The organism is Nostoc sp. (assembly GCF_036919615.1).
Taxonomy (GTDB): Bacteria; Cyanobacteriota; Cyanobacteriia; order Cyanobacteriales; family Nostocaceae; genus Nostoc.
On record NZ_JBALCN010000052.1, the window covers coordinates 1 to 57,671 of the forward strand.

At 41.0% G+C, this 57,671-nt stretch carries 42 protein-coding genes and 3 pseudogenes; 24 read left to right on the forward strand and 21 right to left on the reverse strand.

Annotation, left to right across the window (positions count from 1 at the left end; all coding sequences use genetic code 11):
• Nucleotides 1–254 precede the first annotated feature (254 nt).
• Both V7K48_RS16370 and V7K48_RS16375 read left to right on the forward strand, forming a co-directional pair.
• Complete coding sequence (locus V7K48_RS16370; protein WP_335074177.1) at nucleotides 255–2,084, forward strand: glycoside hydrolase family 15 protein; 1,830 nt, start codon at nucleotides 255–257, stop codon at nucleotides 2,082–2,084.
• A 331-nt stretch (nucleotides 2,085–2,415) separates the two neighbouring features.
• The gene (locus V7K48_RS16375) at nucleotides 2,416–3,246 is read left to right on the forward strand and encodes a cold shock domain-containing protein (protein ID WP_335074179.1); all 831 of its coding nucleotides are present in this window, start codon (nucleotides 2,416–2,418) and stop codon (nucleotides 3,244–3,246) included.
• 467 nt (nucleotides 3,247–3,713) lie between these two features.
• Here V7K48_RS16375 and V7K48_RS16380 read toward each other — a convergent pair whose 3' ends face one another.
• Nucleotides 3,714–4,190: a hypothetical protein gene (locus tag V7K48_RS16380; protein ID WP_335074181.1), complete on the reverse strand. Its 477-nt coding sequence runs from the start codon at nucleotides 4,188–4,190 to the stop codon at nucleotides 3,714–3,716.
• Between the two features lie 147 nt (nucleotides 4,191–4,337).
• Between V7K48_RS16380 and V7K48_RS16385 the strand changes: the two genes are divergently transcribed.
• A complete protein-coding gene (locus V7K48_RS16385) occupies nucleotides 4,338–4,754 on the forward strand; it encodes an element excision factor XisH family protein (RefSeq protein ID WP_335074183.1) in 417 nt (138 codons plus the stop codon).
• A complete protein-coding gene (locus V7K48_RS16390; RefSeq protein WP_335074185.1) occupies nucleotides 4,742–5,077 on the forward strand; it encodes a XisI protein in 336 nt (111 codons plus the stop codon). Before V7K48_RS16385 ends, V7K48_RS16390 begins: the two co-directional genes overlap by 13 nt.
• A gap of 59 nt (nucleotides 5,078–5,136) precedes the next feature.
• Here the strand turns inward: V7K48_RS16390 and V7K48_RS16395 are convergent, their stop codons facing one another.
• The 3 genes from V7K48_RS16395 to V7K48_RS16405 all read right to left on the reverse strand — a co-directional run bounded on the left by V7K48_RS16395 (nucleotide 5,137) and on the right by V7K48_RS16405 (nucleotide 9,420).
• Nucleotides 5,137–5,355, reverse strand: coding sequence for a type II toxin-antitoxin system HicB family antitoxin (locus V7K48_RS16395; RefSeq protein WP_335074187.1), 219 nt, complete (start codon nucleotides 5,353–5,355; stop codon nucleotides 5,137–5,139).
• Between the two features lie 66 nt (nucleotides 5,356–5,421).
• Complete coding sequence (locus tag V7K48_RS16400) at nucleotides 5,422–5,568, reverse strand: hypothetical protein (RefSeq protein WP_335074189.1); 147 nt, start codon at nucleotides 5,566–5,568, stop codon at nucleotides 5,422–5,424.
• 15 nt (nucleotides 5,569–5,583) lie between these two features.
• Nucleotides 5,584–9,420, reverse strand: coding sequence for a HEAT repeat domain-containing protein (locus tag V7K48_RS16405; RefSeq protein WP_335074191.1), 3,837 nt, complete (start codon nucleotides 9,418–9,420; stop codon nucleotides 5,584–5,586).
• 149 nt (nucleotides 9,421–9,569) lie between these two features.
• Between V7K48_RS16405 and V7K48_RS16410 the strand changes: the two are divergent.
• Together V7K48_RS16410 and V7K48_RS16415 are read left to right on the forward strand one after the other, a co-directional pair.
• Nucleotides 9,570–10,348, forward strand: a pseudogene (locus V7K48_RS16410) (Uma2 family endonuclease).
• 62 nt (nucleotides 10,349–10,410) lie between these two features.
• Entirely contained in the window at nucleotides 10,411–11,265 is an 855-nt protein-coding gene (locus tag V7K48_RS16415) for an HIT family protein (RefSeq protein WP_335074193.1), read from the forward strand.
• A 105-nt stretch (nucleotides 11,266–11,370) separates the two neighbouring features.
• Here V7K48_RS16415 and V7K48_RS16420 read toward each other — a convergent pair whose 3' ends face one another.
• On the reverse strand, nucleotides 11,371–12,090 hold the full coding sequence (locus tag V7K48_RS16420; protein ID WP_335074195.1) for a Uma2 family endonuclease: 720 nt from the start codon (nucleotides 12,088–12,090) through the stop codon (nucleotides 11,371–11,373).
• A 780-nt stretch (nucleotides 12,091–12,870) separates the two neighbouring features.
• On the opposite strand from V7K48_RS16420, the gene serA reads away from it, so the two are divergent.
• The 6 genes from serA (at nucleotide 12,871) to V7K48_RS16450 (ending at nucleotide 19,230) form a co-directional block, all read left to right on the forward strand.
• A complete protein-coding gene (gene serA / locus V7K48_RS16425; RefSeq protein ID WP_335074197.1) occupies nucleotides 12,871–14,451 on the forward strand; it encodes a phosphoglycerate dehydrogenase in 1,581 nt (526 codons plus the stop codon).
• 76 nt (nucleotides 14,452–14,527) lie between these two features.
• A complete protein-coding gene (prmA, locus tag V7K48_RS16430; RefSeq protein ID WP_335074199.1) occupies nucleotides 14,528–15,448 on the forward strand; it encodes a 50S ribosomal protein L11 methyltransferase in 921 nt (306 codons plus the stop codon).
• Nucleotides 15,449–16,124: 676 nt separating this feature from the next.
• Nucleotides 16,125–16,925 (forward strand): SDR family NAD(P)-dependent oxidoreductase, encoded by an 801-nt coding sequence (locus tag V7K48_RS16435; protein ID WP_335074201.1) that lies wholly within the window; start codon nucleotides 16,125–16,127, stop codon nucleotides 16,923–16,925.
• 133 nt (nucleotides 16,926–17,058) lie between these two features.
• Nucleotides 17,059–17,235, forward strand: a complete 177-nt coding sequence (locus tag V7K48_RS16440) for a hypothetical protein (RefSeq protein ID WP_335074203.1) — start codon at nucleotides 17,059–17,061, stop codon at nucleotides 17,233–17,235.
• 38 nt (nucleotides 17,236–17,273) lie between these two features.
• Nucleotides 17,274–17,702, forward strand: a complete 429-nt coding sequence (locus tag V7K48_RS16445; protein ID WP_335074205.1) for a fasciclin domain-containing protein — start codon at nucleotides 17,274–17,276, stop codon at nucleotides 17,700–17,702.
• 322 nt (nucleotides 17,703–18,024) lie between these two features.
• Nucleotides 18,025–19,230 carry a zinc-dependent alcohol dehydrogenase gene (locus tag V7K48_RS16450; protein WP_335074207.1) on the forward strand — a complete coding sequence of 402 codons (1,206 nt, stop codon included), beginning with the start codon at nucleotides 18,025–18,027 and terminating at the stop codon, nucleotides 19,228–19,230.
• Nucleotides 19,231–19,536: 306 nt separating this feature from the next.
• On the opposite strand, the gene V7K48_RS16455 is transcribed toward V7K48_RS16450, so the two are convergent.
• From V7K48_RS16455 to V7K48_RS16480, 6 genes and pseudogenes are all read right to left on the reverse strand, one after another.
• Nucleotides 19,537–19,674 carry a hypothetical protein gene (locus V7K48_RS16455; RefSeq protein WP_335074209.1) on the reverse strand — a complete coding sequence of 46 codons (138 nt, stop codon included), beginning with the start codon at nucleotides 19,672–19,674 and terminating at the stop codon, nucleotides 19,537–19,539.
• Nucleotides 19,675–20,401: 727 nt separating this feature from the next.
• Complete coding sequence (locus V7K48_RS16460) at nucleotides 20,402–21,568, reverse strand: calcium-binding protein (RefSeq protein WP_335074211.1); 1,167 nt, start codon at nucleotides 21,566–21,568, stop codon at nucleotides 20,402–20,404.
• A gap of 1,455 nt (nucleotides 21,569–23,023) precedes the next feature.
• The gene (locus V7K48_RS16465) at nucleotides 23,024–25,129 is read right to left on the reverse strand and encodes a calcium-binding protein (protein ID WP_335074213.1); all 2,106 of its coding nucleotides are present in this window, start codon (nucleotides 25,127–25,129) and stop codon (nucleotides 23,024–23,026) included.
• A gap of 1,269 nt (nucleotides 25,130–26,398) precedes the next feature.
• Nucleotides 26,399–29,122 (reverse strand): annotated as a pseudogene (locus V7K48_RS16470) (beta strand repeat-containing protein); the annotation flags it as partial.
• Nucleotides 29,123–29,714: 592 nt separating this feature from the next.
• Complete coding sequence (locus V7K48_RS16475) at nucleotides 29,715–29,873, reverse strand: hypothetical protein (RefSeq protein ID WP_335074217.1); 159 nt, start codon at nucleotides 29,871–29,873, stop codon at nucleotides 29,715–29,717.
• 325 nt (nucleotides 29,874–30,198) lie between these two features.
• On the reverse strand, nucleotides 30,199–32,274 hold the full coding sequence (locus V7K48_RS16480) for a beta strand repeat-containing protein (protein ID WP_335074220.1): 2,076 nt from the start codon (nucleotides 32,272–32,274) through the stop codon (nucleotides 30,199–30,201).
• A gap of 881 nt (nucleotides 32,275–33,155) precedes the next feature.
• On the opposite strand from V7K48_RS16480, the gene V7K48_RS16485 reads away from it, so the two are divergent.
• Together V7K48_RS16485 and moeB are read left to right on the forward strand one after the other, a co-directional pair.
• The gene (locus V7K48_RS16485) at nucleotides 33,156–33,614 is read left to right on the forward strand and encodes a M67 family metallopeptidase (protein ID WP_335074222.1); all 459 of its coding nucleotides are present in this window, start codon (nucleotides 33,156–33,158) and stop codon (nucleotides 33,612–33,614) included.
• Nucleotides 33,615–33,755: 141 nt separating this feature from the next.
• On the forward strand, nucleotides 33,756–34,928 hold the full coding sequence (gene moeB, locus V7K48_RS16490) for a molybdopterin-synthase adenylyltransferase MoeB (protein WP_335074224.1): 1,173 nt from the start codon (nucleotides 33,756–33,758) through the stop codon (nucleotides 34,926–34,928).
• Nucleotides 34,929–35,826: 898 nt separating this feature from the next.
• Here moeB and ftsH4 read toward each other — a convergent pair.
• From ftsH4 to V7K48_RS16505, 3 genes and pseudogenes are all read right to left on the reverse strand, one after another.
• Nucleotides 35,827–37,722 carry an ATP-dependent zinc metalloprotease FtsH4 gene (gene ftsH4, locus V7K48_RS16495; RefSeq protein ID WP_335074226.1) on the reverse strand — a complete coding sequence of 632 codons (1,896 nt, stop codon included), beginning with the start codon at nucleotides 37,720–37,722 and terminating at the stop codon, nucleotides 35,827–35,829.
• A 95-nt stretch (nucleotides 37,723–37,817) separates the two neighbouring features.
• A complete protein-coding gene (locus tag V7K48_RS16500; RefSeq protein ID WP_229548018.1) occupies nucleotides 37,818–38,003 on the reverse strand; it encodes a DUF2949 domain-containing protein in 186 nt (61 codons plus the stop codon).
• 827 nt (nucleotides 38,004–38,830) lie between these two features.
• A pseudogene (locus V7K48_RS16505) lies at nucleotides 38,831–38,947 on the reverse strand (TIGR03792 family protein); the annotation flags it as partial.
• Between the two features lie 136 nt (nucleotides 38,948–39,083).
• Here V7K48_RS16505 and V7K48_RS16510 point away from each other — a divergent pair.
• Complete coding sequence (locus V7K48_RS16510) at nucleotides 39,084–39,407, forward strand: phasin family protein (RefSeq protein ID WP_273769398.1); 324 nt, start codon at nucleotides 39,084–39,086, stop codon at nucleotides 39,405–39,407.
• A 78-nt stretch (nucleotides 39,408–39,485) separates the two neighbouring features.
• Nucleotides 39,486–40,007: an FKBP-type peptidyl-prolyl cis-trans isomerase gene (locus tag V7K48_RS16515; protein WP_335074230.1), complete on the forward strand. Its 522-nt coding sequence runs from the start codon at nucleotides 39,486–39,488 to the stop codon at nucleotides 40,005–40,007.
• Between the two features lie 178 nt (nucleotides 40,008–40,185).
• On the opposite strand, the gene V7K48_RS16520 is transcribed toward V7K48_RS16515, so the two are convergent.
• From V7K48_RS16520 to gloB, 4 genes are all read right to left on the reverse strand, one after another.
• Nucleotides 40,186–40,704 (reverse strand): alpha-ketoglutarate-dependent dioxygenase AlkB, encoded by a 519-nt coding sequence (locus tag V7K48_RS16520; protein ID WP_335074232.1) that lies wholly within the window; start codon nucleotides 40,702–40,704, stop codon nucleotides 40,186–40,188.
• A 24-nt stretch (nucleotides 40,705–40,728) separates the two neighbouring features.
• Nucleotides 40,729–43,584 carry a replicative DNA helicase gene (dnaB, locus tag V7K48_RS16525; RefSeq protein WP_335074234.1) on the reverse strand — a complete coding sequence of 952 codons (2,856 nt, stop codon included), beginning with the start codon at nucleotides 43,582–43,584 and terminating at the stop codon, nucleotides 40,729–40,731.
• 133 nt (nucleotides 43,585–43,717) lie between these two features.
• Nucleotides 43,718–44,176 carry a 50S ribosomal protein L9 gene (gene rplI, locus V7K48_RS16530; RefSeq protein WP_335074236.1) on the reverse strand — a complete coding sequence of 153 codons (459 nt, stop codon included), beginning with the start codon at nucleotides 44,174–44,176 and terminating at the stop codon, nucleotides 43,718–43,720.
• 169 nt (nucleotides 44,177–44,345) lie between these two features.
• On the reverse strand, nucleotides 44,346–45,119 hold the full coding sequence (gene gloB, locus V7K48_RS16535) for a hydroxyacylglutathione hydrolase (protein ID WP_335074238.1): 774 nt from the start codon (nucleotides 45,117–45,119) through the stop codon (nucleotides 44,346–44,348).
• 483 nt (nucleotides 45,120–45,602) lie between these two features.
• On the opposite strand from gloB, the gene V7K48_RS16540 reads away from it, so the two are divergent.
• The 8 genes from V7K48_RS16540 (at nucleotide 45,603) to V7K48_RS16575 (ending at nucleotide 55,270) form a co-directional block, all read left to right on the forward strand.
• A complete protein-coding gene (locus tag V7K48_RS16540) occupies nucleotides 45,603–46,442 on the forward strand; it encodes a putative nucleotide-diphospho-sugar transferase (RefSeq protein ID WP_335074240.1) in 840 nt (279 codons plus the stop codon).
• 17 nt (nucleotides 46,443–46,459) lie between these two features.
• Nucleotides 46,460–47,623 (forward strand): glycosyltransferase family 4 protein, encoded by a 1,164-nt coding sequence (locus V7K48_RS16545; protein WP_335074242.1) that lies wholly within the window; start codon nucleotides 46,460–46,462, stop codon nucleotides 47,621–47,623.
• A 233-nt stretch (nucleotides 47,624–47,856) separates the two neighbouring features.
• Entirely contained in the window at nucleotides 47,857–50,106 is a 2,250-nt protein-coding gene (locus V7K48_RS16550) for an ATP-binding cassette domain-containing protein (protein ID WP_335074244.1), read from the forward strand.
• Between the two features lie 4 nt (nucleotides 50,107–50,110).
• Nucleotides 50,111–51,322 (forward strand): glycosyltransferase family 4 protein, encoded by a 1,212-nt coding sequence (locus tag V7K48_RS16555; protein ID WP_335074287.1) that lies wholly within the window; start codon nucleotides 50,111–50,113, stop codon nucleotides 51,320–51,322.
• 62 nt (nucleotides 51,323–51,384) lie between these two features.
• Nucleotides 51,385–52,344 carry a glycosyltransferase family 10 domain-containing protein gene (locus V7K48_RS16560; RefSeq protein ID WP_335074246.1) on the forward strand — a complete coding sequence of 320 codons (960 nt, stop codon included), beginning with the start codon at nucleotides 51,385–51,387 and terminating at the stop codon, nucleotides 52,342–52,344.
• A 3-nt stretch (nucleotides 52,345–52,347) separates the two neighbouring features.
• Nucleotides 52,348–53,325, forward strand: coding sequence for an Npun_R2821/Npun_R2822 family protein (locus tag V7K48_RS16565; RefSeq protein ID WP_335074248.1), 978 nt, complete (start codon nucleotides 52,348–52,350; stop codon nucleotides 53,323–53,325).
• 3 nt (nucleotides 53,326–53,328) lie between these two features.
• On the forward strand, nucleotides 53,329–54,219 hold the full coding sequence (locus V7K48_RS16570; protein WP_335074250.1) for an Npun_R2821/Npun_R2822 family protein: 891 nt from the start codon (nucleotides 53,329–53,331) through the stop codon (nucleotides 54,217–54,219).
• A gap of 16 nt (nucleotides 54,220–54,235) precedes the next feature.
• Entirely contained in the window at nucleotides 54,236–55,270 is a 1,035-nt protein-coding gene (locus tag V7K48_RS16575) for an Npun_R2821/Npun_R2822 family protein (RefSeq protein ID WP_335074252.1), read from the forward strand.
• 31 nt (nucleotides 55,271–55,301) lie between these two features.
• On the opposite strand, the gene V7K48_RS16580 is transcribed toward V7K48_RS16575, so the two are convergent.
• The 3 genes from V7K48_RS16580 to V7K48_RS16590 form a co-directional block, all read right to left on the reverse strand.
• Nucleotides 55,302–55,670 (reverse strand): glycosyltransferase, encoded by a 369-nt coding sequence (locus V7K48_RS16580; protein ID WP_335074254.1) that lies wholly within the window; start codon nucleotides 55,668–55,670, stop codon nucleotides 55,302–55,304.
• Nucleotides 55,671–55,948: 278 nt separating this feature from the next.
• Nucleotides 55,949–56,830 carry a hypothetical protein gene (locus V7K48_RS16585; RefSeq protein WP_335074256.1) on the reverse strand — a complete coding sequence of 294 codons (882 nt, stop codon included), beginning with the start codon at nucleotides 56,828–56,830 and terminating at the stop codon, nucleotides 55,949–55,951.
• Between the two features lie 424 nt (nucleotides 56,831–57,254).
• Nucleotides 57,255–57,629 carry a hypothetical protein gene (locus tag V7K48_RS16590; protein ID WP_335074258.1) on the reverse strand — a complete coding sequence of 125 codons (375 nt, stop codon included), beginning with the start codon at nucleotides 57,627–57,629 and terminating at the stop codon, nucleotides 57,255–57,257.
• Between the last annotated feature and the right edge of the window lie 42 nt (nucleotides 57,630–57,671).

Consider the following 57,671-nt stretch of genomic DNA (forward strand, 5'->3'; position numbering starts at 1 on the left):
CAGCAGAATGTGGGATAATAGCTGCGAGATGATGCCTGGTTCTAATTAATAATCATCTGGCGTTAATCTAAATCCCAGAGAAGCGCTCGTTGCTTAGTAAAAGTACTTCCTCTACTCCCTAATTTCATCGTGAAGACGTATCTTATGTCAAAGCAAAACAAAGTTCTTGTTGAGCGTTATATTGACCTCGGCATGATGCAACAGTTAGGTATTGTACCTGCTGGAGATTTATGGAGTGAGGGGAAACTAACCAAATGAGCTATCAACCGATCGAGAACTACGGCATCATCGGCAATATGCACACCACAGCATTAGTGGGGCTAAATGGGTCGATTGACTGGTTTTGTTTTCCCAGACACGACTCACCAAACGTATTTGCAGCGCTCCTCGATAGTGAAAAAGGTGGGCATTTCCGGATCGCGCCTTGTGTCGAAAGCGTCAAGCATAAACAATTTTATTATCCTGGCACCAATGTTCTAGTGACCCGATTTCTCTCACCATGCGGTGTCGGAGAAGTGATTGACTTCATGCCCGTTAGTGCATCCGATTCAGGCGATCGCTGGTTGATTCGACAAGTCAGGATAATTCGCTGTAGTATGAGGTTTCGGTTGGAGTGCTATCCCGCCTTTAACTATGTTCGCGATCAATATGAAACCAAACTAACATCCGGCGGCGCGTGTTTCATCTCACCTACACTTAGTTTGGGATTAGTTACGGACATTCCCCTTGAACAGGACAACCGGGGTGTCTGGGCTGAGTTTGAACTGGAAGCTGGACAAACGGTCGTGTTTGGGCTGCGAGAGATTGAACCGGACGCTGGATGTGGATTGCCTCTGCTCAAAAATGAAGCGATCAAACTGTTTGAAAGCACAGTACTATACTGGCGGCATTGGCTTTCCCAATGCAACTATAAGGGACGATGGCGTGAGATGGTGGAGCGATCAGCACTAGTACTCAAACTGCTCACCTATAAACCAACAGGAGCGATCATTGCAGCTCCGACGTTTGGATTACCTGAAGAAATTGGCGGTGAACGCAATTGGGACTATCGCTATACCTGGATTCGCGATGCGGCGTTTACACTGTATGGATTGTTACGAATCGGATTCACGGAAGAAGCCACGCAGTTTATGAATTGGCTGGAACACCGCTGCTATAAAATGAAACCGAATGGTCCATTACAGTTAGCTTATGGCATTGATGGACGCCAAAACTTGGATGAAGAAATTTTGGAACACTTGTCTGGTTATCGAAATTCCTATCCTGTAAGGATTGGCAATGCTGCTTATAATCAGTTGCAGCTTGATATTTATGGTGAGTTGATGGATGCAGTGTATCTCTACAACAAGTACGGCGCACCGATTTCTTACAAGCTCTGGACTCATCTACAACAGTTGCTAAATTGGGTGTGTGACAACTGGCAGCGAGAAGATGAAGGCATTTGGGAACCACGAGACGGACGCAAACAGGTGGTGTATTCCAAACTCATGTGTTGGGTGGCACTTGATCGGGGGTTGCGATTAGCCGATAAGCGCTCGTTTCCTGCTGATCGCGATCGCTGGCTGAAGGTGCGCGATCAGATTTATCAAGAAATCATGACGAAAGGATGGAATGAGAAGCGGGGCGCTTTTGTTCAGCATTATGACAGCGATGCGCTGGATGCCAGCAGTTTAATCATGCCGTTGGTGTTCTTCCTCGCGCCCAATGATCCCCAAATGCTAGCGACACTGGATGCCATTAATCGTCCTCCAGAGGCAGGTGGATTGGTCTCCAACGGTCTAGTGTATCGTTATAGCCCGGGCATGAGCAGCGACGGTTTGAGTGGTAAAGAGGGTACATTCAACCTGTGTACGTTTTGGCTAGTCGAGGCGATGACACGAGCCGGACGAGTCGATCCAGCGCGGTTAGAACAAGCTCGATTAATGTTTGAGGAGATGCTCAGTTACGCCAATCACTTGGGACTGTATGGCGAAGAGACGGGTGCGAGCGGTGAGGCACTGGGAAATTTTCCGCAAGCCTTTACGCATTTATCTCTGATTAGTGCGGCATGGAATTTGGATAAGGCACTTGGAACGATAGATTAGAGATTGGCACGCCTTTGTTAATCTGCAACAAGCATTATGATGATCAAAAACTCGCTTTGTCTGAGAGGATAAGCAACGCATGGAAACAGCAGATATAATTTGGCGAAGCGTTGCCGAGCCTAGCGCGATTATTGATGGGTGAGGACATAGCGAGCTGTCCCAATATAGCGCTTCTCGGTTGAGTCCAATACAGACCTAACCCCCAACCCCTTCCCTTGTAGGGAAGGGGGGTAAGATTCAAAGCCTCTCTCCTAAAAGGAGAGAGGTTTGGAGAGAGGTCAAAGTGTATTGCATATAAACGAGCTGTCCCATATCTAGAGAGGATTAATTCATGACCACGAACTTGCACATAGGTGACAGGTTTCCTGATGTTGAATTACTAAACCATGAGAACGAGTGGGTAAAACTCTCTTACTTTACTCAACCTAGTCTCATGGATCAGTATTTAGGCTTCACGGATGGCTATCCGCTAATTGTAATTTTCTACCGAGGATTCTTCTGTCCCCGCGATTGCCAACAGCTTCCCCATCTAGTGCAATTTCAGCATGAACTCGCAGTTAACTACGGCAAGCTAGTGACAATCGGAGTTGATCCACCGATCGTCCAAGCCGCCTTTCGAGCGGGTTTGGGTGCAAAGTGGCAGTTTTTATCTGATGAGAAACGTGAATTGATTAAACAGATCAACATCCTCGATGAAACAGAAGGAGAATATGCTGATCGCGCTCAACCTTATACGTTTGTACTCTATCCTAACTTAACGATTCATAAAATTTATAATGGCTGGTTCTTTGTAGGACGACCCACAATTGAAGAACTGCGACACGATCTGCGAGCGATTATGGAGATGCGCTCGGACTATCAGTATGAAGCCTACGATACACCAGAAGTGAAACGAATTCGCATCCCTCAACAAGAGTGGAGCAATGGAGCACCACCGCTTGGAGCAAACGGACTTTCCGTATTGCAGGGAACTGTACGCTGGTTCGATCTCAAAGCAGGCAGTGGCATGATTATCACGGATGAGGGCAAGGAAATCTTCTTCAATTTTACTGCTATTCCAGGCGAGGGATACCGCACGCTACAAGCTGGAACACGCGTAAAGTTTGAACTGGTTGACAGTAAGTTTGGTCTAACGGCGCGTAATATTCACAAGCAACATTGAACCTTTGATACTTAACCGTATTTGGCTCACCTGAATTATAGCGGTTTACTAGCAAGCGATCGCCAAAGGTGTTGGCACGATCGCCCTGCATTTACTCAAGGAAAAGCGCACTACTGAAGGCTGAGAGTAGCTGTTTGCTAAATAGTAATAACTCGTTAAGGGAGTTCTGAGGTGGATGAATCCAGTTCAAATACTCGTTAATGAGTATAAAAGGTGGATGAACAGAGATAAAAGACTCGTTCACGAGTATCAAAGGTGGATGAACGGAGATAAAAGACTCATTAATGAGTATAAAAGGTGGATGAACGGAGATAAAAGACTCATTAATGAGTATAAAAGGTGGATGAACGGAGATAAAAGACTCATTTACGAGTATTAAAGGTAGATGAATGGAGCTAAAAGACTCGTTCACGAGTATCAAAGGTGGATGAACGGAGATAAAAGACTCATTCACGAGTATCAATTTATCAAGAGCCGGAAGTTTTTGCAGTTCTGCCTTTACTAATAGCTTTAAAGCGATCGCTCAACAGCTCTGCTACAGTTTTTAAGCCTGGAGTCTTTTTCGCTGCTGTCTTGACGTAATCATAAACTGTCAAACTGCCGAGCATCGCTTCGCTACCGACTGCCAATAGGGTATCATCTACTTGTTCGGTGAGTTGCCGGATTGAGATTAAAAGTTCGCTGAGTGTGGTGGCTAGTTGATAATCTTGGATAAATTCCTCAATGTCAAAGCTGGGTGGGAGAATTTCAGGGTTAGACTGAGCAGCGTTGACGCTATTGTTCACAAAAGCTAGGCTTTTATCGCCCATTTTGAATAACTTGCGGCGTTCTTGGGCAGTTAAAGCAATGAGAAAGGGCATCTTTTGTTCGATTATTTGTAGGGCTGCTTTAATTTCTTGGATATCTTCTGGCGAAAGAGTGGCTGTGATGTTTTGATTAGCCATCGTATAATTACCTGGGGATACTAGAGAGTTAGTAGCAAGATTTGCTAAGTATATGATTCCCAGAGTAAATGCGATATTTACCACGGCCGTAGCTGTGGCACATCTTCTGATTAAAATTTTTAGTATATTTGATTAAGATGTTAGATCATGCCAGCTAGAGATATCTTTCACAATGCAGTCAAGCAAGCACTAGAAAAAGAAGGGTGGAAAATTACTCATGATCCCTTACCTGTTAGTTTTGAGTTAGGGGATATGTACATAGATTTAGGAGCAGAAAAAATTCTTGCAGCAGAAAGAGAGGGAGAAAAAATTGCTGTTGAAGTTAAAAGCTTTTTTAAAACATCTGTAATTTCAGAATTTCACACAGCTTTAGGACAGTTTATTAATTATCGACTAGCATTATCTGAACAAGAACCAGACCGGACTCTTTATTTAGCAGTTCCCATCGATACATACACGTCATTTTTTACTATCAGACTTGTACAAAATATTATCAAAACATATCAACTTAAACTGATTACTTATCAGCCTGTGACGGAGGATATTGTCGAATGGATAAACTAACACAATATAAAAAAATAATTCAGCAACTTCTCCAAGAATATGCTGCAATTGCTAGTCAAGACCCCGAAATTGAAACTCAATTAATTTTTGACACAGAACATCACCACTACCAACTTGTGAATGTCGGTTGGAAAAATCAGCGCCGTGTTTATGGTTGTTTTTTACATATAGATATTAAAGATGGTAAAGTGTGGCTGCAACATAACGGGACAGAAAATGAAGTAGGAGAAGACTTAGTGAATTTAGGTATCCCCAAGCAGGATATAGTCGTCGGCTTTCATTCACCGTTTAAACGACAATTTACAGATTATGCTGTTGGTTAAACCAACGAGCTAGAACTTAAAATTATTTGGGTAGATGTTAAGGGAGCGCTTTTTTCAAGTTATGCTACTTTTAACGACTTTTCTAGCGTTTTTGGCTCTGGTAGAAGTTGACCATCTGCCAAAGATGATTCAATCAGCATTTCTAAAACTTCTTGAGCATTTTTGAAAGCTTCTTCGTAACTATCTCCGTGAGTATGACAAAATTCTCCCCATTCAGGAAGACTCACAACAAAACACTCATTTTCATCAGACCACTGAATAACGATTGTATATTTCATTCTTCTAAAACAGAATTACGAATCACGTTAGCGTAGCGTTAGCGAGTCCGCGAGCGTCATTACGAATTACGAATTATCAAGTAACTCTTGGGTAACGTCTTCACTTTCTTTGTCTGCTAGATAAGCTAAGAAGTCAGCAACCAGTTCTAGGCGTTCTGAAGACAATGCATCTAGATATTGGTCGATTTGTTGACGAACTTCTGTGTTGTTCATATTTTTGAAACTCCTTTACTTCTCTAATTCTGCCAACTTCTGTTGAGCAAACTCTCGCACTTCCTCATCTGGATCATTCTTTGCCTTATCGTGCAACAGTGGTAAAGTCTGAGGATGCTGAGGAAATTGCTTGATAATTATCTCCAGTGCAACGCGCCGAGGGTTGGTTTCATAGTCTTGCTCACGCTCAAAGGAGTCATTGACAGCGCAGTTGTAGTAAATTTCAAACAACTCAGGCTGATTTCTGAAGTGTTTAGCTAATGCTTCGATGGCTGCATGTCGCACATCCCCATGATTATCAGCAGTGGCGAAGTCTTTGAGAATCAAGCGGGTGTCCGGGTGATCTTTGAAATTACTGGCTAATGCTTTAATGGCTGCACCTCGCACATTCCGATGATTATCAGCAGTGGCGCGGTCTTTGAGAATCGAGCGGGTGTCCGGGTGATCTTTGAAATTGCTGGCTAATGCTTCGATGGCTGCATATCGCACATACCCTTCATTATCAGCAGTGGCGCGGTCTTTAAGAAAGGAGCGGGTGTCCAGGTGATCTTTGAAATTGCTAGCTAATGCTTCAATGGCTGTACGTCGTATATACCATTGATTATCAACAGTGGCACAGTCTTTAAGAATCGAGCGGGTGTCTGGATCATCTGGGAAATTGCTGGCTAATGCTTCAATGGCTGCACGTCGCACATACTCATGATTATCAGCAGTGGCGCGGTCTTTGAGAAACGAGGGGATGTCTGGGTCATCTGGGAAATTGCTGACTAATGCTTCGATGGCTGCACGTTGAACATTCCCAAAATTATCAGCAGTGGCGCAGTCTTTCAAAATTAAGCAAGTTTCCAGGTCATCTGGGAAATTGCTGGCTAATGCTTCGATAGCTGCATATCGTACATCCTCATCATCATTAGCAGTAGCGCGGTCTTTGAGAATCGAGTGGGTGTCCGGGTGATCTTTAAAATTCCTGGTTAATGCTTTGATGGCTGCACGTCGCACATACTTTTGATCATCAGCAGTGGCGCAGTCTTTGAGAATTAAGCGGGTGTCTGGGTGATCTTTAAAATTGTTGGCTAATGCTTGGATGGCTGCACCTCGCACATACTCATGATTATCAGCAGTGGTGCAGTCTTTGAGAATCAAGCGGGTATCCGGGTGATCTTTGAAATTGCTGGCTAATGCTTCGATGGCTGCACCTTGCACATACCATTGATTATCAGCAGTGGCGCGGTCTTTGAGAAACGAGTGGGTGTCTGGATCATCTGGGAAATTGCTGGCTAATGCTTGGATGGCTGCACGTCGCACATCCTCATCATTATCAGCAGTGGCGAGGTCTTTGAGAATCGAGCGGGTGTCCGGGTAATCTTTGAAATTGCTGGCTAATGCTTCGATGGCTGCACGTCGCACGTCCCGATCATTATCAGCAGTGGCGCGGTCTTTGAGAATCAAGCGGGTGTCCGGGTGATCTTTGAAATTGCTGGCTAATGCTTGGATGGCTGCACGTCGCACATCCTCATCATTATCAGCAGTGGCACGGTCTTTGAGCCAGTGTAAGGTATCGCTGTTATCTTTCCAAATCGCGGCGACTGTTGCAACTGCCTGAGTGCGAATTTCCTGAATTAGCTCAATTTCTTCTTCATCATCATAGGGTTCGTAATAGTACCAGAGGTCATATTTAGTTAAGTCTTTGAGTTTGTCAAGTAATTGATTAGCCGTTGACACAATCATCAAGCGATTTCTCACTTCTGCAAGACAGTTAGCCGCTAAAAATAAGTTGATAAACTTTTCCTCTTCCCCATCTCGCACCATTAAGTCATCAAGAATTTCACCAACAAACTTAACATCAATCATTCCTGCAATTAACAGCAACACCTCATGCCAAGTTTCATCTTGCCAGTGTTTGCCAAAAACTTCAGTTTTGAGATCCCCAATTGTAATACTGCGTTCCTTCTCAAACTGCCAGACAAACTCCCAAGCACAGAAATATTCTAAAAAAGTCCGATGCACAAAGGCATAGTAATCTGCACCCAAGAAACATAAAATAAAGTTGCGAGTCCGCAGTTGATTAATCATCACCCGCGCAACTTCTCTAACTTGACTGATTTCTAGACTTTTGAAATAGTCAGTCAAAATCTTCTCTAAATCACCTACACTAATCAAATTGCCAGCCAAACCTTTATCGCCGGTTTGCATATGATAGGCAACCTGACGCAACATTGCTTGCTTATCTTTATAATCAATAATTTTAGGATCTAACCTCTTGTCTTCTTGCAAAGCACGTTCCACATCCCATTGATGCAGCAATACCCGCGATGCTTGATTGTAAAGTTCGGCTCTATCTCTTGGCAATTCCTGATTCCGATTCAGAATCGCCATCATCGTCAACAACAGAGGATTTCCTGCTAGTTCTGCAATGGATTGTGAAGTCTCAATCCCGATTCGCAGCCGTTCCCGTTTTCTAACTTTATCCGCAGTATCGATAAAAGTTAACTCATGCCAGCGGTAAATAAAATCCTGAATTTGTTCTGCTTCTAAATCTTGCAATATAAAGTGGTGAAACTCAGCATCCCGCAAACGTTGCGGTTTGTAGCCAATCACGCGAGAAGTGACAATAACCTGCACATCACGATATTCATTAGTGAAGCGATGAATATCAGTAATTACATCTTCTCGTTGAGCAGGATCAAATACCTCATCTAAACCATCGAACATCACCAAAGCCTTACCACTCTTTAGCTGTTCGTGCAGTTGATGTTGGTTGAGGTGAGAAATCGCACCACTACATTTATGAAAAAATTCGAGAAAATTATCACACTCTTTATCCTCCCGCCGCCGCATATAAGTGCGTAACTCAATCAGCACAGGAATCACTAGAGAAAAAGAATTATTCAGAGTACTCCTAGCCCAATTTAATGCCAAGTATTTTAATAAAGTAGATTTCCCTGAACCAGGGTCGCCCAGAATCACGATATATTTATTAGTCTGCTGCTGATTTACAATATCCACAACAGAACGTTTCGGTTGTTCTAAATAAACTTGTTTGTAGCGTTCTAATTCTTCTAACTCAACTTCTGCTTCCAGTTCGTTAGTTTCTCGCAATCTTCGGAGATGTTCTTTCGGCAGTTCGTGAATTCGGGGAATAACTTGGTGAATTTCCCGGACATTTTGTTCTATGAAGATATCCCAGACTTTGAGTTTATCTCGATAATCATAGGTACTTGTATCTAAACTGTCTAAATTAAGATTGCTATAGGTTTCCTTAATAGCTTCTTGGTATCTTTCCAAATCAAAATCAGGAATAATCCCGGCTATCTCTGTTGTGTTATTCTGGATTTTGTCTAAATTTCGGGAATCCAGAATCCCTCGCAGTTCAGGAACTCCTATAATAATCTCTTTAACCTTTTGCAGATATTTCCTGGCAATCCGTTTCCAGTTAAAATCATCCGGTAACGGGTATGAAGCATTAAGTTCATCCCAAATTGTTTCTAATTTTTTGGTGTCTATAGCTTGAGAGTCATCTTTAAAAGCAGTTCCCAAAATTCCTTTGACTTCTAGATGCTTCAAAAATTTATTTAGTGGCTGCTCATACTTTTTGATTTCATCTACAGCAAGTTCACTATCATCTAAATCCTGCTGCATCAGCTGCAAAAATTCTGTTACAGCCATGACAACAGCTTTCTCCAAGGGTTCTCGCTTAAAAGGCGCGGTTACAGCATTATTAAAGATATTTTTGAAAAAATCTTTAGCGTAGTCCTTGACTAAATCCTTGACAAACTCTTCGCTGATAATAGTTTTGACAAGAAATCCAACCGTTTTTTGACCTATCCAGAGAGTGAACCACTCAACTATCATACTCACGCCTGCTAAGTGCTTGATTACGAGTATATACACTAGCTTCAGGAATATTTCCAGATTTATGAGTCTTGTAAGTTAAAAGCGATGCTAGCTGAAGATTTGTTAAAAATAACTAATAACTCTGCATTGATATTAGGAGTAATTCTATGGTTCTACAAGTTAACCCCATCCAAAAAGAACCAATTGTTACTTGGGAAGCACTTCCAGCCGACTTCATTTTACCTGACGAGCCAGTGGAAAATATTCAACAACCTGCGATCGCTGCTGCGCTTACCGATGCTTTGGGAAGCACAGGACGCATCCAACCCCAGATGCTGATTGGCTCTAATTTTGGACTTGTAGCCACAGTCAACAAAAAAATTGTCTTAAAGCCCCTGATTGGTTTTATGTCCCTCAAGTGCAGTCTGTAGGAACAAATGTAGTTCGTCGCAGCTATACCCCAAATTTAGAAGGCGCTGCTGTAGCTGTGGTGATGGAATTTCTCTCAGACACAGAAGATGGAGAACTATCAGTCCGCTCAACTCCACCCTATGGTAAACTCTATTATTACGAAAAGATACTCCAAGTTCCAACCTACGTAACCTACGACCCTTACGAACCAAGCATAGAACTACGTTGCTTGCAAAATGGACAATATACTTTGCATCAAGCAGACGCTAATAGACTTTACTGGATTCCTGAGTTAGAGTTATTTCTCGGAATTTGGCAAGGTGAAAGATTATGCCAAACCATGAATTGGCTACGCTGGTGGGATAGAGAAGGAAATTTGCTGTTGTGGAGCAGCGAACAAGCTGAACAAGAACGCCAACGTGCCCAACAGGAACGCCAACGCGCCCAACAGGAAAGCCAACGCGCTGATATACTAGCAGCTAAGTTACGCGAGCTAGGTATTGACCCTGATGCGACGCCGAATAGCCCGTCGTAGACATCGCATAACCTAAACGGATGCTGGGAATAATAATTTTGGGACATCAGCACCAAAATTCCATGAAACAGCAAAAAAATCAGTTCAGCCATCTTACTGCGATCGAAAGAAGTTATCTATCATTTCCTGCACAGTTTTTATTAAATCAAAACCTTCTCCAAGGCAAAATACTAGACTTTGGTTGTGGCTTTGGTAATGATGTTAAAATATTGCGCCAAAAAGGTTGTGATATTACAGCCTATGACCCCTATTATTTTCCAGAATATCCTGATAAGAAATTTGATACAATAATCTGCTTTTATGTTTTAAATGTTTTATTTACTGAAGAACAAACTAATGTTATTATGGAAGTCTCACACTTATTAAAACCAGGAGGTAAAGCTTATTATGCTGTAAGAAGGGATATCAAAAGAGAAGGCTTTCGAGAACATTATGTCCACAAAAAACCTACTTATCAGTGTATTGTAAAACTTCCCTTTACTTCAGTTTGCTTAGATGAGCATCGGGAATTATATGAATACGTTCATTACAATCATCAGCGAAATTCATCTAATTATTGTATATTCTGTAATCCCCAGAAAACTCTCAAACTATTAACTGAATCAGCAACTGCTTACGCAATTTTTGATGGTTATCCTATAAGTAAAGGACATATTTTAGTTATTCCAAAACGTCATGTTAGCGGTTATTTTGAACTACCATTGAAAGAGCAATCTGCTTGCTGGTTTATGGTGAACAAAGTACAAGAAATTCTCAAAGCAGAATTTGAACCTGATGGCTTTAATGTAGGAATGAATATCAACCGAGCCGCAGGTCAAAATATTATGCACGCCAGTATTCATATCATCCCTCGTTACAAAGGTGATACTGTCTCTACTAAAAGTGGAATCAGGAACGTTATTCCTAAAAAGCAATAGTTTTTTACTGACAGCTTCTAGTAACAAACCCGGATTTATAGCAAGTGCATAAATCTGAAAAACCTGATTTTTCAGTCTTGTTGAAAATATTGCAAAATATTTCAGTTAACCGAGATTATTTGGATCTATTCCCAGCGCTCTTAATTGTTCTGTCAATTGTTGCACTCTTTGTTCTGCTTGTTGAGCGCGTTGTGCTTCTTGTTGAGCGCGTTGTGCTTCTTGTTTTATTTGTTCTGCAGGCGTGAGGTAGCGTTGTCCTTGCTCATCATACCAATACATCCATTCCCGCGTTACACCGCAATAATTTCCCCTTTCGCAACCAATTCCCAGTCCAATTTCTGTTAGCCAAACGGGGTTTCCTTCTTGCAATTCATACCTACTATTAACTAACTTATGTACTTCCAAATGCGGTTTGCGGCGACGACGGGAGGAATAAATCACGTAGTAAAGTACACCCAAAGCCGCATATTCATCCAATTTAGTAGTGTATTCCTTGCGATAATTTTGCGAAACTATTTCTAGCACGAAAATCGGTACAACATTTTCATCCCACAGCACATAACTGGGACGCAGTTCCTCATCATAAAACCGCTCTACCCCTAAGCTCAAAAACCCATCTGGCACAATGGCCGGTTTATCGGGGTGATAATAAATACCCATATCTATGGCAAAGAGCCAGTCCATGCGTTCTGCCCAAAGAATCAGCAGGATCGCCTTCAGCAAGCCTGGTATCAATTCTTGCAGTTCATTATCCACAGGCGTTTCATCAGAGTCTGGTAGTTCCTCGGCTGAGGGCAAGTACTTTGGCAAGTTGTACTCTAACATGGTTGGTTTCCCCAAAACTCAAAGGATATTTGGCTCACCAGAATTATAGCGATTTCTCCGCAACTAGATCAGTAGCGTACTACCGCAAGGCGGAAGTCAAAAGTTAAAAGTCAAAAGTCAAAATGAATATAGCATAAGCGTTTCGTTGATTTGGAATGGGTTGTTTATTTCCGCAGTGCTTTAGTACTAATGTATATTAAGTACTCTACTGACACTAATTGGCGCTTTTAACTACTAAACAATCTTAAATCTGCCAAAATGATTAGGAAGAAAATTTATTTGATATCTAAATTTTAACTATCACAATCTGATTATCTTGATGATGCAATGTTTTGCTTTGACTAAGGGATACCACTTGTGGTATTGAGAAACAGCCAAGATTCGACAGATATAATAATTACTGGCTCTTTTCCTGGTTTTGCAGAGCATTGCCTCAGCTAAAGTTGCAGCCCAGTCAAGAATGCAAGCGTTTCTACCCCACCCAGAAAGTTGCTTAAGCCGATAAAATTTTGGTAACTCTTAACTATTAATAAATATGTAGGTGCTTAGTGGTATTCATGCTTTATATTTAGCGACAGGGTGGCACAAACAGCCACTCATATTCAAATACTAAGGAGGCAGTACCCACTAGGGGCAACTCACGCTTCGATACCATCAGCACGTAGGGTAAGTAAAGGTTAAGTTGATATTCAAACGAATAATTTTTGTGGAATTGCGACAGATAAAGACTAAACTAAAAAGTCTTGTGCAGCAAAACCTGTAGCTTTAAATGAAGTAATCATGTCTAAGGTTCTTGTCTCCGATTCGATTGACCAAGCTGGAATTGACATTCTTTCGCAAGTTGCTACTGTTGATGTCAAAATAGGTCTAAAACCAGCCCAACTGCTCGAAATTATTGGTGAGTATGACGCGCTGATGATTCGCTCTAGTACACGCGTCACCCAAGAAATTATTGAAGCCGGCACCCAGCTAAAAATCATCGGTCGTGCTGGTGTGGGTGTGGATAATGTGGATGTTCCCGCTGCCACACGCCGGGGGATTGTAGTAGTCAATTCTCCAGAGGGAAATACAATTGCCGCCGCCGAACATGCACTAGCGATGATTTTGGCTTTGTCTCGCCACATCCCCGATGCTAACGCTTCGGTGAAACGCGGTGCGTGGGATCGCAATAGCTTTGTTGGCGCGGAAGTCTACAAAAAAACTCTCGGCGTTGTCGGTTTGGGTAAAATTGGCTCCCACGTTGCCGCTGTAGCTAAGACAATGGGGATGAAACTCCTAGCTTATGACCCTTTTATTTCTACAGACCGAGCTGAACAACTTGGCTGTCAGTTAGTGGAGCTAGATTTACTCTTCCAGCAAGCAGATTATATCACCCTACACATCCCTAAAACCCCAGAAACCACCCACTTAATCAATGCCACAACCCTGGCAAAGATGAAACCCACAGCCCGGATTATCAACTGCGCTCGTGGTGGGATCATTGATGAAGTAGCTTTAGCAGCAGCTCTGAAAACGGGTAAAATCGGGGGTGCAGCCTTGGATGTGTTTGAGTCGGAACCACTGGGTGAATCTGAGTTGCGATCGCTAGGCAAAGAAATCATCCTCACCCCCCATTTGGGAGCCTCCACCGCAGAAGCTCAAGTAAATGTAGCCATTGATGTTGCTGAACAAATTCGGGATGTACTTTTAGGACTACCAGCGCGTTCAGCCGTCAACATTCCCGGACTCGGCCCCGATGTGTTGGAAGAACTCAAACCCTACATGCAACTAGCAGAAACTCTAGGTAACCTGGTGGGACAGCTAGCTGGCGGACGGGTGGAAGTACTCAATATTCGACTGCAAGGGGAACTCGCGACTAACAAAAGTCAGCCTTTGGTAGTTGCTGCCCTGAAAGGATTACTTTACCAAGCTTTGCGGGAACGGGTAAATTACGTAAATGCCAGCATAGAAGCTAAAGAACGCGGAATTCGAGTGATTGAAACCCGTGATGCTTCCATTAGAGACTATGCCGGAACGCTTCATCTAGAAGCCACAGGTACTTTAGGGACTCATTCTGTCACAGGCGCTTTGTTGGGTGAGCGGGAAATCCACCTGACTGATGTTGACGGTTTCCCGATTAACGTCCCACCCAGCAAATATATGCTATTTACCCTGCACCGTGATATGCCAGGGATTATAGGCAAACTTGGTTCCCTACTCGGCAGTTTTAATGTGAATATTGCCAGTATGCAAGTAGGTCGTAAAATCGTCCGTGGTGATGCGGTAATGGCTCTGAGTATAGATGACCCTTTACCTGAGGGCATTTTAGATGAGATTATTAAAGTCCCTGGTATTCGGGATGCGTATACAGTAACACTATAAAGGCAAAAGTAAAAAGGCAAAAGTAAAAAGAAATCCTTTTTCTTTTACCTTTTACCTTTTTACTTTTTACTTTTTTATGGCAAACACCTGGTGGGAACTACAGATTTTATGTGAGCCAGACCTAGAAGATTCTATCTTTTGGCGACTGGAAGATTTTGGCTGCCGTGGTACAGCTAGTGAAAACAAAGGAAATTCATCTTTAGTAAGAGCTTACTTGCCGACAATTCAAACACAGCTACTAGATTTGGCAGCACTGTCGCTGTGGCTGCGTCAAGATGCCCTCTGTGTAAGACTTTCATCTCCCTTACTGCAATGGCAGTTAATTGATGAGGAAGATTGGGCGACTAGCTGGAAACAATATTGGCATCCCCAAGAAATAGGCGATCGCTTCCTAATCAACCCCGCTTGGCTACCATTACCAAAAACAACGGAACGGTTAGTGATTCGTCTTGACCCTGGTGTAGCATTTGGTACGGGGAATCATGCTACTACTCAGCTATGTTTGGAATCCCTAGAAATGCGGCTGAGTGGAGTTCCTCAGTCGTTTATGGGTACTAATGGTAAACATGAACATCTGGTAATTGCGGATATTGGCTGTGGTTCTGGTATCCTTTCGATTGGGGCGCTGCTACTGGGAGCCGAGAAAGTCTATGCAGTAGATACTGACCCTTTGGCGGTGCAATCAACTAGCAGTAATAGTGCCCTGAACGACATTAGTCCAGAACGTTTACTACCAGCACTGGGAAGTGTAGACGTTTTGACAAAACTAGTTTCTCAACCAGTGGACGGCATTGTATGCAATATTTTGGCTAATGTGATTATTGAATTGGTTCCAGAAATGAGTGCGATCGCTAAACCTGAAACTTGGGCTATCTTCAGTGGTATTTTACTGGAACAATCTAAAGCTGTTGCTGACGCCTTAGAAGAAAATGGTTGGGTCATTGCTACCCTGTGGAAACGCAAAGAATGGTGTTGCTTGAATGTCCGGCGTTCTTAACCTAGTGGATATTCTAAAGAAATAAAAAAGTCATCCAATTTGAACGTCTGTAACCCTTTTATTTACCTTCAGATTTACGTTAATCTCAAAAAATAAAGTCGTACAATTTTGCAAATATTTTCCCTGTAAGGATTTAAGAATATTTGCTCCCAGATTCAATAACTATTACATCCCAAGTGCAAAGTTCGTATCAACAACTTGAGTTTGCTGGGTGTGCGATCGCCATAAATTGTGTTTGTGATTCTAGACAGATACAGCCGTAAATAAATAATCCAGTTAAATAATTTTATAAACCCTTTACTCGTAAGGGTTTAAGCTAATTAAATTAGTGCAAGATTAACTTGAGAAGTTCTACTACGGCAAAAAATCACCCGATCTCATTTATTAAAAATCAATTTCTAGATGGTAGTGATAATTATTATCACATGCATAATTACTGGTAAGTTATTTTTGCACGAGTCCTAGCATACAACTAGACTTAATACGTAATCAGCCCATCAACAGAGATAGGCGATCGCTACAAACACCCTTAAGCTAGAGGTGATTAATCAAGTGTCTTCCTAAGATGAAATAAGTTGGGAGATAAAGTCTTTAAAGGGTTGAAACACTGATTCAGCACAGGTAATTCCATCTGTAGTTTGGAGTAGAAGAAGTAGAAGCAAAGGAGTAAAACATCATGGACAGTTCATTAACCCGTCCCTTAGCTGTCGTGACGGGTGCTTCCAGCGGCATCGGTTACGAACTTGCCAAACAATTTGCCCAAAACGGCTTTGATCTCTTAGTTACGTCTACTGGTTCGAGCATCAATGAGGCGGCTGCTGCCTTCAAGGGGTTGGGTGCTAAGGTCGAGACGGTGCAAGCCGATCTCGCTACCTATGACGGAGTTGAGATGCTTTACGACAAGATTAAGGCGATTGGGCAACCCGTGGATGCGATCGCCATCAACGCAGGTGTCGGTGTTGGTGGCGAGTTTACTAAGACCGATTTGCAGGAAGAACTCAATCTGATTGAGTTAAACGTCGTGTCAACGGTTCATCTTGCCAAACGAGTCGTGAAAGACATGGTTGATCGCGGTAAGGGCAGAATTCTCTTTACCTCATCGATTGTCTCCCAGATGCCCAGTCCGTTCCAGGCAGTTTATGCAGCATCCAAGGCATTCGTTCACTCTTTCTCAGAGGCAATCCGCAACGAATTGAAGGACACTGGTGTTACCGTCACCGCCCTCATGCCCGGAGCTACTGAAACTAACTTCTTCCATCGTGCAGGGTTGGACGACACGAAAGTGGGTTCGGACAAAAAGGATGATCCAGCCGAAGTCGCCAAGCAGGGGTTTGAGGCTCTGATGGCAGGTAAAGATAGTGTGCTTGCAGAATCGCTGAAGACGAAGATTCAGGGCACTGTCAGCCAATTATTACCTGATACAGTGACTGCTGAACAGAACCGCAAGCTTAATCAACCCGGATCAGCTAATAAATAATTCACGCGAAGCTATCGTCCTAACAACTCACTATCGTGCCTCCTTAACAGATGGGCATATTGCAATCATATCGGGTTAGGAAAATAGCAAAGCCTATAACTGTCGTCAGCACAGCCCAATCATACCGAAAAGATTGGCGATCAGTTTGCCGTGGCTGTTTGGCTTCGCCGACAACGCTCTCTTACGCAATGCCTTTGTTATTATCAGCGCTTTTGGCGTTTGTGCAGGTCTTCTCTGCCAACCAGAAGAAATGGATTCAAAGCAGAATCACCCCAGCGACAACGCCAGGTATCAGCTGCGCCAGCGCTAGTTAGAGTCGAACACCTAATATTTTAAGGAGCATAACTCATGGCTGACATCGTAGATACACTTATAAATGATGGTCGGTTTACAACCTTAGTTGAAGCCATTAATCGAGCGAGTTTATTGCAGGGACTAATGGAACCCGCTTCCATTACTCTATTTGCCCCGACCGACGAAGCATTTTCCAAGCTGCCTTCGGGAACGATGGGAATTTTTCTAGACAATCCGCCTGAGTTAGAGAAACTCTTGACGTATCATGTGATTGCCGATCGCATTGCATCCACCGATATTAACAGCTTGAGTTCAACTCCAACCGTGGAAGGTTCGACGCTGACGCTCAATACTTCTGAGGGTATTAAGGTTAATGATGCCAGAGTTGTAGAACCCGATGTTGAATCTGATAACGGAGTTATCCATATTATTGATACTGTTCTGGTTCCACAATCTGTGAGTGAACTTTTGGTTGCCAGTTGAGAGCTTTTGATGGATTCGTTGCCGTTTTTGCTGCTGATATTTGGCGTAGCTACAATCGCGCTTTGGATTAGAAAAATTCAACTCTCAAACACAACGGATATTTTATCATCTCGTCTGGGATTAGGAAAAATGGCTGCCATAGCATAAGGCGATGCTTGCAATTCTCAAGCAAGCGATCAAGGTGTAGCTAGCAATGCTGCTGATAAATATGTTGACTCATGAAAAATCAGACGCCACGGGATTCGCTACGCGAAAATTCAACGCAGTCTCAGTAGATAGATTTCACATTTTACGAACAACTTAACTTTAGGATACTCAAGCAATGAAAGCAGTTTGTTGGCAAGGTACGAACAAGGTTGAGGTTGAAACCGTACCCGATCCCAAAATCATTAATCCGCGTGATGCGATCGTGAAAATCACCTCAACGGCGATCTGCGGCTCTGATTTGCATCTGTATGACGGCTTCAACCCCACCATGAAACCGGGCGACATCTTGGGGCATGAATTCATGGGAGAGATTGTTGAACTAGGCAGTGCTTTTAAAAATGGAAATATCCATAACAAAGGCAAAGCCCTAGCCATTGGCGATCGCGTCGTTGTCCCCTTTACCATTTCCTGCGGCTCATGTTTCTTTTGCAATCGGGATTTATGGTCGCTGTGCGATAACTCTAACCCCAACGCTTGGATGGCGGAAAAAATGATGGGTTATTCCCCATCAGGTCTTTACGGCTACTCCCATTTGACGGGGGGCTACGCTGGAGGTCAAGCAGAATATGCCCGCGTTCCCTTTGCCGATGTCGGGTTATTCAAGATTCCCGATGGACTGGCAGATGAACAAGTCCTATTTTTCACTGATATTTTCCCTACTGGTTATATGGCAGCAGAAAATTGTGACATCCAACCAGGAGATACGGTTGCGATTTGGGGTTGCGGTCCAGTTGGGCAGTTTGCCATTAGAAGTGCCTTCATGCTGGGTGCTGGGCGCGTCATTGCGATTGATCGCGTTCCTGAACGGCTCCAGATGGCAAAAGACGGCAAAGCAGAAATTTTGAACTATGAAGAAACTGAGGTGGGTGAAGCCCTCAAAGAAATGACTGGGGGTCTGGGTCCTGATTCGGTCATGGATGCGGTGGGAATGGAAGCTCACGGCATGGGTTTGGAAGGCTTCTATGACAAGGCGAAGCAAGCAGTAAGAATGGAAACCGATCGACCCAATGTATTGCGTCAAGCGATCGTTGCTTGTCGTAAAGGCGGCACGGTGTCAGTTCCCGGTGTTTACACGGGCTTTGTAGACAAAATGCCGATGGGTGCTTTCATGAATAAAGGCTTAACCATGAAAACAGGACAGACGCATGTGCATCGGTATTTGCAGACGCTACTCGATCACGTTCAAAACGGCGATATTGACCCCTCCTTCGTAATCACCCATAGTCTGCCGCTAGAGCAAGCTCCGCACGGCTACGAAATTTTCAAGCATAAGCAGGACAACTGCATCAAGGTCGTGCTCAAGCCGGGTCAAGCTGCTTGAAACCCACCTCTACAAACACTTTGATCAACGGTAGTACTTATTTGCCGTTGATCTGAGCAGTCTATTCAGAGGAATATGCCATTGTAGAAAATAAAAAAGTTAAACAATTTGAACGTTTGTAACCCTTTTATTTACGTTCAAATTTATCTGAATATCAAAAAATAAAGTTGTAAAACTCCTGAAATATTCGTCATAGTGATAAATAAAAAAGTTGTTCAATTTTTTGAAAGCGTATCCTGTAAGCTTTTCAGACAATTTATTTCCATGTTTTACAGGCGATCGCTCTCCAATCATCTAATTTACTCTTTAAGTTATACTTGGAAGGGATGCGATCGCATTACGTCTTAAATCTTCTGCACTGTCCAAGTAATAGGTAAATGCGATCGCCACAAAAAGATGAAAATGTCTTTTTTTTAGCTGAGGCGACGCTATCACATAATTCATAGCTCCTAATTAAATGAAGTGATCGCACTCACTATAATTGATGAATAACCAATCTCAAAGAAAACATTTCTGATAGTGGCGATCGCTCTGATTAGTGGCAGAGTTTTTTTAGGTTGTTTCTAAGGATACAAAGGTGCATCTTTCTATACTCAAAACTCAAGTTAGCGATCGCTAATTTGATTAAAGTTAATGAAAATATACTTTAAAAAGATAAAAGTAAAAAGAGTGCTACACATAAATGAATTTAGGCGATGCACTGAGCGTAGCCGAAGTGGGATTTCAAAAGTCTGCATGAATAAGTAAAAAGTATAGAATTTATGCAAGAACTCTCTGAAACTCTTATTTCTCCGTGTTGCGCCAGTTGTTACCTTACGGGAACGCTAAAAGCGAACAAGTCTCTTAACTGTAAGGGCGCACTGGCTTCTCTGCGGACTCTGCGGTTCGATTTTCCGTTACTTGTGCGTAAGTCCTAAAGTAAAAAGATAATTTTACCATACTTCTCTTCTTAGGCTGCGCCAACAGCTACGCTCAGTATCAATAAATAAATTTAGTTGCTCAACTTCATTTTTCAACATCTTTTTCTAAACATTGGCAGAGCGCTAATAGACATCTGGTGAAATTAAATATGCGTTATCCAGAAATCTTGTAGAGACGCGAAATTAGACTGGGCTTTACCCCGCTACACTAACACGTCTCTGGATTCTTTTTTGGAGATGTCTAATTAAGATTAAACAACTACAAAGTTGTTTTTGGTTAGTGTGACTCCACTCGATAGTTGTGCAAATTTTATCTGAGTAAACCCAGACGCACTGCCATCTTGGTCAAAGTACAGTCCACCTGTAATATTGTCATAGATAAATCGTTGAGCGATCGCTGTTGCAGATGTTCCAATGGTAAACTGATTTGTCTTAAGTGAACCGATTGATAACCCGCCACCAAAACCAGCAGCCGATACCCGAATGATTTCATTAGTGGCTTTGAAATCATAAAGACGATCAACACCTTCCTTATAACTATTGAAAGCAAAGGTATCATTGCCATTGCCACCATAGAGGGTATCATTACCAAAACCACCTGTGAGGATATCATTGCCATTGCCACCATAGATGGTGTCATTGCCAGCGTCACCATAAAGGGTGTTATTACCAGTCGCACTAGAGGCAAAGATATAATCATTGCCATCGCCACCAGAGAGTAGGTTATTGCCTGTTGAACCGCTAGCACTCAAGCTATCGTTACCTGCACCACCGTTGAGGGTGTTCTTCCCAGATGAGCGAGAATCGTATGTGGTGGAGAGGTTGCGGGGTTCGTGCTCATCTTCGTAGGGAGTGTAGCTGTAGTAGCCAGAAATGGAAAGAGAATCATTGCCATCGCCACCATTGAGCAGGTTATTGCCTGTTGAACCGCTAGCACTCAAGTAATCGTCACCAACACCACCATTGAGGGTGTTCTTGCCAGACGAACCAGACTCCTGGAAGACGTAGTCATTTCCTTTGTAGTAGCCAGAGACGGAGAGAGTATCACTACCAGCGCCACCATCCAGTAGATTATTGCCTTGTGAACCGCTAGCACTCAAGTTATCATTACCAGCGCCACCGTAAAGGGTGTTCTTGCCAAACGAGCGAGAGTCGTAGTCGTCGTTTGGGTAGCTGAAGCTGTGGTAGCCAGAGACAGAAAGAGAATCATTGCCATCGCCCCCAGAAAGCAGGTTATCGCCAACGAGGGAGTCATTCCCTGTACCACCAATAAGGGTGTCATTCCCCGCGCCACCAATAAGAGTGTCATTTCCCGCACCACCCCGCAGCAAGTCGTTGCCACTCTTACCGTCAATGATGTCAGCACCGTTACTACCCAGTAGGTTATCAGCACCGTAGGTTCCAATGATATTTGCCATAATTCTTACCTAACTAAATGAATTTTTTCAGTAACTTAAGTTCTCAAGCTGCTGTAAGTATAGTTTTAGGGCACAAAAAACTGCCGGAATTTGACGTTTTCGGCATACTTTCATGTCACCCTTGAGGGACAGCAATTTTTATTTGAAGATTCACCCAATGAAAAGGCTTTGACATAGCACTGATCTAACTATCTTGAACTATCTAAGTCTTAGGCATTGTACAAATTCATGAGCGTGTGTATTCAGTCAAACACATAGTTTCAGGATTTTTTATAATTATTCTTAATCAGTAGCAGCAGCTACGCCCACCCAGCGTTGGCTGAAAAAGCGTTGTCAAATCAAGATTGAATGCCTAAAACCTACACTTCATATTTAGTTTTCTGTCAATGCGTAAGCCTTACTGTCTTGAAAATAAGGAAAAATTGACTCTTGATAGGGAGAAATATTTTTATGCCCTCCTTGTGGACTATTGCCCGTGGGTGTTTAGCTTGAAAATAGGGAGTATATAAATAATCCCACAATAATTAATTATATTTTAACGTATTTACTTAGATGTCTATTTTTAAAGAAAAATCTTTGCATATTCTTCACATTATTTGCCAATAAATATATCTAAAAGTCCTGAGATTTGTGTATTACTCATATTTTTCTAGTTGATAAGCAATACAGAAAGCAGTAGGTAAATACTCCAAGAAGTGATCAAAAATACATATTTTCTTTTTTGAACGCTGTGATGCCTGCGGTAGTCACTGAGCGGCTGGTGAGCGCAGTCGAACCATATAACCAAGATTTTTGTAAAAATCGATAAATTGACGACTGCAACTCACACAAATGTGATGCAAGTTTACCAGCTTTTTTCCTGTTCTTGCGGATATGAGTTGATGCACACCTTGGACATTGCATAGCGATCGCTCAAATTCATACTTCAATTATCCAATGCCGATTAACCGGACTTAATATGAAGCAACTGGCTTTGTGTTAAACGAAAGTACGGCATCGTTTAAAGACTTTGGTGCGTTACGAACTTCGCACTAACGCAATGCCAGTTGCTACAACGGATAGCGAAGCGGTAGCGAGTCCTCAAGCGTCGGGAACCTCTGCAACGCACTGGCTCCCCTACATATACTTAGATTTTTTCACGCAATCAAATCGGATTACTATATAAGCAGAAATCGCTACAAGTTGCCAGAATCAGAACGCAGACATGATTAAACTTAGTCAAGAACACTTGTTCTACCATCTGCACTCATGCCGAAAGTTGAGGAATAAAACCCAACATCTACTCTCTGTTAACACTAATTGCATTAGACATTTGGTGAAATTAAATATGCGTTATCCAGAAGCCTTATAGAGACGTAGTAGTGCTACTCTCTTTTTTGAAGATGTCTAATGGGAGGTGCTTAAAATAGAACCTCCCATTTCATGCCTAGAGTAATAAAAGAACACTAATCACAATTAAACAACCACAAAGTTGTTTTCGGTTAGTGACAATCCAGCTGATAGTTGTGCAAATTTTACCTGAGTAAACCCAGATGAACTACCATCAAGGTCAAAATACAGTCCACCTGTAATATTATCATAGATAAATCGTTGATTGCTTGTCGTTGCAGATGTTCCGAGGGTAAACTGACTTGTCTGAAGTGAACCGATTGATAACCCGCCACCAAAACCAGCAGCCGATACCTGAATCAATTCATTAGTCGCGTTAAAGTCATAAAGACGATCAACACCTTCATTGTAACTATTGAAAGCAAAGGTATCAGTACCAGCTCCTCCTATTAGGCTATCATTACCTTTGCCACCGATCAAGATATCATTGCCAAAACCACCATTAAGAGTGTTATTGCCTAACGCGTTAGATGCGGAGAGAGTATCATTGCCATCACCCCCAGAGAGTAAGTTCTTGCCTGTTGAATAATCAACAATCAAGTTATCTGCACCAGCGCCACCATTGAGGGTGTTGTTGCCAGATGCTCTACGATAGACTGCGTGGTCGTCACCTAAGTAGTTGTCGTACTTGTAGCCAGAGGCTCTTAGAGAATCATTGCCATCGCCCCCAGAGAGTAGGTTATTGCCTGATGAATAGTCAACATTCAAGTTATCGTCACCAGCACCACCATTGAGGGTGTTATTGCCAGTGGTACCAAAATAACTTCCTCCCCAGCCATAGCCGTAGCTAGAGCCAGAGAGAGAATCATTTCCATCGCCTCCATCCAGTAAGTTATCTCCTCCTGAATAGTTAACATTCAGGTAATCTTTACCAGCACCACCTTTGAGGGTGTTATCGCCAGAAGTGTTCCAATACCTGTAGCCCTCGAATTCAGAGGCACAGAGAGTATCATTGCCATCGTCACCAGAGAGCAGGTTAGCGCCTGTTGAAATGTTAGCACTCAAGTAATCGTCACCAGCGCCACCGTTGAGGGTATTATTCCCAACGGCAAGACTGACGGAGAGAGTATCATTGTTATCGCCACCAGAGAGCAGGTTAGCGCCTGTTGAAAAAATTGCATCCAAGTAATCGTCACCAGCGCCACCGTTGAGGGTGTTCTTACCAGAAGCACCATCTCGGTAGTTACCAGAGGCTCTTAGAGTATCATTGCCATCGTCACCAGAGAGCAGGTTATTACCTGTTGAAATGCCAGCACTCAAGTAATCATTACCAGCGCCACCATTGAGGGTATTCTTACCAGAAGTGATATAGTCAGAGGCTCTTAGAGTATCATTGCCATTGCCACCAGAGAGCAGGTTATTACCTGTTGAAATGTCAACATTCAAGTAATCGTCACCTGCACCACCGTTAAGGGTGTCATTGCCCATACTACCAATGAGAGTATCATTCCCTGTATCACCTTGCAGCAGGTCATTCCCTGTATCACCGTTAAGGGTGTCATTGCCCGCACCACCAATGAGAGTATCATTGCCAGCACCACCTCTCAAAATGTCGTTGCCACTCAAGCCATCGATTTTGTCATTACCTCCCTGACCATTGATAACATCATCTGAGTTATTTAAACCCATAATGTTGTTGTCCAGGTCATTGAGGAAGGTGACCGTGTTCTTGATGCCGATGCTAGTTTCGGTGGAGTTGGCATCCAGGACATTAAAACTATCGGTGATATTAGTTTGCCCATCAAACAGGATATTACCAATAGCTGGTTTTGTCCCAGAAGCTTTCAGGTTATCTAAGTCTTCTAATTTGAAATTTTTCAGGATGACTTTTGTACCATTTACCCCTTCAAAGCTGATTTCCAGATTATTACCATTTTCGGTGAGTAGCAGATTTCGGGCAGTCAACCCAGCACCAAGGAATTTTAGGGTATCCACTTCGGCAATCACTGCTGCTGTTGGGTTTGTTCCTTTACCTACGCCATTGAAATCAGTGATAATATCAGTGTCGCCGTAAAAGCCGTAAACAAATGTATCCTTGCCGCCACCACCAGTCACGGTGTCATCGCCCTCGTTGCCTGTAATGGTATCGTTGCCTGCTTTACCATTAATTGTGTCTGCGCTATTAGTGCCCAGTAGAGTATCATTACCTTTAGTTCCAATGATATTTGCCATAACTTTTTCCTTCCTAAATTAGTTTTTTCAGTAACTATTAAGTTCTCAGCCCTGAGTCAGTGCTGTTTTAAAGAACAATAAATCGCCGAGAGTTGACACTTTCTGCATACTTTTATGTCACCCTTGAGGAAGAGTAATTTTTTTCAAAAATCTACTCTGTCGATCAGATTGCAAGTAGCACCTATTTAAGTATCAAAGTCTCACGCACTGTACAAATCCATAATTGTGTGGATTAACTGAAATAGGTTGTTTCAAGCTTTTTTGAACCATCCTTGATAGAATAGCGTAGGCATAGCCCAACCTAGACACCCGTGAAAAAGTGTTCTCAAATCAAGCTTGAATACCTCAAACCCACACTTGATAATTTAGTTTTTTTGTCAATGAGTAAGTCCTATTATCTTAAAAAAAGAGAATAGTTGACTCTTGATAGGGAAAGGGATTCTTATATCCTGGTTCTGGATTATTGCCCGTGGGTGTCTAGCTTAAAAATAGAGAACATTTAAATAACACTGTAATAACCATATATGAATATTTTCTGAGATGTCTATACTGAAAGACACATCTTTGCATACTCTTCACATTATCTGCTGTCAATCTATATATAAGTACTAATTTTTATATATTCCTAACATTAGCTCTTACGGATGCCTACGTAGTGATCAAGATAAAGCAAGTGTATAGCAATATATTGTATCCAAGCAAGAATCATCATAAGTTGCCAGAATTAGAAAAGCAGACATGATCCGACAAAGCCCAAGAACATTTGCAAATCATTCGTACCCATGCTGAAAGTTCAGGAACCAAACCCAACATCTACTCTCTGTTAACAGTAATTGTATTGAATAATCGAATGGGAAGTGCTATTTTAATTACCTACCATTCCGTACCAAGAGTGATGGTAAAGCGCTAATCACGATTAAACAACCACAAAATTATTTTTGGTTAGTGACAACCCAGCCGATAGTTGTACAAATTGTACCTTACTTCTCTTCGTGTGTTTTTCACATTTTTAGAGTTTATAGGCAATTATTTGCAGAAAGCAGCAGGCAAATGCTCGAAGGACTGATCAAAAAATACATATTTGACTTTTGTTCGCAGCGATATCTTTCCTGCGGAACCCTACCTATAGCAAGATCCCCAAAGTTGACGAACATAACCCAACATTTACTCTCTGCTAAAAGTAATTGCATTGAATAATCGAATACAAGGTGCTTACAAAAGCACCTTGTAATCTTTGCTCCTTAGTGATGGCAGAGCGCTGATTTCAGATTAACCAACCACAAAATTGTTGTTGGTTAAAGATAATCCAGCAGATAATTGTGCAAATTTTACCTGAGTAAATGCAGCTGTACTGCCATCTTGGTCATAATACAGGGTACCTGTAATGTTGTTATAGATAAATCGTTGAGCAGTGGTCGTTGCAGATGTTCCGATGGTAAACTGACTTTTCTGAAGTGAACCGATTGATAAGCCGCCACCAAAACCAAAAGCCGATACTTGAATCAGGTCATTAGTGACGTTGAAGTCATAAATACTATCAACGCCTTGGTTATAACTACTGAAAGAAAAAGTATCATTACCGTTGCCATTTACCAGGATATCATTGCCATTGGCACTAGTGAGGGTATCATTCCCATTGCCACCGTTGAGGGTGTTACCATAATAAGAAGAATTAGAGAAGCCTGAGACGGAGAGATAATCATTCCCATCACCTCCGTTAAGGATGTTTCCACCAGTAGGACCATTAACAATTAAGTAATCGTCACCAGTGCCACCGTTGAGAGTGTTGGAAGCTGAACCGGGTGCTTCATTGGAGTAAGAGGCAAACAAAGAATCATTCCCATCGCCCCCAGAGAGCAGATTAAAGGCATCAAAAGAGTTATAATCCAAAGAGTTTATACTCAAGTAATCGTCACCAGCGCCACCGTTGAGTATGTTAGTACCTCCACTACCAATGAGAGTATCATTTCCCGCATTACCCCGCAGCAGGTCGTTACCAGTACCACTATCGAGGTAGTCATTGCCTGTACCACCAACGAGAGTATTATTCCCCGCACCACCGTTGAGGGTATTGTTACCTAAGGCGCCAAAGGCACTAAGAGAATCATTGCCATCGGCTCCAGAGAGGAGGTTATTGCCTGTTGAATTGTCAATATTCAATGTATCGTTCCCCGCACCACCGTTGAGGGTGTTAGTGCCTGATGTGGCAACACTGCGCCCGTAGTAGTCGTTGTACTGGAAGCCAGAGCCAGAGAGATAATCATTGCCATCGCCACCAGAGAGGAGGTTATTCCCTGATGAATAGTCAATATTTAACGTATCATCTCCAGTACCACCGTTGAGGGTGTTATTACCTGATGTGACAACATAAAAACTTTGGTCGTAGTCGTTACGATAGTAGCCAGAACCGGAGAGATAATCATTACCATCACCTCCATCTAGGAGGTTATTGCCTGTTGAATTGTCAATATTCAATGTATCCTCACCAACACCACCGTTGAGGGTATTCTTGCCAGAAGCGGTGGAGAATCCTGCGTAGTAGTCGGAGTAGCCAGAGGCTATGAGAAAATCGTTGCCATCGCCACCATTGAGTAGGTTATCACCTTCTGAAAAGTTAATATTTAATGTATCGTTACCAGCACCACCGTTGAGGGTGTTATCGCCTAAAGAGTTAACAATGCCGTATCTGGTAATATTGCCAGAGGCGGAGAGATAATCATTACCATCACCTCCATCTAGGAGGTTATCGCCTTTTGAAGCGTCAATATTCATGGTATCGTTACCAACGTCTCCAGAGAGGAAGTTATTGCCTGTTGAATAGTCAGCAGTCAAATAATCATCATCAGCACCACCGTTAAGGGTGTTATTACCTGAGGCACCAACGAAAGAGTAGTACTGGAAGCCAGAGACAGACAGATAATCATTGCCATCACCCCCAGAGAGGAGGTTATCGCCTGTTGAATAGTTAGCAGTTAACCTATCATCACCAACACCACCGTTGAGAGTATTATTGCCTGAGGCACCAATGCTATAGTTGTCGTCGCTAGAAGCTATGAGAGAATCATTGCCATCGCCCCCATCAAGCAGGTTATTGCCTGTTGAACTGCTAGCATTCAAGTTATCGTTACCAAGGCCACCATTGAGGGTGTTATTGCCAGAGGCAAAATAGATATCTCCATATGTATTGTCATCATAGTCGCCAGAGATGGAGAGAGAATCATTGCCATCGCCCCCAGATAGGAGGTTATCGCCTGTTGAACCGCCAGCATTCAAGTTAAACTTATTCCTTGTACCACCAACGAGGGTATCATTCCCCGCACCACCAATGAGAGTATCATTCCCTGCACCACCTCTGAGCAGGTCGTTGCCACTCAAGCCGTCAATGATGTCATTACCCCCCTGACCATTTATGACATCATCTGAGTTGTCAAAGCCATTAACATTATTGTTGAGGTCATTAAGAAAGGTGACTGTGTTTTTGTTGAAGATAGTGCTTTGGGTGGAGTTGGCATTGAAGACATCAAAGCTGTCCGTGATGCTAGTTTGCCCATAAAACTCTATATTGCCCAAGTCTACAGTGGCTCCAGTAGATTTGCTGAGGTTATCCAGGTTTTCTAGGGCAAAGTTTTGCAGGATGACTTTGGTATTATTAAAGTCCTGTTCAAAGGTGATTTCCAGATTGCTGCCATTCTGAGTCAGCAGCAGATTTTGAGCAGTAAAGGCAGCACCAAGGAATTTTAGGGTGTCCACTTCAGCAATGACTCCTGCTGTCGGGTTTGTTCCTTTACCTACGCCATTGAAATCGGTGATGGTATCAGTGTTGTTTAAGTAGCCAAAGTCGTAAACAAATGTATTCTTGCCGCCACCACCAGTCAAAGTGTCGTCGCCCTCGTTACCTGTGATGGTATCGTTGCCTGCAAGACCCTTAATCGTGTCCGCGCCGTTACTACCCAGTAGGGTATCATTACCGTTGGTTCCAATGATATTTGCCATAACTTTTACCTACCTAAATCGATTTTTTCAGTAACTTCAGTTCTCAACCTACTGTAAGTGCTGTTTTCGAGCACAAAGATTCGCCTCAAATTGAGGTTTTCGGCATACTTTATCCGTCACCCTTGAGGAATAGTAATATTTTTGGAAGATTCAGCCGATGAAAAGGCTTGTACGTAACATTGAACCTAACTATCTCAAACTATCTAAGTCTTAAGCACTCTACAAATTAATCAGTGTGTTTATTCACGATAATCAGTGATTTCAGGCTAAATTAATCATCTTTGTTCAATAGAAATCACTGAACAAGCATCAAAAAATCTTACAATTGAATGGAATACCTAAAACTCACCCTTCATATTTGGTTTTTTTGTCAGTGCCTAAGTCCTACTAGAAGAGAAAATAGTCAACAGTTGACTCTTGCTTGGGAAATAAATTTTTCTGCCCTCCTTGTGGGCTATTCTGTGTGGATGTCTAACTTAAAAATAGAGAATATCTCAATAGTCTCAAAATAACTACATAGTCAATATCTTACTTAAATGTCTATGCTTAAATAAACATCTTTGCATATTCTTCACATTAGTGGCTGATCAATCTATATATAAATACTGAACTTTGTGTATTCTTCATATTTTTCTAGTTGATAGGCAATAAGAAAGCAGTAGGCAAATGTTTGAAGGAGCGATACAGAATACATATTTTTCTTAGCGATCGCAGCGATCGCTTCTGGTGCGTCTACTACGCGTAGCAACATCCCTGTAGGAGTACGATAAGCTTCTCTACCAGAGGCTATGCCAACGCTAACACCTGGGTTGGGCGTAGCTGCAACTATGATCTTGATCGCCTGACAATATCTTAATATTTAAGCAAGAATTGCTATAAATTAACAAAATTACATATGCAGAGATAATCAGACCAAGCCAAGAACACTTGCAAAGCAGTCGCACCCATGCAGTTGAGCAACAAAACCCAACACCTACTCTCTGTTAACACTAATTGCATTGCTCAATCGAATGTGAGGTTCCGAAAATAGCACCTCGCAACCCGTACTTAGAGTGATGGCAGAGCGCTAATTCCGATTAAGCAACCACAAAATTGTTTTTGGTTAGTGACAATCCAGTAGATAATTGTGCAAATTTTACCTGAGTAAACCCACTTGCACTGCCATCTTGGTCAAAGAACAATGCACCTGTAGTGGAGTCATAAATAAATCGCTGATTGCTTGTCGTTGCAGATGCTCCAATAGTAAACTGATTAGCTGAGAGTGAACCTGGTGATAAGCCGCCACCAAAATCATTAGCCGATACCTGAATCAGTTCATTAGTGGCGTTGAAGTCATAAATAATATCTACGCCTTCATTGTAATTATTGAAAGCAAAGGTATCAGTGCCACCATTTCCATAAAGAATATCATTACCATTCCCACCTGTCAGGATATCATTACCTGCACCGCCAAGAATCGTATCATTACCTGCATTGCCACCGTTAAGTGTATCGTTGCCATTGCTCCCCACAATCTTGTCATTGTATTCTGTACCTGTGATCTTTAATCGTTCGATATTCTTGTAGCTAACCACATTTGTGCCTATCCTAATTGAGCCAATGTTAGTGATGGCATTGAAAGTCGAAGTTATTCCTTCGCTAAGGTAGTAATCAAAGTCATAGGACAATAAATCGTTACCAGCCCCGCCGTCTATCGTATCATTGCCCCCATCGCCCCCATCTATCGTATCGTTACCATTGCTCCCCAGAATGTAGTCATCGTATTCTGTACCTGTGATCTCTAATTGTTCGATATTCTTATAGCTAACTACACTTGTGCCCGCCGTAATTGAGCCAATGTTAGTAGTAGCATTGTAAGTCGAAGTGATTTTCCCAATAGCAGAACTGCCGCGATAATCCAATAAATCGTTACCTGTCCCGCCATCCAGTAGATTATTGCCTGTTGAATACCAATTCAAAAATACATCGCCACTAGCGCCACCAACGAGGGTGTTATTACCAGAGGCACGCTGAATGGAGAAATAATTACTGCTATCACCCCCATACAATAGATTATTACCTGTTGAATAGTCAGCAACCAAGTCATTGTTACCAGCGCCACCAATGAGAGTGTTATTACCTGAGCTATTAGCGATATAGAAAAGATTATAACCATCGCCTCCATTGAGCAAATTATCGCCTGTTGAACCGTAAGCATATAACCAAGTGTCACCAGCGCCACCATTCAGTAGGTTATTGCCTGTTGAAGCATCAACATTCAAGGTATCGTTACCAGCACCACCGTTGAGAGTGTTATTGCCTGAGGCATAAGTATAATAGATATTAAGTCCATCGTTGTAGTCGTAGTAGCCAGAGGCAAAGAGAAAATCATTGCCATCGCCCCCAGATAGCAGGTTATCGCCTAATAAATAGTTAATATTCGAGTTATTGTCACCAGTACCACCAAGGCTGTTATTCCTCGTACCAGCAACAAGAGTATCATTGCCCGTACCACCAATGAGAGTATCATTGCCAGCACCACCTCTCAAAATGTCGTTGCCACTCAAGCCATCGATTTTGTCATTACCTCCCTGACCATTGATAACATCATCTGAGTTATTTAAACCCATAATGTTGTTGTCCAGGTCATTGAGGAAGGTGACCGTGTTCTTGATGCCGATGCTAGTTTCGGTGGAGTTGGCATCCAGGACATTAAAACTATCGGTGATATTAGTTTGCCCATCAAACAGGATATTACCAATAGCTGGTTTTGTCCCAGAAGCTTTCAGGTTATCTAAGTCTTCTAATTTGAAATTTTTCAGGATGACTTTTGTACCATTTACCCCTTCAAAGCTGATTTCCAGATTATTACCATTTTCGGTGAGTAGCAGATTTCGGGCAGTCAACCCAGCACCAAGGAATTTTAGGGTATCCACTTCGGCAATCACTGCTGCTGTTGGGTTTGTTCCTTTACCTACGCCATTGAAATCAGTGATGGTATCAGTGCCGTCGTTGTAGTTGTAAACAAATTTATCTTCGCCACCGCCACCAGTCAGGGTATCGTTACCCTGGTTAGCCGTGATAGTATCGTTACCTGCAAGACCCTTAATCGTGTCCGCACTGTCGCTGCCGACTAGGGTATCATTACCGTTGGTTCCAATGATATTTGCCATAACTTTTACCTACCTAAATCGATTTTTTCAGTAACTTTAGTTCTCAATCTGCTGTAAGTGCAGTTTTCGGGTACAAAAATTCGCTTCAATTTAACGTTCTCGGCATACTTTATCTTTCACCTTTGAGGAACAGTAATATTTCTGGAAGATTCACTCAATGAAAAGGCTTGTACATAGCATTGAATCTAAGAGAATGTCTGAAAAGTTTTTTTGTATACACCTAACCCTTGGAGATCCCCCTAAATCCCCCTTTTTAAGGGGGACTTTAAGACTCTTATTCCCCCTTTTTTAAGGGGGTTAGGGGGGATCAACAAATATTTGATACTTCTCAGACATCCTCTAACTATCTCAAACTATCTAAGTCTTAAGCACTCTACAAATTCATCAGCATGTGCGTTCAAGATAATCGGTGATTCCGGCTAAATTAATCATCTTTATTCAGTAGAAATCACTGAATAAGCATCAAAAAGTCTGACAATTTAATGCCTAAAACTTACTCTTCATATTTGTCTTTTTGCCAGTGCTTAAGTCCTACTAGAAGAGAAAATAGTCAAGAGTTGACTCTTGATTTGGATAAAGATTTTTATGCCCTCCTTGGGGGCTTTTCTATGTGAGTGTCTAGCTTGAAAATAGAGAATATTTCAATAGCCTCAAAATAACTACATAGTCAATATCTTACTTAGATGTTTATGCTTAAATAAACATCTTTGCATATTCTTTACATTATTGGTTGTTCAATCTATATATAAATACTGAACTTTGTGTATTCTTCATATTTTTCTAGTTGATAGGCAATAAGAAAGCAGACAGTTGGGGTGCGGAATGTAGGATATATTTCTAAGCGAGAATTGCTATAGGTTACCAAAATTACAAATGCAGAGATGATTAGACTTAGCCAAGAACACTTGCAAACCATCCGCACCTATGCCGAAAGCACCTATCCAGACGAGTGCTGCGGTATAATTTTAGGCTATCTGGCTAGTGAGGGCAAAATTGTGGTAGAAATCATGCCAACAGAAAATGCCTGGAATACAGAAGCGGCTGCTGAGTTTCCAGGCGAACGCACAGCAGAAAGTAAAAGACGGCAATATGCGATCGCACCCGAAGTTATGCTAAAAACACAAAGAGAAGCACGCGATCGCTCACTGAACATTATCGGTATTTTTCACTCCCACACAGATCATCCTGCTATCCCTTCAGAATGCGATCGCCTATACGCTTGGCAGGGATACTCGTATATAATAGTTTCCGTCCAAAACGGCAAAGCTGGAGAACTCGAAAGCTGGAGCCTTGATGATCATCATCAGTTTCAAGCAGAGGCAATTGAAAATATAATTTAACGGCTTAGTTTAAAGACAGTCTACTTGTAGCGGTTTTCGCCGCCCCCACGGATGAAAACTTGTCTTCCCCACTCTCTATGTCCTATGAAGATACAGTTTTTCGATAGGATTAATATTCCGCTCTCCCAGATGATAACTACTATGCTCAATCCCAATCTGGATGAAATCCAGTTGACTAAAGACGATTACGAACGCTACTCCCGACACCTGATTTTGCCGGAAGTGGGACTAGAAGGACAGAAGCGCTTGAAAGCTGCCAGTGTACAGTGTATCGGTACAGGTGGACTAGGTTCACCACTACTTTTATATCTGGCGGCGGCGGGTATTGGACGCATCGGGATTGTCGATTTCGATGTTGTTGATACTTCCAACCTACAACGCCAAGTAATCCACGGTACATCCTGGGTAGGTAAACCCAAGATTGAATCGGCAAAAAACCGCATTCACGAGATTAACCCCTATTGTCAGGTTGATCTCTACGAAACTCGCTTGAGTTCCGAAAACGCCCTGGAAATCCTCCAACCTTATGATATAGTGGTAGATGGTACCGATAACTTCCCCACCAGATATCTAGTTAACGATGCCTGCGTATTGCTGAATAAGCCCAACGTCTATGGTTCAATTTTACGCTTTGAAGGGCAAGCTACTGTATTTAACTACCAAGGTGGGCCAAATTATCGTGATCTTTTCCCAGAACCACCACCACCAGGAATGGTTCCGTCTTGTGCAGAAGGTGGCGTATTGGGGATTTTACCAGGAATTATTGGTTTAATCCAGGCAACTGAAACTGTCAAAATCATTCTGGGACAAGGTAATACCCTGAGTGGACGGTTGCTGCTATACAACGCTTTAGATATGAAATTCCGGGAGTTGAAGCTGCGTCCTAACCCGATTCGCCCAATCATTGAAAAACTGATAGACTACGAACAATTCTGCGGAATTCCACAAGCTAAGGCAGAGGAGGCAAAACAGCAGATGGAAAGTCAAGAAATGACCGTCAAGGATTTAAAGGAGTTGATAGATAGTGGTGCAAAGGATTTTGTACTGCTAGATGTCCGCAACCCCAATGAATACGACATTGCTAAGATTCCTGGTTCAGTGTTGGTCCCCTTACCAGAGATTGAAAATGGCAATGGCGTTGCTAAGGTGAAGGAAATATTAAACGGTCACCGCTTAATTGCTCATTGTAAGATGGGCGGGCGATCGGCAAAAGCCCTCGCCATCCTCAAGGAAGCCGGGATTGTCGGGACGAATGTCAAAGGCGGAATTACCGCTTGGAGTAAAGAAATCGATCCGTCAGTTCCGGAGTATTAAAAAACGTGAGTTCGAGGGGTTATGTAGTGTTCGCCTAATCAGCGGAATCAAAAGACCTCTAAGAAGGTTTTACTACGCAAAACCGTCCCTCTCCGACTTGGAGAGGGAAATACTTAAACTTTAGGGACTTCCAAATCAAAAAATATCCCAAAACTGATGCAAAAATCCTCTCTGTTTCTCCTCTCTGTGTCTGGAGTGGTAGCCTGCGGCAATCCGCTTCTCTACGTCCGCGCAGCGTGTCGCAGACAGACGCTCTGCGAATGCGTCTACGTTTATTTGGATAATTTATTCTTGGAAATCCTTTAGTTCAAGTCAGGGAGAGGTTGATTTAACTCAGGTTAAAAACGCACAGCCCACTTTGCTAAAGATAAAATGAGAAAGACAAGGAGGATGAGGGAGTTTTGAGTGCTGAGTGCTGAGTCTTGAGTGGGAATCTTACTTCTTTAATAAGCTGTTCCACATTTAAATTGCATAAATTGTAAAATAGATATATACGTACATCTAGGATTATTATACTTGCCAAAGGTTTTCTAGCTCAATCTCAAAAAGACAATTTACAAAAAGCTTTAAAAGATAGCGATCGCTCTCAATTTACACAGAGAATATTGATGTTACTAAGGCATTAAACAAGCTTTTCAAGCAGTTGGAATTGACAATTTCTAAGTCTGCAATGCAATTACTCTAAACCTACAGGTTTAACCCCAGGAACTGTAATTAAACGTCCTGGGATTGTCTTTGATCTCATGCTATGAGTTCAGAGGCGCGATCGCCTGCTGCTTTGTCATAGCATGTTTGAGGGCTTTCTCCAAATCTTGTTGACTTTCAGAAATTTCAACTTTCAATGGACAGGTCATAATGCTCACGTTCAGCGCACACCTATTTTATTTTGGTGCATCTGTCACACAGAAGATACAAAAGAATCAGTGGTTGTTTTAGCTACAGGTTTAACTTGACTCAACAGACTGTGCAATTTCTCCCCTTCAATGACTTCTGTTTCTAAGAGTTGAGTAGCGATCGCTTCTAGCAAGTCTCGATTCTCTCTGAGAATATTTAGGGCTTGTTCGTGGGCTGTTTCCACGATTTCCTTGACTTCACTATCAATAGCTTTGGATGTGTCTTCACTCACCGCCCGCCGGGGATTAGCCGCACCATTACCCAGGAACATTGCTTGTTGTCCTTGTTGGTAAGCTAGTGGCCCTAAGACTTTGCTCATACCATAAGCTGTTACCATCCGTTCTGCCAAGTCAGTTGCTCGTTGCAAATCGTTGGAAGCACCTGTTGTAATGCTATTAAACACAATCTCTTCAGCGGAACGTCCACCTAACAAAGTAGCAATCTGACCGCGTAATTCTTCTTCATTCATCAAAAAGCGGTCTTCAGTAGGTAATTGCAGAGTGTAGCCCAAAGCTGCCATCCCACGGGGAATAATCGAAATCTTTTCTACACGACCGTTTCCTGTTGTTAGCGCTCCTACCATTGCGTGACCAACTTCATGGTATGCAACAATCTTTTTCTCAGTCTCGTTCATCACCCGACTCTTCTTCTCTAAACCGGCGACTACCCGCTCAATTGCTTCAGCAAAGTCTTCTTGAGCAACACTTTGACGGAGATTACGAGCTGCCAATAATGCCGCTTCATTTACCAAGTTTGCCAAATCTGCGCCAGCAAAACCAGGGGTACGAGTAGCGATCGCTTTTAGATTCACATCATCTCCTAGTTTCACCTTTTGAGAGTGAATCTTGAGAATTGCTTCACGATCAGATAAATCGGGACGGTCTACCAATACTTGGCGGTCAAAGCGACCTGGACGCAGCAATGCTGGGTCTAGTATTTCTGGGCGGTTGGTAGCTGCTAGTACAATTACTGTTGCATCCCCAACTGCAAACCCGTCCATCTCTGTTAATAATTGGTTGAGGGTCTGTTCTCGTTCATCGTTACCACCGTAAAAGCCGTTACTGCTACGAGACTTACCGATCGCATCCAATTCATCAATGAATATAATACAGGGAGCTTGTTTTTTGGCCTGTTCAAACAAATCCCGGACTCTGGAAGAACCCACACCGACAAACAATTCTACAAACTCCGAACCAGAGATGCTGAAGAATGGAACTCCTGCTTCCCCTGCTACGGCTTTTGCTAAAAGCGTCTTACCTGTACCTGGAGGGCCAACTAACAGCACACCTTTGGGAATCCTAGCGCCAATTTGGGTAAAGCGTCCTGGAGTCTTGAGGAAATCCACAATTTCCACTAACTCAGTTTTCGCTTCTTCTACCCCAGCCACATCTGCAAAGGTGATTTTAGCTGATTCACCTTCAACATAAACCTTAGCTTTGCTTTTACCAATAGAGAGAACACCTTGGGGACCACCGCCACCAGCACCACGGGCGAGAAAGAACTGCCAAATGCCAATAAAAATCAGTGGTGGAATTACCCAACTCAAGAGGGTTGTAATCCAAGTATTCTTAGGTGGAGGTGTAGCAGCGAACTCAATTCCTTTTTGTTCTAGCAGTTTGGGTAACTCTAAATCAAAGATTGGTGTAGTTGCAAATACCTGGCCCGGCTCGGCATTTTCTGTTTTTAGTTGGTAAAGGATCTGGTTTTGACCAACAGAAACGCGGCTGACTTCCCCTTCCTGTACTTGATGAATAAATAGGCTATAAGGAACACCAGCTGGGCCAGAAGCAAATAAACCAGGCAAAAACAAATTTAAGAGCAGGAATAGCCCTGATATTGCCAGCAATATATTAGCAATGATCCGAAACCGAGGTGACTTAGGCTGTTCTTTAATTGCCATAGATGTTGTTACCAATCCTTAGAATGAAAACTGTTGAGAATGTGACTTTCTGGGAAAGTTGGCATATTTACCATCCGAATAGTTGAAGCAGCAGCTTATACTGTTTCCAACCAATCAAAAATTTGGGCTAACTGATCCAGTGTTACCAGCCCATACTGCCAGAGGGTCATGGCTAAAAAGTTGGGGGTCTGCTCACAATGTCGCAAAGCAAGAGAAATTGCTCCACCAGAAATACCCAACTCCTCTTCTAAAAAATGCACTAATTTATCTGTCGCTTTCATAGTAATGTTAAACAATGTTAAATAAGTCTTATTTCTGAGAGAGCTTGACTTGTGTGATGTAATGTCCAGGCTGGATCACAAAGTTGTTCAGTTTATCTTGATCGTCAAGGATACTATCGCTTTTCATAAATTCTCCTGTGTAGCAATGTTTGCAGCATTTTTCTTATTTATGTAACTAAACTTAACAATTAAATTAATCTTTGGGAACTAACGAGCAAATACGGTTTACCGTACTCAAAGAGTTAAAACCACTGGATCAGGAGAAAACTTTAGTGAACAGAACGCTGTCAAAAAAGATGCAGAGATTGTGAGAGGCAAAGAGAAATCACCGTGTTCCCTTCCATATCTCAGTGTTATGTTCATTTTTCCCTAATGATTTATATCTTTAGATAGATACATACACGATCTTAAGGGACAATATCTGCTACGGTTGACGCCTACGCAAAAACTTTACTTGGCACGTCAAAAAGTTAACTCTAATTTTTCGAGAATTACACTGAGCCTATTGACACTGCTTAGATATTCATATAAGTCTTTTAAAAGATATCAAAACAATTTAAAAATTTCAAAGTCAAATTGTTTGACTAGATGACATCCAAAAACTGATGTCAACATAATTCGTAATTGAATTTCCTAATTACGAATTACAAATTATGATGTGCAGTCCAATTTTGGAGGATAGCAATAGCGATCGCATTGTCTAGGACACTGTGAATGAGGGGTTATTCTACAAGCCCAAAGGCTACCTGGTTGCGGAAGTAGCGGTTAATTGGCAGTTCTTAGTAGTGCGCCCAGTCTCACCAGATCAGATTTTGGCGTGCAAGGGGTTTTGCAGGTAAACCAGGATACTCAGCCAGCGCTGTTGTCCAAATTTGTGCATCCTTCTGGATAAAATCTTCCCGTAAATCTGGGACAACCTTAAACTTGAAGAGTTTTATAACCACGCCCTTTCAACCCTGTGTTTACTAATTTGCCAAAATAGAGCTGTAGGCTAGAATAACTACGCTTTTAGCATAGCTTGATTGCCTACACTCAGGAGCAAGGGTCGGCTGGTTTGAAATAAGTAAAAGGAAGGGGAGTATGGACAACAACAACTGGTTGCAACAGCTAATGATGGTGGGCCTTGGCACAACGTCTTTAGTAGCAGAAAAACTGCGCCAAGTCAGCGATGATTTAGTTAAAGACGGTAAGCTCAATCCTGAGCAAGCCAAGGCGGTAATAGATGATATTGCCCAGCAGTTAAAGTCGGAACAGGGAAACTTCGACGTCCAAATGCAACGGCAAATGCGAAATATGATGCAGGATTTGGGGGTGGCTCGCCAGTCGGAAGTGGATGAACTGCGGGGTAGAATTGACCGTTTAGAGCGTCAATTGCGCGATTTGGAAAATAAGCTTTGGCGTTAGGATGTCCTTTCTGATTTAAACTAATTGTGTCCTGTTGGTAATGTTTTTGCCAGGATACCTAAGTAAGGAGAACTGATTTTGAAACCAATTTTCCTCAGCGTGGCGTTTATGCTGGTCTGTGTTGTGCTGTTGATTGTGGGGCAAGTAGGCAGTAAACAGAATACTGCCATTGCTGCCCAGTTAACCCAAACGCCGTCAGCGCCCACAACTGTAACTGAAAACAATATCTTAATTGCGAGTAATACTATGTCTGATGCTAATGCCGTAACTACCCCCTCTGGATTAAAGTATGTCGAGTTAAAAGAGGGGACTGGGGCGACTCCTCAACCTGGACAAACAGTTGAAGTTCACTATGTCGGCACTCTAGAAGATGGTACTAAGTTTGATAGTTCACGCGATCGCGGCCAACCCTTCAGCTTTAAAATTGGCGTTGGACAGGTAATTAAAGGTTGGGACGAAGGACTTAGCACTATGAAAGTAGGCGGTCGTCGTCAGTTAATCATTCCTCCAGAGTTAGGTTATGGCTCTCGTGGCGCTGGTGGTGTGATTCCGCCTAACGCCACCCTACATTTTGATGTGGAATTGCTGGGAGTTAAATAGGGATTAGGGACTGGGGATTGGGTACTGGGGACAAGGGGGAATTATTAAAAGAAGTTTCTATTCTCTCTGTTCTCAATGCCCGATCAAATAAATTAGGTATTTCAGAGTAGAGATGGGGCAGAAGTACAGCTAGAAAACATGAGATAAAGTATCTGTAACTTTGATCAGACTGCCGCGACTATACCAACAACCTAAACGTCAGACTGATACGCCCGAATATTTCTGGTTGCTTGAGAATTCCATGCTTCCAGTGTTGCTGAATCTTCTGAGGCATAAAAAGTAGAGAACCACTTTTGAGTAGGTAACTATATTTAATGCTTTTGTCTTGTTTCTTCTGAAATGTAATTATTCTTTCAGCCCCTAATGAAATAATAGAGATACCAGTATCGTCTATGAGTTCATCAATTGAGTCGGAGTGAAATCCCATTGTTGAGTTACCATTTATGTAATAATTGACTAAACAGTTGTTCGGTCGAAACCCAAAGTGTTTTTCAAGCCTATCAATAATAGGAAGTAACTCATTCAGCATCGGGCATGAGTTGTAAGAAATGTTTGAGTAGTTATATGGTGAACCAAAGCTAGCTGTTTTTCGTGCCTGTATACGCTCATCCCAGTTAATTATGGATATAAGACTATCAAATAAAGAATGACTATTCGGCAAAAATACATCATTAATGAGTAAATCAGGCTCGTTCATTGCTTAAATAATTATTTGGTCTGGCTAAATTTTTAAATTTTGAAACTTTGTAAACTGGGGATTGAATAAAAGTTTTGCAGTACCTGTAGGCCCATTGCGGTGTTTAGCTATAATTACTTCTGCAATGCCGCGATCGGGAGTATCTGGAGAGTAATATTCATCGCGGTACAACATTATTACTAAATCCGCGTCCTGTTCGATTGAACCCGATTCTCTCAAATCTGATAACATTGGACGCTTATTGGTGCGTGCTTCCACCCCTCGACTCAATTGAGATAAAGCAATAACTGGTACAGATAATTCCCGCGCTAAACCTTTGAGTTGACGCGTAATTTTTGATAATTCTTGAACTCGATTATCGCCTGCTCCTTCCATCAATTGTAAGTAATCTATTACAATCAAACCCAGTTCGGTACCAAGTTCTGCTTGCAGTCTTCTTGACTGACTACGCATTTGTGTAACTGTAATATTCGGCGTGTCGTCAATATAAATTGGCATCTCGGAAAGGATACCAATAGCACGACTTAAAGGTTCCCACTGTGTTTGACTGAGGCGGCCAGTCCGCAGATAAGTACTTTCAATTTGCGCTTCGCTAGCTAATAGGCGTTGTGTCAGTTGCTCTTTTGACATTTCCAAGCTAAAAAAAGCAACTGGTAATTTATAAGAAGCGGCGATGTTATGAGCTAGGTTCAAGCAGAAGGCTGTATTGTGAACACAAATATCATTGGCAACAAAATTGTGTGTTTCTGGAATTGTTAAGTCATAAACTTGCTTGTTGCCCACCAGATCAACCGCAACTATTTCATCCCAATAAACATCACTGGTTGCTAACTGTTGAAGTGGTAAATTATCTAAAGCTGTGGCTAATATCCAAAGTCTTTCCCGCTTTAAGGCACGTTTACCAACATGCATGTTTGTATAGCCTTGAATAAGAGCACGTCTAGCTAAACTACTCCAAGTTTCATTACCTTTTGCTGCTGCTATTTGTTCCCAAATCTCTACAGGTATCAAGTCACAATTCGTTTGATATCTCTTTTGAGATATTGCATCTGCAACTTTTGCTAATGCTTCTTTTTTACTAAAGATACCTATTTCTGCGATAAAAGTTTTGATAGATAAGGCATCAGTAATATCTAATTGCCACGCTGGTCTGCGGGTATTTTGATATTTAATAGACCGTTTTTTGAGTGATGCAATAATGCCAAATCTTAATAAAAGATGTTGAATTTGTCTTGCTAGTTTCTCGCTGACTGTTGCATAGCCTAACTGTGATTGACCACTAGTAAGGAGCGTAGCCCATCCATCTGTAGCAAAGAGACGATTAAGGAATAAAGAGATTTGCGATCGCTCTAATTTAAAAATGATGTTTGGGATAGTTTTAGAATGAGCGTCTTTGCCCCACAAACCTAATTCTTCTAACCAAAGTGTCAGCGAATTCTTCCGAGTTTTGCTCATGCAAGCAAATCCATGAGAGACAAACTCTTCTGACTCTAATTGTAAAATTTCGCCTAATAGTTCAAAATTCTCTAAATTTGGTACACACACTCCTTGCTTCCAAGCGCAAAGTAAAGTCGGGCTAACTCCAACTAATTGACTTATTTCTTTTACTGTCAATGACTGCGATTGAATTGCTAGTTTAAAACTTTCAGCAAAAACCTGTCTTTGAATAGCAATAAATTCTAAATCTCCTCGAACACAAAGTGATGGAGTGCGTGTACCTTGAGAATTTTGCCACCGTATTTTTAAACCAACAAAATCAGCAACTGCTTGCGAAAACTCGGCTTGCAGTAATGGATTACCATTTGTAAATCGAGGATTGGAGTTAGTTAATCCGCCATCGCCAATTAAATAAGCTAATAACTTGACTTCGCACTCCCGGATGGTTTTTGTGCCAAATACATCTATTTTTCGCGGGACAGCAATTTTATCACCAACTTTCAGATTTTCTAGCCTTTGCCAGCCGCTAATAGTTAAATAGGGATGAGTGATTGTAGTTTCAATATACCGACCCAAGCGAGTAGTGACACGAAAAACTGGTTTGATTCCGTCATCTACAAATGCAGATGGTTGGGTGAGGATAAATTTCCAGTCATTGTTTAACGTCAATAATGAGCCACTTGTGTTGAGCGGAGTCGAAACATGACGTTGGTTATACAATTCTTCAATTGTGGCAATCTGTCCATCTCCAAGGACAATTTCTGAATCAAAGCTGAGGCATTTTCCCATTGATGGGCGGCCCGCGACAATAATCAAATCAGAACGTTGAAAGCCGCTGGTCATGGCATCCAAATCATAAAACCCGCAGGGAATTCCAGGTAAGGCGATGCCTTGATTTCGATCCTCTATATCCTGGAAATTATTAATTAGAGTATCAGAAATATGAACTAAACCCGATTGGGGACGTTCTTGAGTAACACTGAAGACCTTCTGTTCTGCCTGATCTAAAACAGTTGGTAACTCGGTTTGAAGCTCGTAACCAAGATGTACAATTTCATTGCCAGCTTTAATTAACTGTCGCCGCAGGTATTTTTCCATCACTAACCCTGCTAAGGCGTCGATGTTCACAGCTGACACTGTGCGGTCTACCAGAGTTGCTAACTTATTTCTGCCACCAATGCGGGCAAGAATTTCATGGTCAGTTAGCCAACTGGTAACAGAGAGTAAGTCTGTAGGTTTACCTTGGGCGTGGAGCCTCACAGATGCTTGATAAATATCTTTGTGAGCGCTAATGTAAAAAGCTTCTGGAAGCAGGCGATCGCTAACTCGACTAATCGCTTCTGGATCTAGTAAAATACCCCCCAAGATGGCTTCTTCCGCCTCAATATTTTGGGGTGGGAGGCGATCGCTACCATCGCCTTGAAAACTCAGTTCTTCAGCCATAAACGATTTTAGTTTTGAGATGAAAGCTAGTCGGGAGTAGACGCGATTAATCGCGTCTGTATAAGAGTTAGGAGTTGTTATTTACCCCTGCTACTCCTGCTTGCTCTGCTCCCTCTGCTCCTTTTGCTGTCTTTTAGCTAGCGACGACTTGAATATCGAGTTGTGCCGCTACTTCAGAATGGAGCTTGATTTCGGCTTGATAAGTACCAAGGTGGTTAATATCAGGGATGGTAATGCCACGCCGATCGACTTCTTGACCAGTGGCTGCCTTAATTGCGTCTGCAACATCTTGGCTGGTGATAGTACCAAAAATTGCTTCGTTTTCACCAACTTGCTTGGCAATTGTCAAACTGCCAACTTTTTCTAGAGATTCTTTTTGCTCAAGAGCTTGTTGTCTGAGTTCTAATTGCCGTTGACGCTCTTGCTCGCGACGGCGTTCTACTTGCTTGAGAATACCAGGAGTGGCATTGGTTGCCAATTTCTGGGGAATCAGATAATTACGAGCGTAGCCAGGAGCTACTTCCACTAAGTCGCCAGATTTTCCCAGCTTGCTGATATCCTGATTTAAAACTAACTGTACGCGTTTCGCCATCGTTTTTCGTTTTTCCTGTAAAATCTGATTAATTTGGGTTTAGGCAGCATAGCTCACAATATCAGTGCTGTATTCCAAGTTTCTTTGCTTATACCCTAAAGCTTACAGATCCTAGCGAAAGGAAGGGTGCGATCGCAACTATTAGCGCTAGAAAATTGATGCCCAATGCCTAAAAATTATTTCTCATTTCCCGTATCCGCGCAAAGGTTTGCACTGCATCATTACTCTTAACAGTTAATTGTAAAGATGGCTGATCCCAACGTAAAAAGGGATTGGTTCGCTTCTCCACTCCCAGCAGCGAGGGGATGGTAGCTTCTCCTCGACTACGGTAAGCCTTGACTTCATTGAAGCGCCTTTGTAAGTCGGCGTTGTCGCTATCCACAGTTAAAGCAAATTGCAGATTTTTTAAGGTGTATTCGTGGGCACACCAGATGCGTGTATCATCGGGTAGAGAGCGTAGTTTGCTTAAAGAGTCCACCATTTGGGTCGGTGTTCCTTCAAATAAGCGACCGCAACCGCCAGAGAATAAGGTATCGCCGCAAAATAAATCACCTGTCTCACCAGTTTTTTCAGGGGGAAAGTAGTAAACGATGTGAGCGCGGGTATGTCCGGGAACGAAGACAACTTCAGCTATGCGGTTTGCAAACTGGACGCGATCGCCTTGTTGCAAAAACATCTGCTGTCCGGGAATTCTACCACGATCCTCAGCTCCTCCATAAACTTTCAGTTGGGGGAATTGTTCGATTAATTGCTTATTACCACCTACATGATCGTTATGGTGGTGCGTGTTGAAAATTGCTACCAACTCAGCTTTTAATTCTGCCAGTTTCTTTAATACTGGTTGAGACTCCGCTGGATCAACAACAGCGGCGATATTTTGTTTATGGTCGTGTAATAAGAATATGTAGTTGTCTGAGAGTGCTTCCAGACGGATTACCTGCATTACCTCTGCCTACCTTACAACATATATGTTTGGTATTCAGTAACAATTTTAAGACTCATCGAGTAATAAGGCTACTTGCACAAGCTACATCAAGTATTTATACTTTATTCAGTATAATTGTAATCTCCCATTCAATATAATCCGATAATTATTCAGTAAATACACTTAAAAAAAACCAAATCAATCTAAATTTATCAGTAAAATTTCTCTGGTAATAACCGCAAATTAAAAGTTACATTTATTTTATTCTTTTTTGATTTAAAGATAAAAATCAATTGAGATTTATCCTCGAAATAAAACTGATTATCAAAAATGTATTTTTTAGATTATATATTAATCAAAAAGATATTTTTTAAAATCTTAAGTATAAGTCGAATATAAAGCTATAAATATCCGTATATTAAAGTGTTAAAAATTTAAGCTGGAAAAACTTTTTTTCCAAGTACAAAAACTTTTAGATTAACTCTCTATGTGAGCTATTTTATGAATTCCAAAAGAGGATTTATTACCATTTTAACCGGACTTTACTCTTTTCAAGATTGTATTCATTTTTTAGCAGCAATTAGGAAGTTTCATCAAGAGCCGATAATTATTTTAATTGACCAAGTTCCGGTAGTTCTCCATCCGTTATTAAAGGCTTTCAAAAATGTAATTTTAAAGCCAGCCCCTGCGAATGAAAATACTGTTTTAGCATCAAGGCAAGCAAAACTGGCTCTATATGCAGCCTCTGAATTTGATAAAACGATTTACCTGGATTCAGATATTTGTTTACTTTCCGATATCAATGACGTATTTGAGTATTTGGATGAATATGATTTTTTGGTAACTGAAGATGTACAACCTTCTATTCTGAAAGCTACAAATTTACTGCGTGGAAAACAAGAAGACCTTTTGCCAAATGTTTTGCCAATTCTGCAATCTGTAGGTTTACCATTAGAAGCAGATAGTGTGCAGTATAATGGGGGTTTTATGGCTTTTAGGAAAACAGAAGTAACCAAGATATTCTTTGAAGAATTTCAACGTTATTTTGAGATTGTCAAAAATAACCAAGATAAATTACTTTTAAAAGACCAAGGGGCTTTTGCATCTGCGATCGCATCTGTACGCCCTCACATGAAAATTCTACCACCTACCTATAATTATCTCAGTAAGTGGCAGGATGCTTATAATATTCAGGATAAAATTAAAGTTCTTCACTGTACCTATCCTTATCGACCTCAATATGCTAAAAATATTAGTCGTTCCTTATATACAAGGGTTTTTGACAGATTTGCTAAAATATTTTTACCAAATCAAGTTACAAATCCTTGGCGCACTAAATAAAAATAAGTATAAAAATAGTGAAAAAATTTTCCAAAATATCGCTGTTGGTTTCAGATTTATCAAGTGCAGCTATTTTGCGTGCATACTTGATAGCAACAGCCCTAAGAAATTTAGAATATGAAGTTGAAATTATCGGGTTTTTATTTGGAAATAATTTATATCAAAATTTACCATCAAAATTAAACGTTTATAATTTACCAGGTAAAAATTTTCCTGATTTTTTTGGAGAAATCAGCAAACTTTTACCAAAAATTAATGGAGATATAATTTATCCTATAAAACCACAAATAGCGAGTTTCGGAGTTGCCCTACTAAATAAAATATTTAGCCGAAAACCATTAATTTTAGACATAGATGATTGGGAACTGAGTTGGTACGGTGGCGATGACTGGCATTATCATCCTACACCTAAACAATTAGCTAGAGAATTATTGAAACCAGACGGTGCACTCAGGAATCCTTATCATCCTTTATACGTGAAATGGATGGAAGGTTTGGTTAGTAGCGCTGATGCTGTGACGGTGCATACTAAATTTTTGCAGCAGCGTTTTGGCGGTACATTTGTTCCTAATGGTAAGGATACTTCTTTATTTGATCCAGCTCGACATGATGCTGAGTCCAGCAGAAATCGTTATGGCTTATCTGAATATCGTATTTTAATGTTTCCTGGTGCACCAAGACCCTATAAAGGCTTAGAAGATGTTCTCATAGCGTTAGATAAAATTAATCAGCCAGACTTAAGACTAGTGATTGTAGGTGGCAGTCCTTATGATGATTATGATCAGCAACTTCAACAAAAGTGGGGACGCTGGATTATCAAGTTACCAAAGTATCCCGCTGATGTTATGCCTGATTTGGTAGCAGCGGCTCACATTGTAGTCGTTCCCCAGCGAGATACCCCAGAAACTCGTGCTCAATTTCCCCTGAAGTTGACAGATGGGATGGCAATGGCTAAACCTGTATTATCAACACGCGTTGGAGATATTCCCAAAATTTTAGGTGATACTGGTTATTTAGTCGAGCCTGCTTGTCCTGAACAGATTGCTGAACAAATTCAATTGATTTTTCAAAATTTAGAGTTAGCAAACCAGCAAGGTATCAAGGCAAGAAAAAGATGTGTAGAACACTATAGCATAGAGGCTATGGCTTCTGTGCTCAAGTCGGTAATTGCTCGGTTGTGAATTTTGATTATGCATGGGGCATTGAAAAAGAGATTTTCATTCCCTCATTATGCCAAACCGTTTCTGGTATTCTATCTGGAGAAATATTTAGAAACTGATGTTGTAACAGTATAACTATATTTTAACGGAGTTGAGACATGAAGATTATTTAGTTTGATTTTTTTGATAATTAGCAAAACTGGCAAATAATTTGTAAAGAATATTAATAAGTGAAAGTTGCATAAAAATATCCAATGTCTACCAGAAAACTACTACTAAGATTTGCCAAACCCTATCCAGGTTTAATTATACTGACAATATTGTTAGGATTTTCTGGAGCTTTATTTAATGGGATAAGCACAGCTTTAATTGTGCCCGTGGTTTTAAAGATTGTCGGGCAAGAAGTAGATTTAAGTACAGCCCCTCCCATCCTCAAAAGGTTAATATCTCCCTTTGATAATACTCCAGAAAATTACCGGATAGTAGTAATGGCTGGGGCAATTATCTTTACAATTCTTTTAAAAAACTTAGCTACTTATGCTAGCTCCTTAGCATCGAGTTCTTTAACCAGAAAGCTGACATCAGATATGCGCGAAACTGGCTTAAAGCTATTACTAGAAATTGATATAGATTATTACGCGAAGACGAAGGTTGGTGATTTAATCAACCGTCTTGGTGGAGAAATTGGTCGGGCTGCAAGTGCTATAGGTAGTACAGTCAAGATAGTTATCCTGGGAATCACAATTTTAGTTTTTGTCAGTTTATTGCTGTCAATTTCTTGGCAGTTAACAATTGCTGCTACGCTTTTGCTGTTGTTGGTGACGTTAATAAATCAGTATGCCATTTCCCGGTCTAAAATTTTTGGGAAGCAGCTTAGTGAGATGTCTAGAGCATACTCAATCTCTGTACTGGAAACCCTGAACGGAATTCGACTGGTAAAGGCAACGGGAAATGAAGAAAAAGAATATGAACGGATTAAAAAATTAATTCGCGATCGCGAGTTAGCAGATTTTGAATCTCAGGTTAATTCAGAAGTGATTACACCTCTGAGTGAGGTGATGGGTATTACAGCTTTACTGCTAATTGTACTTTTGAGCAAAACCTTCTTTGCTAACCAGGTTTCTTCTCTTTCTACTGTACTCCTGACATATTTATTAGTGTTGCTGCGAGTGCTACCATTGATTTCTCAGCTAAATACTATTCGCAGCAACTTTGCCAGTACCGCCGCCAGTGTAGATGTAACCAATGAGTTTTTAAGCCTAGACGATAAGCCGTTCATGAGCAAAGGTAAGCTTCCCTACACAAAATTAGAAAAGGGAGTGTCTTTTAATTCTCTTTGCTTTGCCTACCCTGGTCATCAGAAGTTGGTACTCAAAGATGTGAATTTATATTTACCGCGTGGCACGACCTTAGCATTAGTAGGCAGTTCTGGTGCTGGTAAATCCACTTTGGCAGACCTTTTGCCCAGATTTTATGACCCGATTGCTGGCAGTATTACCATTGATGACACCGATTTGCGGGAGTTCGATGTGATATCCCTGCGAAAGCGAATGGGAATTGTCAGTCAAGACACCTTTCTTTTTAATGACTCAGTGCGAAATAACATCGCCTATGGGCGACAAGAAGCTACTGAGGATGAAATTATTACAGCAGCCAAGCGGGCAAATGCCTATGAGTTTATTAGCAAATTGCCTCGGGAATTTGACAGCTTGATTGGCGATCGCGGCGTCATGTTATCTGGTGGACAAAAACAAAGATTAGCGATCGCCCGCGCCCTACTCCAAAATCCAGAGATTCTGATTCTAGATGAAGCTACTAGCGCTTTAGATACCGTTTCTGAACGCTTAGTACAAGCTGCACTTGATGATTTGAGTCGCGATCGCACCACCCTAGTAATTGCTCACCGCCTTTCCACAGTCCAAAAAGCCGATCAAATAGCCGTATTAGATCAAGGACAAGTAGTAGAAGTAGGAACCCATCAAGAACTTTTACAAAAGGGTGGTTACTACTCACGTTTATACTCAATGCAATTTGCAGAACATCCTGAAACTGCTACCAAACACAATCAAAGCTTGCTCCGCATCTCTCATGAAATTCGGACGCAGTTGAACTCGATGATTGGGTTCCTACATTTATTACTTAATGATTTGGTAGATGATTCCCAAGAACAGCACGAATTAATTGAAGACTCTTACAAATCAGCCTGGAGAATTCTCAACACCATTGATGTTTTTGAAGATGTTATTAACTTACAAATCAAGGGGCAGATTCTCTCAATTTCTAACCAAAATCAGAATGTTATCAGTAACCATTATCAAACCTTCAATCATATCGCCGTTGAATTTCGGACTTCTCTTAACCTCATACTTAGCTCTCTGCGCTCTTTAACTGATAATTTGATATACACCACAGAAGAACAAAATGGATTAATTACTGAAAGTTATGAATCTGCTATATATCTACTTGATAATTTAGAAAAGTTTGAGAATAGTCTTGATGTCTAAAGCTATGAAAAATACTGCTTTTAAAAAATACTATATTTTTTTCATCGGTGAAGAGTTACCTCAGCCAAAAGCTCACCTAGTACAGTCTACAAATGCAGCTAACGCCGCTGCCAACTTGGGATACTCAACAGTTTTGGTATACCCTGATAAAAGAGCAAAAGCGATTAACCCAGTTAATCTAGCTCGTCCTTTTCAACCGAGACAAACCCCAACAGAACTTATTAAGTATTACAATCTTCATGACAAATTAAAAGTTGCTCCCTTACCGATGCCTTGGCCAATTGACCATTTTCAGAGCAAATTTACTGACTCTAACACCATTGCCAGCAAATATTATTTACCATTTCACATCCTTCCAACTACTAAACTTGTCCACAGTCGCAACTGGAATTTTATAAAAGCTGCCATCAAAAATGGCGTTCCGGCAATTTATGAACACCACCACCACGAAAACAAACTATTTGAGTCAGAAATTGTCATAAATCCGCTGTTGCAAATTGCTGTCACAGTTGCAGACACCATCCGTGAAAGCATGATTAAAAATGGGATGCCACCAGAAAAAGTAATTAAGCTGCACAATGGTTTTAATCGCTTATTTATGCAGAGACAACCAGAAAAAGCGGCAGAATGGCGTAAAAAACTATTGCTAGATGAAAGCCAACATTTGGTAGTTTACGCAGGAGCGTTACAGCAATTTAAAGGTATTGATATACTAATTGATGTCGCTAAAGAAATGCCTAATGTGCAATTTGCCTGTGCAGGTGGTAAACCTGTAGAAGTGGAATATTATCAGCAATTAGTAAAAGAAAAGCAGGTTCATAATATTAAATTTTTAGGCTATGTCTTGCATAATGAGTTAGCATCTTTGCTACAAGCAGCCGATGTTTTAGCTCACCCTCATTGTTCGGGAAAAGCAGCAACTTTCACATCTCCCTTAAAGCTATTTGACTACTTTGCCTCTGGGACTCCCATTGTAGCAACGGAAATTCCATCATTAGTTGAATTTCAAGATACTCATTCCATTACTGCTTGGTGTGAACCAGATAACTCCAGCAAATTTGCTGAAAGTCTAAAGCGGGTTTTAAAAACTCATCCCAGAAAGATAGAAGGTTATCCAAATAGTATCGAGTTTGTCAAGCAGTTTTCTTGGGAAAATCGAGCAGCAAAAATTCTTAGTTATGTTGATGAATCTCTGCTGCCTCAACTTATTGTGTAAGTAAAAATGGGTGAAATTAGGGAAAATAACACATGAAAAATAATAACTGACTAATAACTAAAATGACTATTACAACTGTAGGTATGATTAGCAGCTATCGAGGTTTAGAAACTAGAGCCGATTGGCTATGGCAACAAACCCCGCATCAATTTGGAGTTTGGGACAATATACAAATGCAGGCACTAGCAGCAAAACCAGATTTTCTGCTGATGTATCAATTTGATTTTCCCCAAGTATCACCGCAAAAATCTTGGTTAGATAGCTTTCGCAAACCGCAGCAAAAATCAGTAGTAAATGTTGATTCTCTACTGCGTGGTGTCAACAAAGAGCGGATTATTTATTTACTAAGAGAACCACCTTTAGATGAAATTGTAGAAATAAATAATCATAATTACCAACAAGCCCAGAAATATTGTGGCTACGTTTCTGGTCCTGATGATTTTGCTCCTACTCCCGACTATATGCCTACTATTTGGTATCACTCAAATTCATTTCAAGATTTAAATGAAATGCCACCGCCCCAAAAGGTTGCCCCATGTAGTTGGATTACTTCAGGAATTAGCCGCACAGTTAATCATCGCCAGCGTTTAGACTTTTTGCAGTCTCTACAATTTAGTGGCATTAAGTTTGATTTGTATGGGCGTAGCTTACCACAATGGGCGAAAAAGTCGGGAGAACTGGGTAATAAGTGGTATGGGATGGCACCATACTATTACAATCTGTCAATTGAAAACTATGCTGATAATAATTGGTATGTGAGTGAGAAACTTTGGGATAGTTTGCTTGCCTGGTGTCTGCCAATTTACTATGGTGGTCCGGCTGCTGATAAATTATTGCCACCGGGTAGTTTTTTGCGGTTGCCCAGTTTAGATGAAAAAGGCATTGCCTATATTCAAGAAGTGACAGCTACGCCTGATGCTTGGTATGCTGCCAAAGATGCGATCGCAGAAGCACGTCAAATCATCTTACATAAATTAAACCTGCTTAACTGGTTGTCAAACTTTGTTGCTCAACACTCATAAATTATGAATGGTATTTGTACCCTTGGCAATGATTATGTTTTCGATCAACTGGTGGCTTTGCTCAACAGTATTGATGTTATCTTGGGCCCAGAAACTCCTGTTTGTATCTATCCTTTCGACGATCAGACACAGCGAATTGCTGACGAAATAGCTAAACGCCCTAATGTATTTCTTTATGATAATCAAGAATCAATCAACCGCTGGGATCAATTTATGCTAGAGGCCAGTCCTGCTAGTATGAACAAAAATAAATACAGAATTTATGGTGGTCATCGAAGATTTTGTGCATTTGATGGACCCTTTGATCAATTTGTTTATTTGGATGCTGATACTCTCGTGATGAATTCACTAGATTTTATTTTTCAGAAATTAGATGAATACAACTGTGTTGTCTACGATTTTCAGTTTAAACATCCAGATAAAGTTTATAAAATTCATTCAGTTAAACTCCTACAAGTTTTTGATGAAAATCGCATCAAAACAGAAATATTTTGTTCAGGATTTTACGCTTCTAGAAAATGTCTATTTGAACCAGATAAATTAAATAAACTATTATCTTATTTGAGAGCAGGTGAGAAAGAAATACTCTATCCAACAGGAGACCAACCAGTTCTCAACTATATGTTTATGAGGTCTGATATTCCAGTTTATAACTTTGCACATCATTTACAAAATCATCAAATTGCAGGAAACTCTGTTACTTCTGAACATTTTGAAGAAAAAGATAAAATTCTTTATGACAAAGGCAATCGACTAACTTATCTTCATTATATTGGTGTTCCTCCTAATATCAATCAGGCAGTCTGTGCTGGAGAAAATATTGAATTTCCCTATCGAGATTTATTTCTCTATTATCGTTATCTACACGAACCAGAGAAGCGTCCAGTTTTTCAGACTCCTCCTAAAAGTTATAATGACGCTCCCACACCAAGTTTATTTACAAGAGCTTTGCGAAAACTTAAGTTAATTAACCAAGGATAATTTATGAGTAGGGGTATTTATATAGTTGCTAATGACCGCGTTATCGATAATGCGATCGCTTTACTCAATAGCATTCGTTACTATGACCCAGGAGTAACCATTTATCTCATACCTTTTAATGAAAATTATCACAAGGTAGCAGAGCAGCTTGCTACCTTACACAATGTCCAAATTTTCCCAGATTTAGAACTTATTGATAAATTTACTAAACACATCGGAGAAATTTTTGATCGAGATTTTCTTGCTTTGCCTAATAAAATGCGTAAATTGTTGGTGTGGTTTGGCCCTTTAGATGAGTTTATTTATATTGATACTGATATTGTCGTTTTTGAAAAAATCGCTGACAATTTAGACAAACTTTCAGAAGTCGATTTCTTCTGTTGTGATTACCATTATGCTAATGACAAGCTGCGAAATATCTTTTCCCCATTTGTGAAAGAGCAGCAAATTTTTTCAGATGCCCAACTTCAAGACGTTTTCAACAGTGGCTTTTGGGCCTCGAGAAAAGGAGTTATTACCAAACAACAGATGGATGAAGCTTTGCGCGAGTGTGCGGTGCATGGCGAATATTTCGATTTTTCTGAAGGAGTTACAGACCAACCCATTCTGAATTATCTTGTACTCAAACTAATTGCCAAACGTGGTAATCTCGTCAAAATTCCTGGAGGAGGGCCTGGTAGTTGGGCAGGTTCGCAAAATTTCCAACAGCAAGATTACGCCCTCTATGACCGAGGACAACGGCTAAAATATCTCCATTGGGCTGGTACACGGATGAAAACTGGTAGTCCCTATTGGCAATTGTGGGAACACTATCGCTATCTCCATGAGGGCAAATTCGCTTTCATCCCCAAACTGACTCGCCGTTTATTTCCCTTTGTTGCTGCCCGCACTTAATATTAGGAGTATCCCAATGATTGATGGCATTTACATCCTAGCCAATGATGTTGTCTATGACCAATTAGTTGCGTTGCTCAACAGTATAGAAGCTAATGCTGGTAGGAAAATTCCTATTTGTATACTTCCATATAATCAGCGGTTAGACAAGGTAAAAGCAGAGATTGCATCTAGAGATAATGTCAGTTTATTTGAAAACTCTGATTCTATAGCTTACTGGGATAACTTTGCTACTCAGATATGGAAAAATTACCCTAGAGCGCAAAAAACTTGGCGAGAATGGGGCTTTCCAGAACTCTATGAGCTACCAATGCACCGCAAATTTTGTGCTATCGATGGCCCCTTTGATAGATTTATTTATTTTGATGCAGATACCTTGTTAATGGGGCCCGTAGATTATGTATATGAAAAATTAGATACCTATGATTGGTTAGTCAATGATTTTCAATATAAATCTGACTTAAAATTTATTTTTGATGGTTCACCAGAGCAGATGCAGCAAATCTTCAACTCAGAAAACTTGCAGTCTCAAGTATTTTGTGCTGGTTGGTTTGCCACTAAGAAAAATATTTTTTCTCCAGCGATAAGAGCCGACTTAATTGACAAATTAACATCAGGTGAGGCAGATGTCATGGCTTTTTTAGCGCCTGACCAATCCTTATTTAACTATATGGTGTTGAGAAGTAGAATTTCCTATTACAACTTTGCTTTTCATGACTGTGAACAGGGAACTGGTAATCACTGGAGTTCTCAGTTTGATGTGGTAGATAATATCCTATATGACCAAGGGCGGAGGTTGACATATTTACATTATATGAGTATAAGTTCATCAAGCTTTACTAAACTTTGTACTGGTGAAGATGTTAATTTTCCCTACCGAGACTTGTTTTTGCATTATCGGTATTTAAAATCGTCAGCAGATAGACCTCAAAACTTTAAGCGTCCCACTTTGCTCACACGGTTACAAAATACTACTAAAAGTTTTCTGAACCAAAGAGCTAATAATATTAAGCTAAAGTATCGTAATTTTAAGGATAAAACTACTCAATAATTGAGTAAAAATTAACTTACAAGTTTTTTGTTCAATTAGCTACCATGTGAATCATCTCAACATAGCTTGAGAGCAACTTATCCCAGCTAAAACGCTCATAAATAAAGTGATGACGCTGATAAAATTTAGATTTATCTTCATTTTTTGATAGTACTTGACTAATTAAATCTGCCAAACTTCCTTTTTGTTTAAAATTGCCAAAATCCCCTTCATTATCAAAGATGTAACGGGTAACACCATAATCATGAACTATACAAGGTAAGCCGTATAATATTACCTCTAAAAACACCCTTCCTAGTCCTTCATTGAGGGAAGCTAACACGAAAGCATCTGCAATTTTATAGTAGTTTGCAACTTCATGAGAAGCTACGGTTCTTCCTTGAAAATTTCCAGCACCCAATAAGCTGTTACCCAGTTCAATAATTTCGGCTGAACTTGATGCTTAACCCTCTTCGTCACTCTCGGAAAACAATAATCGAAGCCAGGCTCTGGAACTTTGATTTAACAAAGGTTTGAGGCTTTATTTTCTAATATAAATTAAATTTTATAGCCAAAAAGTGAAAAGTAAAGCTGTGAAAGGCTTTCAGCGATTGGATTTTCCCACTTTGACATAAAGAGAGTTAACTAAAGGTTCAGCATAACAGGTACGCAAAAGCCGAAATGTCTTGCATCTACTGATTAGCGGTAATAAAAATTAAAGTTACTCAAAGTTATAATTCTTAAGCGCAGTAAATTATATAAATACTTAATAATTTTATTTATTTTAAGTATAATTCTCTGCCCAATAAAGCCTTTGGGGTATTCTAGCTTTGCTTGTTGCTCAAAATATATTGCCATGTCCTCCATTTTTGACTCTCCCTTTTTGATTCTGACTAATTCGATTCTATCCTTAAAAAAAGAGATACCCTCCATTACACTCCATCTAACAGGTAAACCAGCTTTAGCAGCTGCTAAACCTATTGCATTTCCTTCGGCGTCATACAGTCCATTTAACTCACAATAAAATGCGAGAATTTCCCACTGTTTAAGAAATTCTATTTCCTTTCCAGAGTCTTTTGTAACTGTAAATAAATATTCATAAACAAAGTTAATATCTTCATTTTCTATTTCTAAATTTAACTTTGAAGCAGCCCTTTTAGCCACTTCAAACTCTTTCAAAAGTTTGGCATCAGAATTGCCAGCTAGAACCTTAGCATGCTTTTTAGACATATTTTCACAACCCCTTGCCGTTATTCCTGGGCTTGAAATCCATTTCGGATATTGAGGAACGGGCGCTAATATTCGCATATCTGCATCAATGAATATGCATGAATTAAATAGAGATAAACCCTTAGCTATTGCAAATCTTTTATCATGGTAAAACTTAACACTTTGTTGTCTATGCTTAAATGCTAAAACGTTAGGCTGTTGACTAAAGTCGCTAGGACAATCAGTTAAAATAACAAAAGAACTGTTAGGTGAATATTTTTCGATATCTTTTGCTAACAACAATGCAAGAGCACGATAATTTTTACCACATGCTAAAGTACAAAAACAAAATCCTTTTTTGTCTTGAGTCATAGCTTTTTACACTTTTTCTAATTAAATAAAAATCTGCAAAACCAAAATTTTAAACAAAGTCTAGTACACTTTGAGTCAGAGTTTTTATCACTTTAGCAGAGATACTGCGGATGAATTTTCACTATTTGTACTTAATCTGAACGCAATTAAATCTTAGACTTAGAGGATATTTTAAAAGGGTCTTTTGCTATCATAATTAGCACAGCTAAGTATCTCAGTACATGGCTAAAACCTTGATTTTTTGTCGAAGTTAACCCAAGTCAGAATGGCAAATTATACCTTCTGGGACTTTTAAAACATCCTCTTGTGAAATTTCAGTAAAAATAAGTATTCACCACTAGCTAATGATCTCATTTTTAGTAGAGCATCATTGCTGGCGGTGAGCATTTACGGTGATTTGTACGTTTGTGAGGCGTCCTACTATCTAAGAAAAAGAATCTAAATCTAAAGATTGCATACCTTCACGTTCTATAAAGGTCATCATACTTCCCAACTGCAACCAAACTAATAAACAAGTAAACAGACTAATTGGAAGACCAACTCCTAAAGCCAAGGATAAGGGAAAGCCAAATATCTCTAAGCCTGAAGACAGAAATAGACAAGTACCAGCAGTGATGCCGATAAATGGCACAAGTAATTGTTTCAGTGAGGAACGCGGTTTAGTATTTTCTGTGCGTTCGCTTGGCCATTTCTGCACAATTACTTTCAAGGTGCCAGATAATGCCAAACCAGATGTTAATGCTGTTAGAAAGCCAACAAGTAAGAGGAAATAAGGGGGTTGCAATGGAAAATAGTACATGAAAACTCCTAATTAATATTAAAAATTTTTACTGTTTATTTG

Excerpts from the sequence above, each read along its gene's own strand:
- V7K48_RS16385 (WP_335074183.1), top strand. The coding sequence starts at position 4,338 with ATGCCAGCTAGAGATATCTTTCACAATGCAGTCAAGCAAGCACTAGAA.
- gloB (WP_335074238.1), bottom strand. The coding sequence starts at position 45,119 with ATGCAGGTAATCCGTCTGGAAGCACTCTCAGACAACTACATATTCTTA.
- V7K48_RS16500 (WP_229548018.1), bottom strand. The coding sequence starts at position 38,003 with ATGAAAGCGACAGATAAATTAGTGCATTTTTTAGAAGAGGAGTTGGGT.
- V7K48_RS16575 (WP_335074252.1), top strand. The coding sequence starts at position 54,236 with ATGATTGATGGCATTTACATCCTAGCCAATGATGTTGTCTATGACCAA.
- prmA (WP_335074199.1), top strand. The coding sequence starts at position 14,528 with ATGGCAAACACCTGGTGGGAACTACAGATTTTATGTGAGCCAGACCTA.
- V7K48_RS16405 (WP_335074191.1), bottom strand. The coding sequence starts at position 9,420 with ATGATAGTTGAGTGGTTCACTCTCTGGATAGGTCAAAAAACGGTTGGA.
- V7K48_RS16435 (WP_335074201.1), top strand. The coding sequence starts at position 16,125 with ATGGACAGTTCATTAACCCGTCCCTTAGCTGTCGTGACGGGTGCTTCC.
- serA (WP_335074197.1), top strand. The coding sequence starts at position 12,871 with ATGTCTAAGGTTCTTGTCTCCGATTCGATTGACCAAGCTGGAATTGAC.
- V7K48_RS16550 (WP_335074244.1), top strand. The coding sequence starts at position 47,857 with ATGTCTACCAGAAAACTACTACTAAGATTTGCCAAACCCTATCCAGGT.
- V7K48_RS16510 (WP_273769398.1), top strand. The coding sequence starts at position 39,084 with ATGGACAACAACAACTGGTTGCAACAGCTAATGATGGTGGGCCTTGGC.
- dnaB (WP_335074234.1), bottom strand. The coding sequence starts at position 43,584 with ATGGCTGAAGAACTGAGTTTTCAAGGCGATGGTAGCGATCGCCTCCCA.
- V7K48_RS16565 (WP_335074248.1), top strand. The coding sequence starts at position 52,348 with ATGAATGGTATTTGTACCCTTGGCAATGATTATGTTTTCGATCAACTG.
- V7K48_RS16395 (WP_335074187.1), bottom strand. The coding sequence starts at position 5,355 with ATGAAATATACAATCGTTATTCAGTGGTCTGATGAAAATGAGTGTTTT.
- V7K48_RS16400 (WP_335074189.1), bottom strand. The coding sequence starts at position 5,568 with ATGAACAACACAGAAGTTCGTCAACAAATCGACCAATATCTAGATGCA.
- V7K48_RS16460 (WP_335074211.1), bottom strand. The coding sequence starts at position 21,568 with ATGGCAAATATCATTGGAACCTACGGTGCTGATAACCTACTGGGTAGT.
- V7K48_RS16485 (WP_335074222.1), top strand. The coding sequence starts at position 33,156 with ATGATTAGACTTAGCCAAGAACACTTGCAAACCATCCGCACCTATGCC.
- V7K48_RS16415 (WP_335074193.1), top strand. The coding sequence starts at position 10,411 with ATGAAACAGCAAAAAAATCAGTTCAGCCATCTTACTGCGATCGAAAGA.
- V7K48_RS16585 (WP_335074256.1), bottom strand. The coding sequence starts at position 56,830 with ATGACTCAAGACAAAAAAGGATTTTGTTTTTGTACTTTAGCATGTGGT.
- V7K48_RS16520 (WP_335074232.1), bottom strand. The coding sequence starts at position 40,704 with ATGAACGAGCCTGATTTACTCATTAATGATGTATTTTTGCCGAATAGT.
- V7K48_RS16420 (WP_335074195.1), bottom strand. The coding sequence starts at position 12,090 with ATGTTAGAGTACAACTTGCCAAAGTACTTGCCCTCAGCCGAGGAACTA.
- V7K48_RS16475 (WP_335074217.1), bottom strand. The coding sequence starts at position 29,873 with ATGTTGCTACGCGTAGTAGACGCACCAGAAGCGATCGCTGCGATCGCT.
- V7K48_RS16555 (WP_335074287.1), top strand. The coding sequence starts at position 50,111 with ATGAAAAATACTGCTTTTAAAAAATACTATATTTTTTTCATCGGTGAA.
- V7K48_RS16370 (WP_335074177.1), top strand. The coding sequence starts at position 255 with ATGAGCTATCAACCGATCGAGAACTACGGCATCATCGGCAATATGCAC.
- V7K48_RS16560 (WP_335074246.1), top strand. The coding sequence starts at position 51,385 with ATGACTATTACAACTGTAGGTATGATTAGCAGCTATCGAGGTTTAGAA.
- V7K48_RS16380 (WP_335074181.1), bottom strand. The coding sequence starts at position 4,190 with ATGGCTAATCAAAACATCACAGCCACTCTTTCGCCAGAAGATATCCAA.
- V7K48_RS16455 (WP_335074209.1), bottom strand. The coding sequence starts at position 19,674 with ATGAATTATGTGATAGCGTCGCCTCAGCTAAAAAAAAGACATTTTCAT.
- ftsH4 (WP_335074226.1), bottom strand. The coding sequence starts at position 37,722 with ATGGCAATTAAAGAACAGCCTAAGTCACCTCGGTTTCGGATCATTGCT.
- V7K48_RS16570 (WP_335074250.1), top strand. The coding sequence starts at position 53,329 with ATGAGTAGGGGTATTTATATAGTTGCTAATGACCGCGTTATCGATAAT.
- V7K48_RS16590 (WP_335074258.1), bottom strand. The coding sequence starts at position 57,629 with ATGTACTATTTTCCATTGCAACCCCCTTATTTCCTCTTACTTGTTGGC.
- moeB (WP_335074224.1), top strand. The coding sequence starts at position 33,756 with ATGCTCAATCCCAATCTGGATGAAATCCAGTTGACTAAAGACGATTAC.
- V7K48_RS16450 (WP_335074207.1), top strand. The coding sequence starts at position 18,025 with ATGAAAGCAGTTTGTTGGCAAGGTACGAACAAGGTTGAGGTTGAAACC.
- V7K48_RS16445 (WP_335074205.1), top strand. The coding sequence starts at position 17,274 with ATGGCTGACATCGTAGATACACTTATAAATGATGGTCGGTTTACAACC.
- V7K48_RS16390 (WP_335074185.1), top strand. The coding sequence starts at position 4,742 with ATGGATAAACTAACACAATATAAAAAAATAATTCAGCAACTTCTCCAA.
- V7K48_RS16375 (WP_335074179.1), top strand. The coding sequence starts at position 2,416 with ATGACCACGAACTTGCACATAGGTGACAGGTTTCCTGATGTTGAATTA.
- V7K48_RS16540 (WP_335074240.1), top strand. The coding sequence starts at position 45,603 with ATGAATTCCAAAAGAGGATTTATTACCATTTTAACCGGACTTTACTCT.
- V7K48_RS16480 (WP_335074220.1), bottom strand. The coding sequence starts at position 32,274 with ATGGCAAATATCATTGGAACCAACGGTAATGATACCCTAGTCGGCAGC.
- rplI (WP_335074236.1), bottom strand. The coding sequence starts at position 44,176 with ATGGCGAAACGCGTACAGTTAGTTTTAAATCAGGATATCAGCAAGCTG.
- V7K48_RS16465 (WP_335074213.1), bottom strand. The coding sequence starts at position 25,129 with ATGGCAAATATCATTGGAACTAAAGGTAATGATACTCTACTGGGCACT.